This window comes from Pseudomonas sp. GW821-FHT07F01 (assembly GCF_059418825.1).
Window position 1 is genome coordinate 360,275 of record NZ_JBWKQO010000004.1, and the last position, 55,614, is coordinate 415,888.

Below are 55,614 nucleotides of genomic sequence, written 5' to 3' on the forward strand. Positions count from 1 at the left end.
ATGACGCCTTCGCTGGCCAGCCAGCTCCTACGGAACACCCGACACCCCATGTAGGAGCCGGCTTGCCGGCGAAGAGGCCCTCAAGCCTTGCGCTGGCCAGGATGACGCCTTCGCTGGCCAGCCAGCTCCTACGGAACACCCGACACCCCATGTAGGAGCCGGCTTGCCGGCGAAGAGGCCCTCAAGCCTTGCGCTGGCCAGGATGACGCTTTCGCTGGCAAGCCAGCTCTTGCGATCCGGGGGGAAATTCTTTCATTGGCCAGGAGGCCGCATGTTTACCCGAACCTTGCTGTGCCTGGCGCTGGCCAGCCCCTGGGCCTTGGCCGACAGCCCCGCCCAAGCCCTGCACCAGCGCCTGATCGTGCTCGACAGTCACCTCGATACCCCCATGCAACTGGCCCGCCCCGGTTGGGACATCACCCAGCGCCATCGCTACCAGGACGACCTGTCCCAGGTCGATCTGCCACGGATGAAAGAGGGCGGCCTGGACGGCGGTTTCTGGGCCATTTTCACCCCCCAGGGGCCGCTCACCGCCGAAGGTCGGACCCTGGCCAGCGAACATGGGCTGGCGGTGCTGGCGCGGATCCGCGACCTGCTGGGTGCCCACCCCGATGATTTCGCCCTGGCCCTGACGGCTGGCGATGTACCGGCCATCGTCGCCCGTGGCCAGCGTGTGGTTTTCATCAGCATGGAAAACGCCCAGCCCCTGGCCGCCGATCCGGCACGCTTGCACACCTATTACCGCCAGGGCCTGCGCATGCTCGGCCTGGTGCACTCGGCCAACAACGATTTCGCCGACTCGGCCACCGCCCTGCCGCAGTGGCGCGGCCTGAGCCCGGCGGGCCGGGAGCTGGTGGCCGAGGCCAATCGCCTGGGGATACTGCTGGATGTCTCCCATGCCTCGGACCAGGTGTTCGACCAGGTCCTGGCGCTGTCGAGGGCGCCGATCATTGCCTCCCATTCCAGCAGCCGTGCAATCACCGCCCATCCACGCAACCTGGATGACCGGCGCCTGCGGCAACTGGCGGCCAGGGGCGGTGTGGTGCAGGTCAACAGCTTTCCCAGCGACCTGATCAACCTTGCGCCCAATCCCGAGCGGGACAAGGCCCTGGGGCCGTTGTACCGCGAGTTCCGCCTGGCGGCGAGCATGAGCCCGGAACAGGTGGCGGACCTGGCCGAACGCATTCGCCAGGTCGAAGCCCGCTACCCGCAGCCCAGGGCCAGCCTGGACGATTACCTGCGCCACCTGCTGCACATCCTGGAAGTGGTCGGCCCGGATCATGTGGGCATCGGCGCCGACTGGGACGGCGGTGGCGGGGTACAGGGGCTCGAAGATGTCGCGCAACTGCCACGGATTACCCAGCGCCTGTTGGCGGCGGGCTACAGCGAAGCGGACCTGGCGAAGATCTGGGGCGGCAACTTGTTGCGCGTTCTCGACGCCGCCCAGGCCGTGGGAGCCGGCTTGCCGGCGAAGGGGCGCTGATGCCGGCGCGAGCCGTGGGGCTTCTTCGCTGGCAAGCCGGTTCCTGGCGGGGCGAGTATGGCCAGGCACGGCCAGGCGCAGGGCTATGCGCGGAGCGCAGAATCTTTTGGCTTGAATATGAAACAAAGTAATATTTGCATATGCTTAAAATGTATTTCTCTTATTAAATAAGCGCCCCTAGGATGGCTTCACATAGACCCAAGTGACTGCATAAGTCGCCGATCTATAACCGAACGCACTATCCATCCGCAGCAGGGAGCGCTTGCATGCCACTGACCAGAAGACAATTGATCGCCCGTATTGCCGCTGTCGGCGGGGTCCAGGCGGCGAGTGCGGTCATGGGCCTGTTCGGCGCCAGCGCAACGGCCGAAGCGTTCGAGGAAAACTACGCGGCGCTGCCCACGGCGGCGCTGGGCAAGGGGGCCAGCGTGGTGGTGATCGGCGCCGGGATCGGTGGCCTGGTCAGCGCCTACGAGTTGAGCAAGGCCGGGTTCAAGGTGACCTTGCTGGAAGCCCGGGACCGGGTCGGCGGGCGCAACTGGACGGTGCGTGGTGGCGATCGGGTGGAGTACAGCGACGGCAGCACCCAGGTCGCGCAATTCGGGGAGGGGTTCTACCTCAATGCCGGGGCCGGCCGCCTGCCCAGCCACCATCAGTTGATGCTCGGCTACTGCCGCGAGCTGGGGGTGGAGCTGGAGGTGCTGGTCAATACCAGCCGCAACGCCCTGGTGCGTCCGGACCTTGACCAGCCGGCGTTGCAGATCCGCCAGGCGGTCAATGACAGCCGCGGGCATTTTTCCGAGCTGCTGGCCAAGGCCGTCAATCGCCATGCCCTGGATCAGGAGCTGACACCAGCCGATCGCAGCAACCTGCTGAGTTTCCTGAAAACCTGGGGTGATCTTTCCGACAAGCTGGAGTACCTGGGTTCGGCCCGCTCCGGCTACAAGGTCTGGCCCGGCGCCGGCGACCAGTTGGCGCAGAAGAATGATCCGCTGCCGTTGCAGACCCTGCTCAACCCGGCGCTGACCACGGCGTTGATGATCGACGAATACCCGGAGTTCTCGCCCACCATGTTCCAGCCGGTGGGGGGCATGGACCGCATTCCCCAGGCCTTTGCCCGGCGCCTGAAAGGCCAGTTGCGGCTGCACAGCGAGGTGCGCTCCATCAGCAACCAGGCCGACAGCGCCGAAGTGGTCTATCTGGACCGGCGCACCGGCCGCACCCACAACCTCAAGGCCGACTACGTGATCAGCAGCCTGCCCCTGCCGCTGCTGGCCAAGGTGCAGAACAACTTCAGCGCCCCGGTGCGCCAGGCCATCGGCGCGGTGCAGTTCGGCTACGCCAACAAGGTGGCCTGGCAGTCGCGGCGCTTCTGGGAAAGCCAGTACCAGATCTACGGCGGGCTATCGTTCATCAACCAGGAAGCCTCCGGGCTGTGGTACCCCAGCGGCGGTTTCAACCAGGCCGAAGGGGTGCTGGTGGCGGCCTACAACAACGGCGAAACCGCCCGACGGTTCGGGGAGAAAACCCTGGCCCAGCAGATCGAGATTTCCCGTCAGGCGGTGGAGCTCCTGCACCCCGGGCACAGCCAGGAACTGCGCAATCCGCTGGTGATTGCCTGGAGCAAGATCCCCTACAACTTCGGCCCCTGGATCAGCCATGAAGTGGCCGAGCCGGACTACGGCCTGCTCAACCAGCCCCAGGGCCGGGTCTACCTCACCAGCGACGGCCTGGCCCACAGCGGCGTGGGCATCTGGCAGGAAGCCGCCGCCGGCGCGGCGCGGCGGGTGGTGCGGCAACTTTTCCAACGGGCGCAAGGCTCGTCGCTACAGCAAACGGCCTGAAAAAGCCGAGCACTCACACAACAGCGGTAACCCATGCCGGGTAGCGGACCTCCGAGGCTGGCACACACAACCTTGGGAGCGTCTTTGCATGTCTTTGAAAAACACCGTCGTAGGGCTGGGGCTGTTGTTCGCCGCCAGCAGCAGTTGGGCCGCGGGAATCCAGCGCGTGCCGTCCAGCTACCCCAATTCGCCGATCCTGCAATCGGTGACCCTGCCCGCCAACAGCGAGGTGACCTACCTCTCCGGGCTGCTGCCGGACCCGGTGGATCCCAAGGCGTCCAAGGAGCAGATCCACGCCGAGGGCAACACCGAGGCCCAGGCCCGGGTGGTGCTGCGCAAGGTGGAGACGATCCTCGCCAGCCAGGGCCTGACCCTGGGGGACGTGGTGCAACTGCGCATCTACCTGGTAGGGGACCCGGCCCTGGGCGGCAAGCTGGATTTCGACGGCCTGCAAGTGGCCTTCCGCGAGTTCTTCGGCACCCAGAAGCAGCCGCTCAAGCCCGCCCGGACCACGGTGCAAGTGGCGGGGCTGGTGCTGCCCGGCGCCTTGATCGAAGTCGAAACCGTTGCCGCCCGAGCGCGCTGAGCCGCCTGTCAAAGGATCTGAAGTCATGAGTATTTCCTTGCATAAAATCCTCTTCGGCGCGGCCCCCCTGAGCCTTGGCCTGCTGGGCCTGGCGCTGCCCGCCGAACTGCTGGCGGCCGACGAAACCCTGGGCACGGTGGTGGTCACCGGGGTGCGCGGCAGTCAGCAACGCACGGTGACCGACAGCCCGGCGCCGATCGATGTGATCGACAGCGAGCAGTTGCGCAGCATCGGCCAGAACGGCCTGAAAGAAATGCTCGGGCGCTTGCTGCCGTCGTTCAACGTACCGACCATCAACGGCGGCGGCACGGCGTTCCTGGTGCGCGGGGTGAGCATGCGCGGCCTGGGCGGCGACCAGGTGCTGGTGCTGATCAATGGCAAGCGCCGGCACAATTCGGCGCTGATCAACAACGGCGCACGGGTCGGCAACGCCTCGGTGCCGGTGGACCTGGACCTGATTCCCACCGCCGCCATCGAGCGCATCGAAGTGCTGCGCGACGGCGCGGCGGCGCAGTACGGCTCCGACGCCATCGCCGGGGTGATCAACATCATCCTCAAGCGCAATGCCGAAGGCCTGACCTCCGACACCACCCTGGGCCAGTACTACGACGGCGACGGCACCACCGGCCACGAAGCCTTCAACTGGGGCAACAAACTGGGAGAGAACGGCGGCTTCATCAACCTGTCCTGGGACGCCAAGCTGCAGGAACCCTACGAGCGCTCCAGTGCCGCCAGCGGCCAGCTGTACTTCAAGCAGGCCGACGGCTCGCCGGACCCCCGGGAAAGCAATCGCCAGGGCTGGGGCACCGAGTACGGCCTGGGCCGCGATCGCACCACCAGCCTGGCCTACAACGCCGAGCTGCCTCTGGAGGACGACCTCAAGCTGTACTCGTTCTCGACCCTGAGCTACCGCAATAGCAACAAGGACCTGGGGCACCGCAAGCCCACCGACATCACCAGCCTGGCGGGCATTCCCAATGCGCCTTACCCCAACGGCGGCCAGGCGCGGCGGGAAATCCACGAGACCGATTTCCAGGTCGCCGGTGGTGCCAAGGGCCTGCTCGGTGGCTGGGACTGGGACCTGTCGAGCACCTACGGCAAGGATCGCGGCGTGCTCGACACGGCCAACAACCTGAACATTTCCAATGGCCCCTACAGCCAGCACGACTTCCATCTGGGCAACCTGGTGTTCGACCAGTGGACCAACAACCTGGACTTCTCCCGGGCCCTGGACATCGGCTGGAGCAGCCCGCTGGAAACCTCCTTCGGCGTGGAATACCGCTGGGAGAAATATGCGCTGGAGGAGGGCGAGGCCAACTCCTACAACCAGGGTAGCTATGTCCCCAACACCGGGCCTTTCGCCGGTGTGGTGCCGGACCCGGGGTTGTTCTCGGTCAACGGCACGACCCCGGAAGATGCCTACAGCCTCAAGCGCCACAGTGAGGCGGCCTATATCGACCTGGGCCTGAACATCACCCCCAACTGGTACGTCGGTGCGGCGGCGCGCTACGAGAAGTACAACCTAGGGGTAGGCGACACCACCAGCGGCAAGCTCACCACCCGTTACGAGTTCCTCCCCGGGTACGCGGTGCGGGCTGCGGTGAGCAACGGCTTCCGTGCACCGTCCCTGGCCCAGAGCGTCTTTTCCACCACCAGCACGGTCACCGAATTCGGCGCCGGTGGCACCACCACCTCGGTGCGTACCAAGCAGATGCGCCCCAACTCGCCGGAAGCGGTGGCCCTGGGCGCCAAGGACCTGGAGCCGGAAACCTCGCGCAACTACAGCCTGGGGTTCACCGCCGAGCCCACCGATCGGCTGCGCCTGACGGCCGACTTCTACCTGATCGACATCGACAAGCGCATTCTCCAGACTGGCATCCTCAAGGGCCCGGCGGTGTCGCAGATCCTGGTGGAGAACGGCCTCTCGCCGAACCTCGCCGGGCAGTACTACACCAACGCTGCCGACACCCGGACCAAGGGCGTGGACCTGGTGGCGGACTACCGCCAGTCCTTCGGCGAGTACGGCACGGCGAAATGGAGCGTCGCCTACAACCACAACAAGACCACCATCCGCGACCTGGCGGACACCCCGGCGGCCCTGTCGCGCCTGGGGGCGGGGTATGTGCTGTTCGACCGCCAGCAGCAGATCGACCTGACTAAATCCACGCCCAAGGACAAGTGGATCCTCTCCGGCAACTACAAGGTCGGCGACTGGACCACCAATCTGCAGTTGACCCGCTTTGGCGAGTACACCGAAGGCTCGAACATCCCGAGCAACGATCGCACCTACAGCGCCAAGTGGATCACCGACCTGGACGTGGCCTACGACGTGACCCAGAACCTCACCGTGGCCGTGGGCGCCAACAACCTGTTCGACGTATACCCGGACAAGATCGGCCTCAAGGCCTGGGCGGGAACCTATGAATACGGAATGTTCTCGCCCTATGGCCTGGGCGGCGGCTACTACTACAGCCGCGTCAGCCTGGCGTTCTGAGCATGACCACGATCACTCTCGCAGGAGCTGGCTTGCCAGCGAAGGCGGCCGCATGACCGGCGCAGGGTTCAAGGGCCATTCGCCGGCAAGCCGGCTCCTACAGCCGTTGCGTCCTGACGGTCGTTTACCTGGTAGGAGCTGGCTTGCCAGCGAAGACGGCGGCATGACTGGCGCAGGGTTCAAGGGCCATTCGCCAGCAAGCTGGCTCCTACACCCGTGGCGTCCTGCCGGTCGTTTACCTGGTAGGAGCTGGCTTGCCAGCGAAGGCGGCGGCATGAAGGGCGCAGGGGGCAGGGGCGGTTCGCCGGCAGGCCGGCTCCTGCAAGGGCTGGTGTTGTGTTTGTGGCTGGGCAGTGCACTGGCGCAGCCGCAGCCGGCGCTACGGGTGTCCAGCCAGAAGCAGTCGCTGAAGATTCTGCTGCAGGCGGCAGGCGAGCTGGAGCAGGTGCCGTACCCCATCGAGTTCGCCTCCTTCGCTGCCGCGGCCCCCACCGCCGAGGCCCTGGCCGCCGGGGCGGTGGATATCGGCAGCCTGGGGGATGCGCCCTTTGTGTTTGCCGCCGCGGCCGGGGCGCCGCTCAAGACCGTGGGGGTGATCAAGCTCAAGGTCACGCCGACCGCGGTGGCGATCGTGGTCAAGGAGGATTCGCCGCTGAAGCAGGCCGCCGACCTCAAGGGCCGGCGCATCACCACCACCCGGGGCTCCATCGGCCATTTCCTGGCCCTGGCCGCCCTGCGGTCGGTGGGCCTGCACGGCGCGGATGCGCAGTTCATCTTTCTCCAGCCGGCCGAATCCCGCAGCCTGCTGAGCAACGGCCAGGCCGATGCCTGGTCGACCTGGGACCCCTATACCAGCATGGTGCAGATGGAGGGCGGCAGCCGGGTGCTGGTCAGTGGCGAAGGGCTGTTCGCCGGGCACATGCTGCTGGTGGCCAACGACCAGGCGATTCGCGACAAGCCGCAGCAGATCGCCGACTTCCTGCAGCGCCTGGATCGTGCCTATGCCTGGGCCAACCAGCACCAGAGCGAGTTTTCAAAGATCCAGGCCGGCTACAGCGGTTTGCCGGTGGAGGTGCATGAGCGTTCCAATCGCTACTCGGTGCCCCGGCGTATCGCCGTAGGCCCGGCCGTGGTGGAGGACGTGCAGCACACCGCCGATCTCTACCGCGAGGAGGGCATTATTCAGAAGACTTTCGATGCCGCAGCTTACATGGATGCTCAATTCAATGAAGTTGAATGAGTGTGTGGCAGTTTTATTAATTGATCTCGGGAGGTTTTAAATAAATAAAGAACAATAATGTCCTTCGCTTAATTTAACTATCAGCAAATTTCATAATCTTCTCACAGTACTTTCAAAGTGCCTGTGTTGACCGCTATTTGCCTGATTTTCGATACATTTTTAAGTTTGGATATTAGAGATAAAGGATATTTCACAAGGCCATCGCAACTGCCTAAGGTGGCCCTGAAACAAATTATTACGTTCTACCGATGTTGTACTTCGTCGCTACTTCCAGGGAATTAAGGGAGCTTGCATGTTCACAGTCACTACGGCCGACAAACTTGAAGCGCGGCATATCCTCGATGTTGTGGAAAAACGCTCTTACGGCGTTCAGCTCAAAGGTTTCTGCCCACCGGATACCTTGCAGGTGGCGCGGGATCATCTGTATCAGCAGGAACTGCGCAGTGCCTTCAGCCAGCAGCAGGAGTTCGTCCGGGTCGGCAAGGCTTATATCGAGATCCAGGATGAGCAGAGCCGGGCCGAATACCACGCCCTGGCCCTGCCCAACATTCGCAGGATCCGCAATCTGTTCCGGCCACTGGCCTCGCCCATCGACGAACTGCGCCTGCTGCTGGACGAAGTCTGGCCGCAGGGCGCGCACCTGTTGCAGGTGGACGGGCAGAAGTGTTTCGTCGGCATTGCCCGCTTCCAGGGTTCTGGGGTCGATCTCACGCCCCACACCGACAAGCTTGAACGCAATGCCCCCGAGGGCCACAGCCCGCAGTTGCTGACCCAGCTGTCCACCAACATCTACCTGGAGATCCCCGAGGATGGCGGCGAGCTGGAGATCTGGGGCATCGAGCCGGACGAGCAGGAGTACAACCGCCTGAAGGGCGAACGGGCCTACGGCATCGAACGCCACCTGCTGCCGCCGCCGGATTTCGTGGTCAAGCCCGAGCCTGGCGACCTGATCCTCCTCAACCCGCGGCTGATCCACGCCGTGCGCCCTTCGGCCAGCAGCACCCGGGTCACCCTCGGGGTCTTTATCGGTTACTACGGCGAACACCAGCCTTTGGCCTACTGGAGCTGAACTCATGAGCAAGGTGCAGGAAATCAACCTCAAGGCCTACTTCAACAAGGGCGGCGAGGAGCACGAATTCGACGGCAAGCGCGTGGTACTGGCGGTCAGCGTCGGCCAGGAATATCACGAGGACCAGAAGCTGCGGTCCACCATTCACTTGATCAACCAGTCCGGCTTCAGCCACGTCAAGGTGGTGGTGGCCGATACCCTGCAACGCCACAACAAGCACGGCAAGTCCCCCGGGGAGGCGCTGTCGGCGGCGATCCGCGATGGCGATGCCTGGCTGGCGCGCAACCAGAGCATCCTCGACGGCCTGCGGGTGCCGTACCACATCACCCGCTGGAACCAGGAACTGGCCAGCGACCGCTATGCCGAGCTGCGCCAGCAACTGAACCAGGTCTACCAGCAGCGCGAGGAACTGCGCGACGCCATCGACAGCACCATCGGCGTATTCACCGAGCGCCTGCGCCTGCGTGACGAACACGCGGACATCGAGCGGGCGGCGGCCCAGTGCCGGGAGTACATCCTGGAAGAGATCCCGATCATCCTGCCGCTGTGGGCCGACGAGGGTTACCACTACGTGCTCTACCCGCAGCAGATGACCACGGCCATGGCCACCAGCCGCGAGTTGCTGATCGAACCCCACAGCCCGGACCGGGTGCGCTGGCTGCCCCTGAAGTTCAAGAAGCGGGGGATCCCGATTCCCTTCACCTTGCCCGGCGCCATTCACCCCAACTGGACCAGCGGCGCCATCGCCATCTGATCCGCCGCGATCAATGTAGGCGCTGGCTTGCCAGCGAAAGCGCCCCTGCCGGCGATGCCGTACTCAAGGGGCTGTTCGCCGGCAAGCGGGCTCCTACAGAGCGTTTTTTTATGACTGACAAGGAGTTTCCATGAGCGTTTTTGCGCAACAGCAACGCAAATGGTGGGCATTGCTCGGTGTGAGCATCGCCAGTTTTCTCGGCTGTGTGGATTTCACCATCGTCAACACCGCGTTACCGGCCCTGCAGGCCGACCTCGGGGCCTCGGTGGACGCCCTGCAATGGGTGATCAACGGCTTCATCCTGGCCCTGTCGAGCTTCATGGTGCTGGTGGGGCGCCTGGCCGACCTGCACGGGCGCAAGCGGGTGCTGTTCATCGGCCTGACGGTGTTCGGCCTGGCTTCCCTGGCGGCCGGGCTGGCGGGGCAGATCGATACCCTGATCGGTGCGCGGGTGGCCCAGGGGCTGGCATGCGCGGTGCTCTATACCGCCTCGGGGGCGATTGTCTCCAGCACCTTCGAGACCGCCGAGCAGGGCCGGGCCTTCGGCGTGCTGTTCGGGGTCAATGGAGTGGGGCTGGCGGTCGGCCCGGTGTTGGGCGGGCTGATAACCAGCGCCTTCGGCTGGCAGTGGATCTTTCTCATCAACGTGCCCTTCGTACTGCTGAGCCTGGGCATTTGCAGCTTCAGCGTGAAGGAGTCGCGTTCGGCCGAGACCGGGGCGCGCCTGGATGGTTGGGGCGCGCTGCTGTTGCTGATCGGCCTGCCGAGCCTGGTGCTGGTGATCGTCCAGGGCGGCAGCTGGGGCTGGGGCTCACCCCTGACCCTGGCCCTGGTGGCGCTGGCGGTGCTGGCCCTGGGCGCATTCCTGGCGGTGGAGCGGCGGGTGGCCGCGCCGATCATCGACCTCAAGCTGTTCGCCAACCGGCGTTTCGTTGCCGGAGTGGCGGCCAGTTTCGGCCTGGCGCTGTTCTACTGTGTGGCGTTTTTCGTCATGCCGCTGTACCTGGCGCAGATCCGCGGCGAAACGGTGCAGGCCAGCGGCCTGCTGTTGCTGCCCACCACCCTGGGGGTGGCGCTGCTGTCACCGCTGGTGGGGCGCCTGGTGGATCGCAAGGGGCCGGCGCTGCTGATCAAGACCGGGCTGCTGCTGTTCGTGCTGTCGGCGTTGTTGCAGGCCGGTTTCGATGGCCAGACTTCGCTGCCTTATCTGCTGGGCGCCTTTGTCGTCATGGGCCTGGGGTGGGCCAGCATTCTCGGGCCGTCCACGGTGCTGGGGATTTCCTCGGTGCCCCAGGAAGTGGGCTCGGTGGCCATGGGCTCGCTGATGACCTTGCACAACGTCGGTGGCGGTGTCGGGCTGGCGGTGGGGGTGGGGCTGTTCCATCACTTTTCCGCCACGCCGCTGGACGATGCCCAGGGCGCCTTTCTCAATGGTTACCGCGCGGTGATGGGCTTTCTGGCGGTGGTCACGCTGCTGGTCTGGGCCTCGGTGAGCCTGCTCTTGCGCACGGCCCCGGCCCCGGCCCCGGCGCCGGTGCCGACGGCCGAGGAGGGCACCAGCCGTGGCTGAGCGCGGCGGGCAGATGGGGCTGGGGGCCTTTCTCTCCGGCTCCGGCGCCCATGGCGGCAGTTGGCGCCATCCCCAGGCGGATGCCGATGCTTCGTTGAATTTCCAGCGCTACCGGCACTACGCGCAAACCCTGGAGCGGGGCTGTTTCGACGCCCTGTTTCTCAACGACAACGTGGCGGTGGGGGACCTGGACCCGCGGGTACTGGCCCGCAGTTCCTACAGCCTGCGCTGGGACCCGCTGACCCTGCTGCCGGCCCTGGCGGTGGTGACCCGGCATATCGGCCTGATCGCCACCGCCAGCACCTCCTACAACGAGCCCTACAACCTGGCGCGCAAGTTCGCCTCCCTGGACCACCTGAGTGAGGGCCGGGCTGGCTGGAACCTGGTAACCGGGCTGGTCGGCGGCGAGAACTTCAACCACCCCGAACCCCTGAGCCACGCCGAGCGGTACGCCCGGGCCGAGGAGTTCTTCAGTGTGGCCAGCGGGCTGTGGGACAGCTGGGCCGACGACGCCTTTCCCCGGGACAAGGCCAGCGGCCAGTGGCTGCGCCCGGAGCGCATGCACCTGTTGCAGCACCGGGGGCGGCACTTCCAGGTACAGGGGCCGTTGAATGCACCGCGGCCATTGCAGGGCTGGCCGGTGATCGCCCAGGCCGGGTCGTCCGGGCCGGGCTGTGAGCTGGCGGCGCGCTGCGCCGAGCTGGTGTTCACCGCCCAGACCGACCTGCAGCAGGCCAAGGCTTTCTATCGCGAACTCAAGGAACGGCTTCCCGCTTACGGGCGTCATGCCGGGCAGTTGAAAATCTTCCCCGGCATCGCCCCCACGGTGGGCCGCACCCTCAACGAAGCCGAGGAGAAGTACCAGCAATTGCAGGAACTGCAGGACCCCCAGGCACAGCTCAAGGCCCTGTCCTACCTGCTGGACCTGGGTATCGACCTGTCGCATCTGCCCCTGCATGCGCAGGTGCCGTTGCTGGACGATGCCGCCCCCACCGAGCGGCATAAAAGCCGCCGGCACCTGGTGCAGGAACTGATCCGCCGGGAGCGGCCGAGCCTGGCGCAACTGCTGCGCAGCCTGTCGGCCAGCGGGCACAAGGTACTGGTGGGCACGCCGGGGCAGATCGTCGATGAGCTGGCTACCTGGTACCAGGAATACGCCGCCGACGGCTTCAATGTGCTGTTCACCCATCTGCCGGGGGCCATCGACGATTTCGTGCAACTGATCACCCCCGAGCTGCAGCGCCGGGGTCTGTTTCGCCAGCGCTACACCGGCCACAGCCTGCGCGAACACCTGGGGCTGGCGCGGGTGGAAAACCGTTTCTTCAGCCACCGGGGCAATGGCTGAATGGCTGAAAGAGTCTTTACTCTCAAGGCGCAACGCCCAACGATCAACCCAGGAGCTACAGCATGTCCGGATGGTATGAGTTGAAGAAAAGCAGCAACGGTCAGTTTCGCTTCGTGCTCAAGGCGGCCAATGCCGAGGTCATTCTCAGCAGCGAGCAGTACACCACCCGCGCCGCAGCCGAGAACGGCATCGCCTCGGTGCAGGCCAACAGTCCCCTGGAAGAGCGCTACGAGCGCAAGAGCGCCAAGGATGGCAAACCCTATTTCAACCTCAAGGCGGCCAATCACCAGATCATCGGCAACAGTGAAACCTATTCCTCGGAAGCGGCCCGGGAAAAGGGCATCGCCAGCGTCAAGGCCAACGGCCCCAGCCACAACATCAAGGACCTGACGTCCGTTTAGGCCCGGCTCCACACACCCTCGACAGCACCGGGCCCGAACCCAAGCAGCGTTCGGGCTTTGTGCTGCCAGCGGGTTTTCACGAGCACCTGGCATTTGCCTGGAGGCCGGGCGAGGGCAGCGTATTGTGATCTGGCAGGCCGCCAGCCGATTGGCGACGGATTTATGGCGCAATGCCATCATTTGCCTTATCCTCCGCGCCCGTCACCGGGCGCTCGGCAGGCCTGGCACTCTGGTTGACGTTATCAATCATTGTCCAAGGGATCTGCGACCTCATGATTCGCCCTCTCGTATTACTCGCCGCGCTGCTGGCGTTGAGCGGTTGCTACAGCCTGTCTTCCACGAAAGTTGCCGAGAGCATGCGCCCCGACTCGCAGTCGGGGGTGGCCTATGTGGTGGGGGTGGTCGGCATCTGGCCGAAGGCGGTGCACACCGCCAACGAACAAATGCTGCTGATTCGCCCGCGCGGCGGTGACGGGTTCGCCTCGGCGCGCTTGTACAACCAGATCTACGGCCGCACGCCACGGGATGTGCGCGAGACCTGGCACGGCATCGGCAGCCTGTTCGTGATGCCGCTCAAACCCGGGCGCTACGAGATCTACAACCTGCACTTCGACCGCGGCAACGCCACCGCCTGGAGCCGCGAAGATTTCTCCATCCCCTTGGAACTGGAAGCCGGCAAGGCTTATTACCTGGGTGATTTTCGCGCCGGCTGCCTGTCGGCGTCGGGGGCCAAGTGCGTGTTTCTGCACAGCGACCACCTGGAGCGCGACGCCGCCCTGGTGCGCGCCAAATACCCGCAGGTGCCGAACCTGCAACGGGTCGATCTGGAGAAGATGGAGGAGGTCACGTCGTTGATCGTCAGGGAGCAGGGGCCCAAGGCGTCGATGCTCAAGGCCATGCTGTCGGGGGATCTGTAATGCGTAGTCAATTGTGGTTTTTGATGGTGCTGATGCTGGGGCTTGGCGGTTGCCAGACCAGCCACAGTCTCAAGCCGGCCGAGGTGGATTATCAGCAGCGGCTACCGGCGATCAGCGTCAGTGTGATGGGGGCCATCCCTGCCGGCCTGATCCGTGACGAACTGCGTCGTCGCGGCACCTTCGAGCAGGTGCAGCCGGGGTTCAGTGCCGATGGCTACAACGTGATCGTGATGGCCAATAGTGATTACTTCGGCTGGCAGAACATTCCCATGGGGCTGCTCAGTGCCATGACCTTGTTTATCGTGCCGGGCCGGACCACTTGGGACAGCCAGGTGATGTTCCATGTCAGCCGCGGTGACCAGGAGGTGGCCAAGTATCGGGTCAGCAACCAGACCCGTTCCTGGCGTGGTTGGGCCAACACTGATGGCGGCCAATACCAGCATGTGCGGCGCATCACCGACGACTTCATTGCGCAGATGCTGCAGGACCCGCAGTTCAAGGCCCAGGCCCCGGTGGCGCTGGACAGTCACTGAGCCACGCTTGAACGCGGCCCATGCCAAAGCCCGGACGATGTCAGCCGTCCGGGTTTTTTTTCAGGAAATCAACCCAGGCTCTGCAGCAGCGTCTGCAACTGTTGGCGACCGCCCTCGTTCAGTGCGAATACCGGCTTGCGCGGCTCGCCGGTGGGCAGCCCGGCGAGTTCCAGCCCGGCCTTGACCGTGGCCGGCAAACCGCCCTTGAGGATGAAGTCCAGCAGCGGCAACTGGCGGTAGAACAGCGCCCGGGCGCGGGCCAGGTCGTTGCTCAGCACGGCCTGATAGAGGTCGAGATTGAGCTGCGGGATCAGGTTCGCCGCCGCTGTGCACCAGCCACTGGCACCGGCAGCGAAAGCTTCCAGGGCCAGCGGGTTGCAGCCGTTGTAGAACGGCACCTGGCCTTCGCCCAGCAGTTGCAGCTTGTGCATGCGCTGGATATCGCCGGTGCTTTCCTTGACCAGGGTGACGTTTTCCACGGCGTGGAAGATCTTCAGGATCAGTTCCACCGACATGTCGGTGCCGCTGGTGGCCGGGTTGTTGTAGAGCATGATCGGCACGCCGATGCTGGCGCCGATGGCCTGGTAGTGAGCGAGGATCTCGGCTTCGCTGAGCTTCCAGTAGGAGGCGGGCAGCACCATCACCACGTCGGCGCCCTTGGCTTCGGCAAAACGCGCGCGGCGGATGGCCTTGGCGGTGGTCAGGTCGGAGACGCTGACGATGGTCGGCACACGCTTGGCCACGTGGCGGATGCTGAACTCGCTGACCTGGTCCCATTCGGCGTCGCTCAGGTAGGCGCCTTCGCCGGTGCTGCCCAGGGGGGCGATGGCGTGGACGCCCGCGTCGATCATGCGGTCGATGGAACGCCCGAGGGCGTCCAGGTCCAGGCCTTCGCCGTTGGGGCCGAAGGGGGTGACGGTGTAGCCGATGATGCCGTGGATCTGGGTAGTAGGCATGGTGCAACTCCTGCAAGGCATAAGGGGTGGATCAGTTCAGGCAGTCGGCGTGTTTTTTCAGGTTTTGCCGAGCGTAGTAGTTGAAGGCGGCGCTGTGGCGCTTGGGCTTGGAAATCCAGTCGTGGGCTTCGCGGCCCAGCTCCGGGAGGATCGGCTTGATGGTGCCGGCGGCCATGGCCAGCAGTTGCAGCTTGGCCGCACGCTCGATCAGTTGAGCGATCACGCAGGCTTCCTCGATGCTCGCGCCGGTGGACAGCTGGCCGTGGTGGGAAAGCAGGATCGCGCGCTTGTCGCCCAGGGCGGCGGAGATGATTTCGCCTTCTTCGTTGCCCACCGGCACCCCCGGCCAGGCTTCGAGAAAGGCGCAGTCCTCGTACAGTGGGCAGAGGTCCATGTGCGACACCGCAAGCGGCACTTCGATCATCGACAGCGCGGCGACGTGGGTCGGGTGGGTGTGGATGATGCAGTTCACGTCCGGCCGGGCGCGGTACACCCAGCTGTGGAAGCGGTTGGCCGGGTTGGGCATGCCGTGGCCTTCGAGGACCTCCAGGTCTTCGTTGACCAGCAGCAGGTTGCTGGCGCTGATTTCATCGAAGCCCAGGCCCAGTTGCTGGGTGTAGTAGGTGCCGGGTTGCGGGCCGCGGGCGGTGATCTGCCCGGCGAGGCCCGAGTCGTGGCCGTTCTCGAACAGAATGCGGCAGGTCAGGGCCAGCTTTTGTCGGTCGGTCCACGTATTATCCGCCAGGGTATTTTGCATCTGGGTCAGGGCTTGCTTGACCAGTTGGTCTTTGGGCAATGCTAGTGTCTTGGCCATGTCGAAGGTCCTTTGAGAAGTGCAATGGACGTCGGATCTGCGCTTCACCTGCTGCTTGCGACGGCGCTGGGTGAATCGCGATGACACTTAAGAGGCTATATGACACTTTGTGTCATTGGCAAGCGCCAATCGTTGTTTTCTAGATGGATTAACCGCTCTACATGTCTATCCGTTTGAAATTACTGAGAAAAAAACTGGGCGTGACCCTGGAAGCCCTGGCCGAGAAATCCGGGATGACCAAGAGCTATCTGTCGAAAGTCGAGCGCGGGCTGAACACGCCGTCGATCGCTGCCGCGTTGAAGCTGGCCAAGGCGCTGAACGTCAAGGTCGAGGAACTGTTCGCCGAGGACAGCATCAGCCTCGACAGCTACAGCCTGGTGCGCAGCGACCAGCGCCAGTCACTGGCGGCCAATGGGCAGGTCCCGGGTTATGCGGTGCTGGCCCATCAGGTCAGCGAGCGCAACCTGCTGCCGTTCATCATCTACCCGGCCCGGGAATTCAGTGACAAGACCTTCAAGGAACACCTGGGGGAGGAGTTCCTGTTTGTCCATGAAGGCCAGGTGGAAGTGGACTTCATGAACGAACGGGTGATTCTCAACCGCGGCGACGCGCTGCACTTCAATGCGCAGAAGCCCCACCGCATCCGTTCCGTGGGGGACGAGCAGGCGCAGTTGCTGGTGGTGGTGCACAGCAGCGAGGACTGAAGGCGTTCAGCACCGCCAGGAGCCGGCTGGTTGGCGAATGGGCACCAAGACATGCATCGCCCTGGCGGACGTCTTCGCTGGCAAGCCAGCTCCTACAGGGCGGGAGTGCTCAGCGCTCCACGGGCACCGACAGGGCCGGGTTGCCCAGGGCGTGGGTCTTGGAGTCGAAGAAACGCAGACTCAGGTCCAGGCCTTCGAACAGCTTGGCGTAGTGGCGTTTCTGGTGCTGGATGAACGCCGCGCTGCGCGGGTAGATGGAGATCGCCAGGGTCTGGGTCGCCGACTGGCGGATCGCCTGGACCAGGTGGCTGTCCTGGGGCCCCAGGTTGTGGCCGAAGATGCACAGCGCGCCGCTGTGATCCAGCAACTGCTGGTAGCAGAATGACAGGTAATCCGAGCTGCGGATGGTCTTGAGCTTGTCCGCCAGCGGCCCCTCGCTGACGAACAGCGGCACGTCGTCCAGGGTCTTGAGGGTGTTGTTGATGGCGAAGCTGCCCAGCAGGGTGCCTTCGGTGGAAGTCAGCTTGCGTGCGCTGCCGTCCAGGTTGCGCACCAGGTGCAGGCCGCCATGCAGGTAGAGGATGCGGGTCGGGGCGCTAGGGGCGCTGCCCAGTTCGAAGGCCGGATCGGCACCGTGGAACAGGTCGTCGATGCTTTGGCTGTCCTGTTGCACGGCCCAGTAGTTGAGCAGGTCATAGTTGCTGGTGAACACCGTGGGATAGCGCCGCAGTTCCTGGTTGATCGCCGCCAGGCTCTGCTCCTGGACCAGGCGCCAGGGAATGTGCACCGCGTGCACGGTGTTGATCAGCGCTTCCTTGATGGCGTAGTAGCGATTGCGCGGCGCCGCCGAGCTGACTGCCAGGGCCTTGTTGACTCGGCTGGTGGTTTTCAGGGCGCCCAGTACCTGCTCGAAACTGCGGGTCTGCAGGGCCTCGAATACGCTGAGCTCGGACTGGCTGAGGGGTTTTTCTTCCACTGTGCGAGCGTTTTCGAACAGTGAGTCGTAGGCAAAGTCTTCCCACACGGCACGGCTGGCGCCGTTGCCGATCAGCAGGCCACTGAACGGTGTGCTGGCACCCAGGGCGTTCCAGTCTTCAAGTTCGGCATCAAATTCCTGGAAATCCATCATCGCGGTCATCGGTCTCAAGGCTGGAGGTATTTCGGCTGGCGACTTTATCACGACCGACCCTTGAGCCAGATCAACAACGCCGGTGAGCGATCGGTCGATCCTGTTTGGCAAACATTGCATCGACACCGTGAAATCGGCATTCGCCGGGAGACCTTCTGATGAGCAGCACCTTTTTCATTCCAGCCGTGAACATCATGGGCATCGGCTGTCTCGACGAGGCCATGAGCGCCATCCGCAACTATGGATTTCGCAAGGCGCTGATCGTCACTGACACGGGCCTGGCCAAGGCTGGCGTGGCCAGCATGGTGGCCGAGAAGCTGGCCATGCAGGACATCGATTCGGTGATCTTCGACGGTGCCAAGCCCAACCCCAGCATTGCCAACGTCGAGCAGGGCCTGGCGCAATTGCAGCAGGCACAGTGCGATTTCGTCATCTCCCTGGGCGGCGGATCGCCCCATGACTGCGCCAAGGGCATTGCCCTGTGTGCCACCAATGGCGGGCAGATCCGCGATTACGAAGGCGTCGACCAGTCGGCCAAGCCGCAACTGCCCTTGATCGCCATCAACACCACCGCCGGCACTGCCAGCGAAATGACCCGTTTCTGCATCATCACCGACGAATCGCGCCACGTGAAAATGGCCATCGTCGACCGCAACGTCACGCCGTTGCTGTCGGTGAACGATCCGGCACTGATGGTGGCGATGCCCAAGGGCCTGACCGCCGCCACCGGCATGGATGCCCTGACCCACGCGGTGGAAGCCTATGTGTCCACCGCCGCCAACCCCATCACCGACGCCTGCGCCCTGAAGGCCGTGGAAATGATCAGCGCCAACCTGCGCCAGGCGGTGCACGACGGCAACGATCTGCTGGCACGGGAGAACATGGCCTATGCGCAGTTCCTCGCCGGCATGGCATTCAACAATGCGTCCCTGGGTTTCGTGCACGCCATGGCCCACCAGCTGGGCGGCTTCTACGACCTGCCCCATGGCGTGTGCAACGCGGTGCTGTTGCCCCATGTGCAGAGCTTCAACGCCACGGTATGCGCCCAGCGCCTGACCGATGTGGCCCACGCGCTGGGAGCGGACATTCGCGGTTTCAGCCCGGAAGAGGGCGCCCAGGCGGCCATCGCGGCGATCCGCACCCTGGCCCGTGATGTGGAGATTCCCGCTGGTTTGCGCGAGTTGGGCGCCAAGTTGCAGGATATTCCGCTATTGGCGGCCAATGCCCTCAAGGATGCCTGCGGCCTGACCAACCCGCGTCCGGCAGATCAGCGGCAGATCGAGGAGATTTTCCGCAACGCGTTCTGAGGGACGGAACCCTTCGCTGGCAAGCCAGCGAAGGGTTCATCCGCACGCCCGGCACCACAGACTCCCGAGCAACTGCTCCCGGCGTTGAAAGCGCCCGCGCCGCGGAGGATAGTGCGACCTGAAATGGCGCTCTATCCGCCTGTCACAAGGAGTCGTGAATGATCCGTTGCTCTTCCCTGGCCCCGCTTCTGGGCAGCCTGGCCCTGCTGGCCGGTGCCACATCCGCCGCCGCCCAGTGCCTGCCGCCGCCACGCAATGCCGAAGTCCCGGGCTTTTCCCTGTGCAAGGACTGGCCGGCCTTTGCCGACCAGAGCATCAGCCTGCTGTCCGAGCAGGTTCCGGACCCCAGCGACACCGGCACCGATGACGGCACCTACAACCTGCAACTGGCAGTGCTGGACCGCAGCAGCGGACAGGCCCTGGCCAGCTATGAGCAGCCTGCCGCCTTTGTCTCCGACGCCTTTCGCCTGGAGAGCGTGAAGCTCGATACCGGGCGCTTCCAACTGACGCCTCAGGTTCGAGCGTTCGGGGTCCGGGCCGCGTTCGAGGGTTCCTCCAGGGTCAACCCCTTCAATCAGACCTGGCTCAGCCTCTACGTGCGCGAGGGCAGTACCCTGCGCCCGGTGCTGGAGAAGTTCGTGGCCCATTCCTACAACGGCGAATGGGATGGCCAGTGCGCCGGCGAGGGCACTAAAACCACGCGCACCCTGGATATCGCCAAGACCCGCAGCCACGGTTACGCCGACCTGATCGTGCGTTCGGTCAGCGTCAGTACCCAGAGCAAAAAAGTCGGGGAAGAATGCCAGTCCACCTCCGTGGCCGCCAAACCGGTGGTCAGCACCCTGCACTACGATGGCCAACGCTACGTCCTGCCCAATGGCTTCAGTGGCATCTGATACCGGCGAGCGATAAGGAAGCTTGATGAACCTGCTTGAACAATCGACCCGCGGGCTGGTGCTGTGCGCGTTGCTGGGTGTGGCGACGATGGCGCTGGCCGAGTGCGACAACAGCCCCAATTCCCCGGGAGAACTCCATGTCTGCAAACCCTGGCCGGCGGAAGACGGCATCAACATCGGGGTTCGAGCAACGCCGATGCAAGGGGCCGAAAACGCCAAGGCACCTCGCTACAACCTGGATGTGGCGCTGCTGCTCGACGACAGCGGCTGGGCCGTGGCCAGCTACAACAAGGACCTGGCCCGGCGTTCCGATGGCTTGGCCTTGCAGGGGTTGCAGATCGATACCGGGCGTTACCAGTTGAGCGAGGAGGAGCGGGCCTTTGGCCTGCGGGCCACTTACCGCCGCGCCTCAAGCACCCACCCCCATGAGAAAACCGTGCTGACCCTGTTCGTGCGTGATGGCAAGGGCCTTCCGCCGAGGCTCGAAGGGCTGGTGGTGGATGAGCGCCGCGCTGAGCTCGGCCGGGGCAGTGAGTGTGTCGGGCGCAGCCGGACCCTGCACCGGACCCTGGAACTGGGCAACGGCCAGCGCAACGGCCAGACCGACCTGCTGGTGCGTACGCGAATCGTCGACACCGAGCATTTCAAGGGGCCGGCCGGTTGCGAAAGCCGCGACCTGGTGCCCAGGGACAGCCGTGTCACCTTGCACTACGACGGCCAGCGCTACCCCTTGCCGAAAACCTTGACGGGAGCGTGAACCATGCACAAGGGGCTCAACCACCTGAGCCTGGCCGTCAGCGATCTGGCCTCGCGATTGCTGGCCTGGCGCGATCATCCTTACCCGGGAATGCGCTTTTACTCCGCCGATTGAGAGACTGTTCCACAGGGGCAGCTGACGAAAGCGGCTGGTGGCAAGGTGCCTTGATCGTGCAGAATCCGCCACATTCCCCCTGTGCCTGGCGTTTTTGTCAGGCGCATCGTCCTGGAGTCTTGCTGATGACCTCATCGCTGTTGCTGGCCGTTATCGCCTCGGGTTTCATTTATGCGATCACCCCTGGGCCCGGAGTGCTGGCGGTGTTCGGCATCGGCGCGGCCCGCGGGCGGCAGGCGGGGGCCGGTTTTCTCTGCGGGCACATGCTGGGCGACGTGGTCTGGTGCAGCACGGCGCTGATCGCCATTGTCGGGGCCCGGGAGATCGGCAGCGATGCGTTCAATATCCTCGGCGTGCTCAGCGGCCTGTACCTGTTCTGGCTCGGCCTGCGGGCCATCCGCAGTAAACCGCGCGATGGCGACGAACCCCAGGGCCCGGCGCGCAACCCGTTCTGGCACGGGATCCTGTTCGGCCTGACCAATCCCAAGGCTTATCCGGTGGCGGTGGCAACCTTCACCGCGCTGCTCTCCAGCCGCGCGGAGCTGTTGACCTGGTCGATGCTGCCGGGGCTGATTGCCCTGAGTTTCCTTGGCGGCCTTGGCGCATACGCTATCCTCATCGGCATCGTCGGCGCGCGTAAGGTACGCAATTGGTACCAGCGCCACGAGCTGGCGATCACCCGGGTCTGCGGGGTGATGTTCATCGGTTTCGCGATCAATGCCCTGCTGCACGCAGTGCCAGGGTTGGTCGGCAACAAGGCGTGACGCGCCGCGCGGGTTGCGACGGTGTGCAGTTGCAGGCTTCGGCCTGCGACCGGGCTCAAGGGATGGGTACTCAGTGCATTTTTCATGGGTAGTAGCTTTCTCTGATGGCAACCAAGAACTCCGCGCCTCTGGCCAGTTTCATCGACCTGCTCCTGGACGCCGTGTGCGCCGTGGATGTCGAGGGTCGCTTCGTGTTCGTCAGCGCCGCCTGTGAGCGGGTCTTCGGCTACACCGCCGACGAGCTGATCGGCCGCCCGATGATCGAGCTGGTGCACCCGGCCGATCGTGAACGTACCTTGCAGGCCGCCCGGGAAATCATGGGCGGGGTGCCCAAGCCGAATTTCGAGAACCGCTACGTGCGCAAGGACGGGCGGGTGGCGCATATTCTCTGGTCGGCGCGCTGGTCGGAAGTGGACCAGTTGCGCATCGCCGTGGCCCGCGACATCACCGAGCGCAAGCAGGCGGAATCCCGGCAGGCGGCGCTGTACGCGATTTCCGAGGCGGCCCATGCCACCGAAGACCTGCTGGTGCTGTTCCGGCATGTGCATCGGATCATCGGCGAATGGCTGCCGGCGCTGAACTGTTCCCTGGCGCTCTACGACGAGCGCAGCGCCAGCCTGAGTTTTCCCTATCACGTCGATGACTGCGAAGGCAGCCCGGAACTGCCGGGCACCTTGATCGAACGCTTCTGTGTCGAGGTGCTGCAATGCGGCCAGCCCTTGCTGCTGGCGCCGGAGTGCCCGGTGAACCGGGTGCTCTGGAGCGAGTTCGCGGCTATCCAGGGTTCGCGCTGCTGGCTGGGCGTGCCGCTGAATTCGCAAAAGGGCACCATCGGCGTGCTGATGGTCAAGAGCGCCCCGGGCACCGAAAGCTACAGCGAACAGGACCAGGAACTCTTGCAGTACGTCAGTGCGCAGCTGGCCGCGGCCATCGAACGCAAGCAGCTGCATGCACGCCTGCACTACATGGCCGAATACGATCAATTGACTCACCTGCCCAACCGCGAACTGCTGCGCGAGCGCCTGCGTTCGGCCCTGGCCCGGGCCCGGCGCGAGTCGGGGCGCATGGCCCTGCTGTATGTCGACCTGGACAAGTTCAAGGAGGTCAACGACACCTGCGGGCACGCGGTGGGGGACATGCTGCTGCAAGCGGTGGCCAACCGGCTCAAGGGCTGCGTGCGGGAAACCGACACCGTGGCGCGGATCGGCGGCGACGAGTTCGTGATCCTGCTGGAGAGCGTGCAGCACAGCGAGGACGCCCAGCGGGTAGCGGAGAAGATCCGGCGGACGCTGGGCGAGCCGCTGCGCCTGGACGGCCACTCGTTGAACATCCTGCCGAGCATCGGCATCGGCCTGTATCCCGAGCATGGCCTGGAGGAAAAACAGCTTTTCAAGCACGCCGACGAAGCCATGTACGCGGTCAAGCGGGCGCAGAAAAGCCGCTCCAACGCCTGAGCCGGCAAGCACCGGATGAAGCCCTGGCCCGGCCGTGCCGGGGTTCACCGTTCGTCGTGCAAGCGAGGGTTTTTCTAAACCTTTGCGCCCCCCACCTTTCCCTATGCAGACGGGAGCCATGGCTTCCGGCAGATCAATTTGCAAGCGGAGAGCCACCTCATGAACCCCATGGCCACAGTCATGCGCGGTGCCGGACTGGCACTGCTCCTGGGCCTTGGCGCCACCAGCGCCCTGGCCCAGTCCCCCGCGGATTTCATCGACGACGCCTCGGCCAAGGGCATGGCCGATATCGAAGCCAGCCGCCTGGCCCACCAACAGACCTCATCCAAGGCGGTCAAGGAATACACCATCCAGGTGATCAACGACCGCACCACCGCCAACCAGCACCTGGCCAAGATCGCCAAGCAGCTGGACTTGCCGGTCGCCCCCCGGGAACAGGTGATGGACCAGGCCAAGCGCCTGATGCCCCGCGTACCTGAAGCCGAGGGCGAGGACTTCGATCGCGCCTACGCCGCCAGCCAGGTCAAGGCCACCGAAGAAGCCATCGAGCAGATCCAGCAGCAGGCGCAGACCAGCGAGGTGCCGGAGCTCAAGGCATTTGCCGAAGAGACCCTGCCCAAGCTGGAAAACCACCTGCAGATGGCCAAGGCCCTGCAGGCCGGGCGCCGGTCCGACCGGCTGGACGGTTGAGCCCCGCCGTTGCCCCATCCTTGCCCTTTAGTTGGAGAGCACCATGTCGACTCAACCCGTATCCAATCAGTACGCGATGCAGGATCCCCTGACCCAGTACCCCCAGCCGGAATTTCCCGACCAGCCGCAAACGGCGCCGGGCATCGACCAGGACATGATTCCCCGTCCCGACCACGGCGAGCACAGCTATCACGGTTTTGGCCGGTTGCTGGGGCGCAAGGCCCTGATCACCGGCGGCGATTCGGGTATCGGCCGCGCGGCGGCCATTGCCTATGCCCGTGAAGGCGCGGACGTCGCCATCAACTACCTGCCCGAGGAGGAGCGCGACGCCCGCCAGGTGATAGAGCTGATCAAGGCCGCCGGGCGCAAGGCCGTTGCGCTTCCCGGCGATATCAGCGACGAACGTTTCTGCCGCGACCTGGTGCGCCGTGCCCATGAGCAACTGGGTGGGCTGGACATCCTGGTCAACGTGGCGGGCAAGCAGGTGGCGCAGGAGGACATCGCCGACATCAGCACCGCTCAGTTCGACGCCACCTTGAAGACCAACGTGTATGCCTTGTTCTGGATCTGTCAGTCGGCCTTGCCGCTGATGCCGGCTGGCGCCACGGTGATCAACACCGCGTCGATCCAGTCCTACCAGCCTTCGGCCAGCCTCCTGGATTACGCCACCACCAAGGCGGCGATCGTGGCTTTCACCAAGGCCCTGGCCAAACAGGTGATCGGGCGGGGGATCCGGGTCAACGCCGTGGCGCCGGGGCCGATCTGGACCGTACTGCAACCCAGTGGTGGCCAGCCTCGGGAAAAGATCCCGCAGTTCGGCCTGCAAACCCCCATGAAGCGTCCGGGGCAGCCGGCCGAATGCGCTCCCCTGTACGTGCTATTGGCGTCGCAGGAATCGAGCTACATCACCGGCGAAGTGTTCGGGGTCACCGGCGGCAACCCTCTGCCCTAGGATGATCGGCGCAGGGGCCTGCCTTCGCCGAGCCGATCTCAGCACTGGTTGAGATCGGTCTTGTCCTGCTGGCTGGAGGTGCTGACGGACAGCTCGGAATCGCCGCCCTGGCCCATCTCGCGGTATTCGCGGCGCATCTGCTCCAACTGCTTGAGGTCCAGCCCGTCCAGGTTGAGCATGGCGTTGTGGGCCGCCTTGGTGGCCCGCAGCAGCTCGTCGATCTTCAAGTGCAGAATGTCGTTGTCGCGGTTCTGGGTGTTCTGGATCAGGAACACCATGAGGAAGGTGATGATGGTGGTGGAGGTATTGATGATCAACTGCCAGGTGTCGTTGAAGTGAAACACCGGCCCGCTGAGCCCCCAGATCAGAATCAGCAACAGCGCGCCGAGAAAGGTTTTCGGGCTGCCGGCCCACATCGACAGCGCTTGCGAGATCTTCGAGAACTTCATGGCCGTGTTCCTTATGGGGGAGTTGTCTGAAGCTGTGACAGCAGGGCTCTGGCGAAAGTGCTTTTTTTCCAGTGCCCGCTTACACCTCACAACACTCCTTCGCACAATAAAACAGGATTGTGCTGGAGCTGTCGGGGCGCTGGGCTTAACGTGGCCCGGGCCAGGTGCCCCATGGGGCGCCACGACGCTCAAGGAGGCAGCTTATGTCGGCCAGTACCGGTGCTTCGGTCATCGACCTGTATCACCAGGCGCAAGACTATTTCTTCGTTTCCATCTCCCAGTTCTATCGACGTTTCGGCAGTGGCCTGAGTGCCTATTGCACCGGGGTCGAAGCCAGCAGCCTGAACCTGTTGATGATGAATGTCTGCGCCGTCGACGAGCCGGGGGCGTTGGCCGAAGGCGTGGCGTTCCTGCAGCGCACGGGCATGCCGTTCTGTGTGGTGGTGCCCGAGGCGCTGGTGCCCCGGGTCAGCGGGCAATTGCACCAGCAGCATCTGCTGGCGGCGGACAAGACTACCTGCATGGTGCTCGATCTGACGCGCCATGAGCCCCGGCAAGCGCTTGCGGCGCAGGCCCAGGTGCGCTGTAGCGACCTGCGCCTGGAGGATTGGGCGCAGCCCGTGCAGAGTGCATTCGAGTCCGGCGAGGGGGGGATCGAGCAGTACCTGGCCCGGCATCGGGCGGCGCTGTCGGCGGGCCGGGCCCTGAGCCATTTCACCCTGTATGTCGAGGAGCGCCCGGTGAGTGCCCTGACCCTCTCGCTGCTGCCGGGGCTGGCGCGCCTGGATGACATCGGCACCGTGCAGGATTGCCAGGGCCAGGGCTATGCCACGGCGCTGATTCAAGCGGTGCTGGCGTTCGCCCGGGCCAGGGGCGCCAGGACCTGCGTGCTGGAAGCCTCCCTCGATGGCCTGTCGATCTACCGCAAGGCCGGCTTCGAAGCGCTGTTCGACTACCGCACCTTCTGCCAGGAATGAGCCTGCCCTAGCGGGCAGCGTTCTGCCGGAACTGGCGCGGGCTGAGCCCGGTCAGGGCCTTGAACTGGCGGCTGAAGGCACTGTGGTCGGTGTAGCCGCATTGCAGCGCGACCTCGGTGATGGGTTCTTCGGTGAGCAGCAACTGCGAAGCGTGTTCCAGGCGGACCTTGTGGATCATCTGCCGTGGCGTGAGGTGGAAGATGCGCTTGCAGTAGCGCTCCAGCTGGGCAGTGGACAGGCTGGCGATGCGGGTCAGGTCGTCCAGGCGGATGGCCTCGCTGTAGTGCTCGCGGATATGCCGGTCCACCGCTGCCAGGCGTTCATAGGCCGGATGGGTGTCATGGGCGGCCTGCAGGTCCAGGGAGATCCCGGCCATGCCGATGATCTGCCCGTCACGCCCGTACAGCGGCAGTTTCTGGGTCAGGCACCAGCCGGGCTCGCGGCTGCCATACAGATGCAGTTCCAGCTGGCCCTTGATGGTGATGCCCTGGCGCAGCACGCGCTGGTCCTGCTCGGTGTAGACCGGGCCGAGCACCGCCGGGAAGACTTCGGCGGAGGTCTTGCCCAGCAGGGGCCGCACATTCTTGAAACCGCAGCGCTGGGCCAGGGTCAGGTTCGCCACTCGGTAGCGGGCCTGCAGGTCCTTGATGAAGAACACCGCGCTGGGGATGCAGTCCAGCAGCGGGGTGATCGGCGCCATGTTGGCCAGCAGGCCATTGAGGTCCCGGGGTGCATGGGCGGCGATGGCCCGGGGCAAGTGGTGCAGCTGTGCGCCATCGATCATCGTCTGCCTCTCTCTATGGGGGCTTGGGGGATGGATCTGGGTCGATAAAGCCAAGGGGTTCAGGGGCCGCCGGTTGCATTGTCGGCGCCGGGGCGTGCCTGCTGGCTGTCGAGCAGCAGCGTGGCGATCCGCGCCGGCACCAGGGGTGCCCGTGGCGGGGTGGGTGCCCAGCCAAACAGGCGGTGGGCCGCGCTGGCACAGACCCGGCCCTGGCAGGCGCCCATGCCGCAGCGGCTCTGCAGCTTGGCCTGGGCCCAGTCGGGGGCTGCGGCCACGGCGGCGTAGGGCACATCCTCGCACCGGCACAGCAGAGTATCAGCTCGGGCCAGTTGCAGGACCTGCGGCTGCAGCTCGAAATGCCGCAGCAGGCGCTCGGCAAAATGCTGCCAGTGACGGCGCTGCTGGATCAGTTCGGCGGCCCGGTCTGCCTGCCCGCTGGCCACACAGCCGGCGATCCGGCCTTCGATCAGCGCCAGTTCGCTGCCACCGATGCCCGTGCACTCGCCGGCGGCCAGGACCTGGGGCAGGCTGCTGCGCTGTTGCTGATCGACCGCGATCGCGCCCTGTTCCAGGCGGCAGCCCAGGTGGCTGGCCAGGCGCACATTGGGCACCAGGCCGAAGCCGCAGGCCAGGTAGTCGCAGGGGATTTCCAGGGTGCGCCGGCCCTGGCGGATGCGCACGGCCTGCAGGTGCTGCTCGCCCAGCGCCTCGACCACGTGGGCGTTGCAGCGATAGCTCGGGGTGGCCAGGCTCAGGGCCTGGGCCAGCTTGTTCGGCCAGCGCCACAACTGGGCGGCAAAACCCAGCAGCGAGGCCGCCGGGGCCTGTTCCAGCACCCGCACCACCCGGCCGCCGGCGCGGCGCGCGGTGGCGGCGCTGGCCAGCAGCAAGGGACCGCTGCCGGCGATCACCAGGGTCTTTCCTGCCACCGCCAGGCCGTTCTTGAGCAGCGCTTGCAGGCCGCCGGCCCCGGTCACCCCGGGCAGGGTCCAGCCGGGGAAGGGCAGCAGCAGTTCCTGGGCGCCACAGCACAGGATCAGTTGTTCGAATTCCACGTGCCAGGCCTGCCGCGCATCTTCGAGCAACAGGCTGTGGGTGCCCAGGGTTGAGATGATGCGGGTGGCGCTGAGGTAACGCACCGCCGGGTGCTGCAGTACCTTGAAGTGCTCGGCCTGGGCGGCGCTGGGCGGATGCTGGGGGCCGTGGCGCCAGATCTGGCCGCCGGGGCGCGGGTTGTCATCGACGATCAGGATCGAGCTGGCGCTGTGGCTGGCGGCCTGGGCGGCGGCCAGCCCCGCCGGGCCGCTGCCGACGATGAGGATCTGGCACTGCAGGTGGCGGGCGGTCATTGGCTGCGCTCCACCTGCATGCCGTCCCGGCACAGGGTCTGGCAGGCCAGCTGGCGGCGGCCATCGATGGTCATCCGGCATTCCTGGCAGATGCCCATGCCGCAGAACACGGTCCGCGGCTGGCCACCGCAGGAGGTGCGGGTGCGCGGGTCGGCGCTGCCGGCCACGGCGGCGGCCACGCTGAGGCCGTCGGCCACCTGCAGGGCCTGCTGGTCCAGGTAGATGATCATGGCAAGTCTCCAGTCAGGGCGGCGAAGCGCCCGGGCAGATAGGGGCGCGGGTCGAGCGCCGGGCATTCGCCCAGCATCAGGTCCACCAGCAGTCGCGCGCTGCCGGGAGCGGTGGTGACTCCCAGGCCTTCGTGCCCGACCGCCAGCCACAGGCCCGGTTGCCGCGGGTGTTCGCCGAGGATTGGCAGGCCATCCGGCGTGGCGGCGCGAAAGCCGGTCCAGGCGCGGATGCCGTTGAGCTCGGCGAGCGCCGGCAGGTAGTCCACGGCGCGCCGCAGCATGGGCGCCAGTACGCTGGGTTCGATGGCCGGATCGAGGGTGTCGAACTGTCGGGACGAGCCGATCAGCAACTGACCGGTGGGCCGCGGCTGGACATTGAACGCCACCGAGGTGCCGTGGCTGGCGTGGGCGCTGGCGGCGTAACCCAGCTCCACCAGTTGGTGGCCGACCTGTTGCGGGTAGCGGTCGCTGATCAGCAGATGGCCCTTCTTCGGGCGCAGGGGCAGGGCCGGCAACAGTTCCCGGGCAGCGAAGCCGTTGGCCAGCAGCACCCGTTGTGCCCTCAGCACGCGACCGTCGGCGAGCTCCACCTGGTCCCCGGCGACGCTGCGCACCCGGGCTGCCTGGCGCCTGATCAGCGAAGCGTTGCCGAGCAGCCAGTGGGCAGTGGCCGGGGCGTAGAGGATCGCGTCGCCGGAGATCTTCAGCGCACCGGCCAGGCCTTTGCGCAACATCGGTTCCAGGCTCGCCAGCCGGGTGCTGTCCAGCAGCTCGCCGCTGATGCCGTGGTCGGCCAGGGCCTGCTGCTTGGCCCGCGCCAGGTCCCTCTCGTGGTGGTCGGCGGCCAACCACAAGGTGCCGCAGTTCCGGTAGGCGCAGGCCTCGGGCAGGCGTTCGCGCAGCTGCCGCCAGAGGCCGAGGGAGTAGTGACTCAAGGCCAGTTCCGCCGGGTTGTCGTCCATCACCACCAGATGGCCCATGCCGGCCCCGGTGGCACCGCCACGACCATCGTCGAGCACCTGCACCCGCAGGCCGCGCCGGGCCAGCTCATGGGCGCAGGCGGCACCGATGATGCCAGCGCCCACCACTATCACCTCGGCCTCGGCCACCGGCGTCACGAGCCGATGCCCCAGACGAACGGATCGCTGTCGTCCAGCAGCAGAGTGGCTTCGGCGCTGATGTGGGCACTGCCGCGAAGGATCGGAATCAGTTGCTCGCCGACCTTCTCATAGTGGGCGCTGAACTGGCTGCCGATGACACTGGCCTGGCGCCAGGCCTGGCCCGAGGCGAGCTTGCCGTCCGCCGCCAGGCACGCCAGCTTGGCGCTGGTGCCGGTGCCGCAGGGCGAACGGTCGTAGGCCTTGCCGGGGCAGAGCACGAAGTTGCGGCTATCGGCTTGCGGGTCGTCGGCGAACAATTCGATGTGGTCGATGACCCCGCCCTCGGCGCCGGTGATGCCGGCGGCTTCCAGGGCCTGGCGCACGTCCCGGGTGTAGTGGGTCAGGGCTTCGACATTGTCCAGGGCAATGCGCTGGCCGTGGTCGCTGATCAGGAAGAACCAGTTGCCGCCCCAGGCGATGTCGCCGTGCACCTTGCCGTGGCCGGGCAGTTGCAGCATCACCTGGGTGCGGTAGCGGTAGGCGGGGACGTTGCGCACGCTCACCGACAGGTCCTCGTGCAGGGTGGCCTCGACGGTGCCCACCGGGGTTTCGATACGGTGCACGCCCTGGTCGATGCGCCCCAGGTGATACAGCGAGCGCACCAGGCCAATGGTGCCGTGGCCGCACATGCCCAGGTAGCCGCTGTTGTTGAAGAAGATCACTCCGGCACAGGCGTCGCCGGCCTGCGGCTGGCACAGCAGGGCCCCCACCAGCACGTCGCTGCCCCTGGGTTCGAGGACGCAGGCCCGGCGCCACTGGTCGTGCTCGCGCTCCAGGATCTGCAAGCGTTCGGCCATGGAGCCACGGCCCAGGTCGGGAAAGCCGTCGATGACCAGGCGGGTGGGTTCACCCCCGGTGTGGGAGTCGATCACGGTTATTTTTTTCATGAGGGCACCTGAGGGCAAAGAGCTACAGAGTGGCCTTGGCAGGGGCGCTGCCGCTTGTGGGTTTTCGCTGTCGTGGATGACGAAATCGGCACAGTCCGTTCGGCTGTAGAGGCGGTGTGCGAGGAACATGCCGGTGAGCCGCGAGCGCCGGGCAAGTGTGCCGATTTCGTCTCCTTCGGGGGTGAAAAGTCTCAAGCTGCGACGGGGATAAAAGGCGACTCTGGATTTCGTATCCAACGCCTGTCGGCCCGGCCGACCTCATACAAGGACAAGACCATGAGCCGTAAAACCATCCAGTGGAGCGGTGTGTTCCCCGCAGTGACCACCCAGTTCAACGCCGATTTTTCCCTGAACCTGCAAGCCACCCACAAGGTCATGCGCAGCCTGGTGGACGATGGCGTCTCGGGGCTGGTGGTGTGCGGCACCGTGGGGGAGAACACCTCGTTGACCACCGCGGAAAAACTCGCGGTGATCGAAGTGGCCAAGGACGCCGCCGGCGGCCGGGTGCCGGTGATTGCCGGGGTGGCCGAATTCACCACCGAGTTTGCCCGCAACACCGTGCGCGAGGCCGCCAGGGCCGGGGCCGACGGGGTGATGGTGATGCCCGCCCTGGTGTACTCGGCCAAGCCCCATGAGACCGCCGCGCATTTTCGCGCCGTGGCCACCGGCACCGACCTGCCGGTGATGGTCTACAACAACCCGCCCATCTACAAGAACGACGTCACCCCCGACGTACTGATCGCCCTGCAGGACTGCGAGAACATCGTCTGCTTCAAGGATTCCTCCGGCGATACCCGGCGCTTCATCGACCTGCGCAATGCCGTCGGCGACCGCTTCGTGCTGTTCGCCGGGCTCGATGACGTGGTGGTGGAAAGCGTTGCGGTGGGCGCCGAGGGCTGGGTCTCCGGGATGTCCGTGGCCTTCCCCAAGGAGGGCGAGACGCTGTTCCGCCTGGCCAAGGAAAAGCGCTTCGAGGAAGCCCTGGCCCTGTACCGCTGGTTCATGCCGCTGCTGCACCTGGATGCCCGTCCGGACCTGGTGCAGTGCATCAAGCTCTGCGAAGAACTGGTAGGGCGTGGTTCGTCCATTACCCGGCCGCCGCGCTTGCCGCTGCAGGGCGAGACCCTGGCCGAGGTCAAGGCGATTGTCGCCAAGGCCCTGGCCACGCGCCCGAGCCTGCCCAACGTCGGCTTGTAAGGCGTTCACGGGCGCCCAGGGTGAAGGGCGCCCGCTTCCAAACAACAGCTCCGGGCAGCCACAAGGCACAGCCCGGGTGCAGTGCTGCAAGCGTCGGCCGGCCCCGCCGACGTGACATTCCATCTGCCCATTCCAATAATCCAAAACAGGCGCAGCCCCATGTCAGGCAAAGGCAAATTCAAGAAACAACTCTCTCTGGTGGACCTGACCTTTATCGGTCTGGGTGCGATTTTCGGTTCCGGCTGGCTGTTCGCTGCCAGCCACGTTTCGGCGATTGCCGGGCCGGCGGGGATCTTTTCCTGGCTGCTGGGCGGCTTTGCCGTACTGCTGCTGGGCATCGTCTACTGCGAGCTGGGGGCAGCCCTGCCCCGGGCCGGCGGGGTAGTGCGCTATCCGGTGTTTTCCCACGGGCCGCTGTTGGGCTACCTGATGGGGTTCATCACCCTGATCGCCTTTTCCAGCCTGGTGGCGATTGAAGTGGTGGCGGCCCGGCAGTACGCCGCGGCCTGGTTCCCGGCGCTGACCCACGAGGGCTCGAGCAACCCGACGATCATCGGCTGGCTGGTGCAGTTCGCCCTGTTGTGCCTGTTCTTCTGGCTCAACTACTACAGCGTCAAGACCTTCGCCAAATCCAACAACTTCATCAGCCTGTTCAAGTTCATCGTGCCGCTGCTGGTGATCGGGGTGCTGTTCACCTTCTTCAAGCCCGATAACTTCCATGTCCAGGGCTTTGCGCCGTTCGGTCTCTCGGGGATCGAGATGGCGGTCTCGGCGGGGGGCATCATCTTTGCCTACCTGGGGCTGACCCCGATCATTTCCGTGGCCAGCGAAGTGCGCAATCCGCAGCGCACCATTCCCATTGCCCTGATCCTTTCGGTGTTGCTCTCGACCCTGATCTACGGCCTGCTGCAACTGGCCTTCCTGGGCAGCATTCCCACGGAAATGCTGGCTAACGGCTGGAGTGGCATCAGCAAGGAGTTCTCTCTGCCGTACCGCGATATCGCCCTGACGCTCGGGGTCGGCTGGCTCGCCTACCTGGTGGTGGCCGACGCGGTGATCTCCCCCAGCGGCTGCGGCAACATCTACATGAACGCCACGCCGCGGGTGGTCTACGGCTGGGCCCGCACCGGGACCTTTTTCAAGATCTTCACCCGCATCGACGAAGAGTCCGGCATTCCGCGTCCGGCGCTGTGGCTGACCTTCGGCCTGTCGGTGTTCTGGACCTTGCCGTTCCCTTCCTGGGAAGCCCTGATCAATGTGGTCTCGGCAGCCCTGGTACTGAGCTATGCAGTGGCGCCCATCAGTGTCGCGGCCTTGCGCAAGAGCGCGCCGGAGTTGGCGCGGCCGTTCCGCGTGCGTGGTTTTACCCTGCTGGGGCCGGTGTCCTTCGTGATCGCGGCGCTGATCGTCTACTGGTCGGGCTGGGGCACGGTGTCCTGGCTGCTGGGGCTGCAGATCCTGATGTTCGTGATCTACCTGTTGTGCAAGCGCCTGGTGCCCACCGATCACTTGAGCCTTGGCGAACAGGTGCGTTCGTCCCTGTGGCTGATCGCGTTCTATGCCCTGACCATCGTCATTTCCTACCTGGGCAGCTTCGGCGGCATCGGCGCCCTGGCTCACCCCTTCGACACCCTGACCGTCACCCTCATGGCCCTGTGTATCTACTACTGGGGCGCCAACACCGGCGTGCCCGGCGCCAAGCTGGTGCTGGACGGCGATGAGGTGGAATGAGGGTGCCCACTTTCAAGCAGACGAGGCAAACCATGACTGTTACTGGACAGATGCTGATCGGCCAGCAAGCTACCTTGGGCACCCACGGGCATATCCATGGGCTGAACGCGGCCACCGGCCAGGTGCTGCAACCGGCTTTTGGCGGGGCCGCACCGGCCGACCTGGAGCGTGCCTGTGCCCTGGCCCAGGCGGCGTTCGAGCCTTATCGGCTGTTGCCGCTGGAGCAGCGGGCGGCGTTTCTGGAGAGTATCGCCAGCCAGATTCTTGAGCTGGGGGATGAACTGATCGAGCGTTGCCTGCTGGAAACCGGCCTGCCCCGTGCCCGCCTGGAAGGCGAGCGCGGGCGCACCGTTGGCCAGTTGCGGCTGTTTGCCGCGGTGGTGCGCAAGGGCGGGTTTCTCGGGGTGCGGATCGACCCGGCGCAGCCCGGGCGCCAGCCTTTGCCCAGGGTCGACCTGCGCTTGCGGCAGATTGGTCTGGGGCCGGTGGTGGTGTTCGGTGCGTCGAACTTTCCTTTGGCCTTTTCCGTGGCCGGCGGCGATACCGCATCGGCCCTGGCGGCGGGCTGCCCGGTGATCGTCAAGGCGCACTCGGCCCACCCCGGCACCTCGGAACTGGTGGCCCAGGCCATCGCCCGGGCGGCACGGCAGCAGGGAATGCCCGAAGGGGTGTTTTCACTGTTGTTCGACAGTGGCCGGGATATCGGCCAGGGGTTGGTGGCGGACTCGCGGATCAAGGCCGTGGGTTTCACCGGCTCGCGCAGCGGCGGGATGGCCCTGATGCAGATCGCCGCGGCGCGCGCCGAGCCGATCCCGGTGTATGCGGAGATGAGTTCGATCAATCCGGTGCTGCTGTTGCCCCATGCCCTTGAGGAGCGCGGCGAGCAGATCGCCCCGGCGTTTGTCGCCTCGCTGACCCAGGGCGCCGGGCAGTTCTGCACCAACCCGGGGTTGATCCTGGCCGTCGATGGGCCGGCGTTGCAGCGTTTTGAGCGGGCCGCCGCCGAGGCCCTCGGCCACGTGGCGGCGCAGACCATGCTCACGCCGGGCATTTACCGCAGCTACTGCCAAGGCGTGGCCAGCCTCGCGGCGCATGCCCGGGTGCAGCTCCTGGCCCAGGGCCCGGAAGGGCAGGGCCAGCAGGCGCGCGGGGCATTGTTCGCCACCTCGGCCGCGGCGTTCATGGCGTGCCCCGAGTTGCGCGGGGAGATCTTTGGCCCGGCCTCGCTGATTGTCCGCTGCGCCGACTTGACTGTCCTGCAACAGGTACTGCGCAGCCTGGAGGGCCAGCTGACCATTGCCATTCACCTGGGCGAGGGCGATCAGCCGCAGGTGCGGGCGCTGCTGCCGCTGCTGGAGAGCAAGGCCGGGCGCCTGCTGGCCAACGGTTTCGGCACCGGTGTCGAAGTGGCCCATGCCATGGTCCATGGCGGGCCGTTCCCGGCCACTTCCGACAGCCGCAGCACTTCCGTGGGCAGCCTGGCGATCCAGCGCTTCCTGCGCCCGGTGTCCTACCAGGACCTGCCCGAGTCGCTGTTGCCGGCTGAACTGCACAGCGCCAATCCGTTGCAGGTGCCGCAGCTGCTCGACGGCCAGGGCCCGGACTGACCCAAGGCGCGCCTGCTCTCCTCGGGAGTGCCGGCGTGCCTACTCATCCTTCTTGCCTTACCTATCCGCAAACTCTCCCACAGGAGCGTTCCCCACCTGCCATAGAGGTTCCTGCATGTCTGAATACATCACCCTGTCACTGGATGAAGTCTGTGCCCTGTCCTATCAGGTCCTCACTCGCCACGGCCTGTCCGACGCCCATGCCCGGGCGATCGCCGAAGTCATCACCCAGGGCCAGCGTGACGAGTGCCACTCCCATGGGGTGTATCGTCTGCTGGGCTGCGTACGTTCGGTGCGCGAGGGCCGGATAGACCCCCGGGCCGAACCCAGCCTGCGGCATGTTTCTCCCGGGGTGCTGGAGGTGGATGCCCATTACGGCTACTCCCTGCTGGGTTTTCATACCGGTTTGCCGATCCTTGCGGAAAAGGCCCGCAGCCAGGGCATCGCCGCCATGGTGATCAAGCGCTGCTTCCACTTTTCCGCGCTGTGGCCGGAGGTCGAGGCGATTGCCGACTACGGCCTGGTGGGGATGGCGATGAACCCCAGCCATAGCTGGGTGGCCCCGGCGGGCGGGCGTCATCCGGTGTTCGGCACCAACCCCCTGGCCTTTGCCTGGCCGCGCCCGGGGGGCCAGCCTTTTGTCTTTGACTTCGCCACCAGTGCCATTGCCCGGGGGGATATCGAACTGCATGCACGCCAGGGCAAGCCGATTCCCGAGCACTGGGCCATCGACGCCGATGGCCAGCCCACCACTGATGCCAAGGCGGCGTTGCAGGGCGCCATGCAGACGTTCGGCGGGCACAAGGGTTCGGCCCTGGCGGCGATGATCGAGTTGCTGGCCGGTGCCCTGATCGGCGACCTGACCAGTGCCGAGTCCATGGCCTTCGATGGAGGCGTGGGGGCTACGCCCTGCCATGGGGAACTGGTGCTGGCGTTCGATCCCAGGGTGTTTTTGGGGGAGGGCTATGCGCAGGGGCTGGAACGGGCGGAAGGGTTGTTCGCGGCGATTGCCCGACAGGGCGCACGGCTGCCGTCACAGCGGCGTTTTGCGGCCCGGGCCCGCAGCCTGGAGCACGGAGTGCAGATTCCCCGAGGGCTGCTGGAGGATATTCGCGGGTTGCTCTGAGACCTGTTCACCGGCAGACGGCTCCTGCGGATGAGTGCAGGAGCCGGCTTTACGGCATCAGAAGCGTACGTTGGCCGCCAGCTCGGCGGAGCGCCCCGGCGCGACGGTGGCGAACATCCCCACGTGGGAGGCGTCGTAGTAAGTCTCGTCGGTGAGGTTGAGCACGTTGAGTTGCAGGTCCAGGTTCTTGTTCACCCGGTAGGCGAGCATGGCGTCGTAGCGCCAGTAGGAATCGAGGCTGCGGGTGTTTTCATCGTTGGTATAGCGCTTGTCCACATAGTTGGCGCCGCCGCCGACCTTCCAGCGGTCGGTGAGGGCGTAGGTGGTCCAGACCGAGCCGCTGTTGGGGGCGATGAACTTGGCCTGGTTGCCATCGAAGTTGGTGTTTTTTCCGGACGCATACTTGACCGTCTTGGCATCCAGGTAGGTGTAGCCCGCCATCACTTCCCACTGCTCGGTGAGATGGCCGGTGGCTCCCACTTCAAACCCCTTCACCTCGACGTCGCCGTCCAGCGTGACCTCGTTGCTGATCGGGTCGTAGGTCCGGGCGTTGGTCTTCTCGGTCTTGAACAGGGCCGCGGTCAGGGACAGGCGTTCGTTCAGCAGGTCCCACTTGGTGCCCAGCTCGATGCTGCGGCTCTTTTCCGGATCCAGGTTGCTCAACCGCCCGCCCGCGGCGCCGTCGGCCCCCCCGGATTGCCCGGCGGTTTCCCCCGATGGGTTGAACGAGGTGCCGTAGGACAGGTAGATGCTGCCGTACGGCAGCGGCTTGAAGACGATGCCGCTCTGGTAGGTCCAGAGGTTGCTGCGGTTGCTCTGGGCGTCATCGCGCACGTGGTAGTTGTCGAAGCGTGCCCCCAGGTTCAGGTCCCACTGTTCATGCAGGGCCAGGGTGTCCATCACGTACAGGGCGCGGTTGTTGTGCTTGGTGACGCGATGCTGGCCATCGCCGCGTGGCACCGGGGTGAAGGGATCCTTGGGGTTGGGGTTGTTCAGGTCACCGAGGTCGGCGCTGCCCGCGCTGCCATAGCGGTTTTTCTCGTCGATCCGTTCCCGGGAGAATTCCAGGCCGGCGCTGTAGCTGTGGCCGATGGAGCCGGTGTCGAACTTGCCGAAAATATCGGTCTGGTTGATCAGCGAGGTATTGACCACGTTACGTGGGCGAGCGGTGCGTTGTGCGAGGTTGTTGAGCTCCTGGGCCGGTGTCGCAATCGGCCGGCTCATGATGTAGTCCTGCATGCTGCGCCCCTGGCGTGTGGTGTTGCGCAGGGTCAGCTGGTCATTGAAGTCGTGCTCCAGTTGCAGGGTGAAAAGATCGGCCGAGGTCTTGCGGAAGTCGCGTTTGCTGAAGCCGTAGAAATTGTCCCGGTCAACCTTGACCGGCTTGCCGCTGATGGCCGATACCGGAACACCCTGGTCGGGAATGTCGTCGCTCTGCATGTGGTAGTAGCTGAGGGTGCCGCGGGTATCGGTGTTCAGGCCGAAGGAAAAGCTCGGCGCCAGGCCCCAGCGGGTGACTTCCACGTCGTCGCGCCCGGGGGTATCGGCTTCATGTTTCATGGCGTTCAGGCGCAGCGCCATGTTCTGTTCGGGCAGGTACTGGTTGAGGTCGACGGTGGTGCGGCGCAGTTGATCGGTGCCCAGGGTCAGGCTGCCGGCGGCGAAGGTTTCCTGCTGCGGCACTTTGCTGACCAGGTTGATGGTGCCGCCGGTGGAACCGCGCCCCGCGTAGGCCGAGCCCGGGCCCTTGACGATCTCGATCTGCTCGACGTTGAAGGCTTCGTGGGTCATGCGCCCGACATCGCGAATGCCGTCGATCATGATGTCGGTGCTGGCTTCGAAACCACGGATGAAGGGCCGGTCGCCCAGCGGCGTGCCGCCTTCGCCCGCGCCGAAGGTGATTCCCGGCGTGGTGCGCAGGGCATCGGCCAGGGTCGACACCGCACGCTCCTGCATCAGGGATTCGGTGATGATGGTCACCGACTTCGGGGTTTCGCGCAGCGGTGCGGTGAACTTCACCGAATCCGATGTTTCGCGCTTGTATCCCGGCTTGTGTTCGCCCTTGACGTGGGTGGTGCCGAGGGTGACGGATGCCGGGTCGGATGGGCGTTCGGTGGATTGCTCGGTGGCGCCGAGGCTGGCTTCGCTAAGGGCCATCAAACCGAGGGATGTGGACCACAACTTCCATGGGTGTGGGCGGGCAGGACTAGACATTTCAGATAGAGCCTCCGTTTTATTTGGAATGGATTCTCATCTGCGAATTAATATCATTCAATCAGAACTATCTGAACAATCATGTCGAAAAGTGTATGCGTCGCTGTATGCGCGATAGCCGGGCCCTCCTCAGGACCGCTACCGGGGGGCCGTGGCCTGTTGCTGAACCGGAGGGTTCTTTTTTTTCCGGCGTTGCGGTTTCATGAGCGCCCCCTTTCAGGAAGCTCACGGATGAACCTGCATTTCGAAACCGCCCGCCTGTTGCTGCGCCCCCGTACCCTTGAGCACTTCCAGGCGTGCCTGGGTATGGATCAGGATCCCGAAGTCACGCGCTTCATCCCCGGGACCTGGGATGGCGGGCAGTGGCACAGGGACTTTTTACAGGGGCGCATGACCCAGGATTTCGGCCCGCGCTGCGGGTATTGGGCGATCTTCGCCAAGGACGCGCCGGATGAGTTGCTGGGCTGGGTTTCCTTCATTCCCTTCGATGCTGTGGGGCCCGAGCTGGAAATGGGCTGGCGCCTGGTGCGGCGGGCCTGGGGGCGGGGTTTTGCCAGCGAGGCCGCGCGGCGGATCGTCGAGCATGCGTTTGCCGACCCGGCGGTGCAGCGCATAGTCGCCGATGCCCATGTCGACAACGAGGCGTCGTTGGCGGTGGCGCGCAAGGTCGGTTTTCGCTTCACCCACAATGCCGATTTCGAAGGCTTGCCCTGCCGCTTCTTTGCAATGACCCGTGAGGATTTTTGCCAGCAACGGCCGGCTGGCTGAGGCGGGGGGGCACGCGTGGGGCGCCGTTGGTGGCGCCCCGTATGGTCCATGCCTGCCGTCAGAGGTGGCGGCTGACCCACCACAGCACCAGGAAGGCAATGACGGCTACCAGGGCCGCGAACTGGAACAGATTGATCAGCCACTTCAGGCCCAGGGGGAATTTCCTGTAGTCCTTCACGTTCAGGCCGCCGTTGCGCAGGAACAGGTGGGGCATGGCGAACAGTGCGCCGATGCACAGCAGCATGAAGAAACGGCTAAGGGGGTCCTTGCCCAGGAGTGGCATGCGGATGGCAATGACCCGGCAGCGCGACAGGTGCTTGACCATGTCATCAAGCCTGAAATAGCCCAGGTAGACCTGGATCGCCAGGGACACCAGCCCGGCCATGACCACCAGGACCCAACCCGCGGTATAGATATCTTTTGCGTTACACATATCTCTTCAGTGACCTCCTCAAGGTGGCGACCACGCGCTCAGCGTATTGCTCCTCCAGTGAGCCCTGGCAGGCAGGGCAGCCGGCCACCATAGCACTTTGGGAGCCGTGTCGGGCGCAGGTGCTCCGGCCCCCAGGGGCCAATGAGCGCCGCATCAGGGCTGTTTAGCGCGGTCGTAGCCCTGGTCGGAGGCTGGGAGAGAGGGGGGCAGGGCGGCCCTAGAGCTTGGCGCAACGTTCCACATCGGCCTGGGTGGTGACCTGGGTGTCGATGCCCAGGCGGTATTTGCAATAGTCGATGATCATCTGGCGCTGTTCATCGGTGAGCTTTTCCACGCGCCGGTAGTCGCCGTCATTGGCGTGGATGTTGAAGAATTCCAGGCGCAGGGTCGGGGATGTCTTGATAAACCAGCGGGTATGGGTTTCAGCCTCTTCAAGCTCGGTGTAGTAACCGAGGTTGAGCACCATCAGCAGGATGAGGGAGAGCAGCAACAACAGTGTTTTCAAGGCACGGCTCCTTCCGTGGGGGGGCGCCAGGGGCGCGGGCTGCGAATGCTTCAGGTTTTTCCCCGGCTTGGCAAGCGCCCGGGCAGGAGGGGGACAGCATCGATGGCGGGATTGGCTTCAGGTTCAGCAAGCAGACAGTTGCGCACTGGTAAAAATATCGGCACGCCTGGCAGGAGCCGGGCGGTGACAGGGGGCAAATGGTTTCAAGCGGATTCACGGCAGGTTGCCAAGAGTCTGCCGGGGCGAATGGCCCGGTGCATCCGTTTGCAAACCGCAGAGCGATCGTGGGCTCTGTACGAAAACTACCTGCGCTTCGATCAGACTGCGTTAAAAACAGGCTCGGAATGCTCATTTAGGTTCCTAAACTCCGCTTCCTCGCCTGTTTTTGCCTTGCCTGATCTTTGCTCGGCGAGTTTTCGTACAGACCCTGGGATCGCTCTTTTTTTGCCTGCACCCGGGCGTTTCAGCAACGGCATCAGACCAGGCCCAGGGTCGCGGGCCGGGAACCGGGGAACACCGCCTGCACCTGAGCGCGGGAAAGCCCCCAGGTAGCGCCCAGCAGGCCGCCGAGCAGATCCCGGTAGTTGTTGAGCACCGGGTAGTCGCGGTTCTGCAGCAGGCTTTGCGCGTTCACCGTCACTTGCTCGCCGGCCAGGCGCCCGCCGCGAATGCTGCCGCCCAACACCCAGTACGCCGTGCCATGGCCGTGGTCGGTGCCCCGGGCGCCGTTCTCGCGAAAGGTCCGGCCGAATTCGGAGACCACGACCACCAGGCTGTCCTTCCAGTGCTCGCCCATGGCCTCGGCATAGGCCGCCAGCCCTTGCCCGAGGTTGGCCAGGTTGCTGGCCAGTTGGCCCTGGGTGCTGCCCTGGTTGACGTGGGTATCCCAGCCGCCGACATCGACGAAGCCCAGGCGATACTGCTCGCGCATCAGGCCGGCCATGCGCCGGGTCTGGGCGGCGAAGCTCTGTGCATTGGCCGCCCCGCGACTGGCCGCGAGCATCTCTTGCTGCAGGTCCCGGGAGACCTTCTGGCGCAGGGCCAGTCCATCGCTGGCCGCGGCGGCATAGGGCGTGTGCTGGTACATGGCGGCCAGAATCGCTGCCTGGCGCTCATCGAAGGGCGTCTTGCCGGCGCTGCGCAAGGACAGGTTGGGAATCTCCTGGCCGCCCTGGAAGCTCAGAGGCAGGGCGTCGGTAAAGGCGATAGGCGCGCTGTCGGGCACCTGCCGCGCCAGGCGTGCGAGGAACCCCGAGTCGTAGCGCCGGTGCTGCTGGCTTGGCTGGCCGGCCTCGATAGTGTCCTGGGTCTGGAAGTGGCTGCGGGACAGGTCGTCGGTGCCGGCAAAGGGCACGAAGGCGAGTTCCTGGCGCTGCCACAGCGGGTACAGCGAATCGCGCAGCAGCGGGTTCAGGCCCCAGTGGCTGTCCAGCGCGATGGCGCTCTGCGGGTTGTGCCCATCGGGCCGGGCTATCGCCAGGGTCGGGCGCGACTCGTAGTAGAAGTCGCTGCTGTAGGGCACCAGCAGGTTGTTGCAGTCATAGCCGCCGCGCAGGAACACCAGCAGGGTGCGCGGCGCCGAGGCCGGTGCGGCGAACAGCCGGGCACAAAACGTCAGGCTGGGCAGGGCGGCGGCTGCGATCAACAATTGGCGACGATTCATGACGGCTCCTGGTCAGGTGGGGCGCTCTCAGCGATTGTTGAAATCCGGCGAGGACAGCAGGAAGGTGTTCCATTCCTGGGGGGAAACGGCCTGCTCCAGGGCGTTGCGGGTGGTGCTGGAGAGGTAGGGGGCGATCGCCTGGTAATACATCGGCGTGGTGATCATGGGAAACCCCGGCCCCGGGACCTGGCTGCCCTCGGCGGTGAACAGCCGGTTGTTGCCCGAGCCCATGGCCCGGGCGATTTCAAAGCGCTTGGCCATCTGCCCGGAACTCGACCAGCCACTGGCTACCAGCGGCCAGCCGTCGGGAGTGATGCGCCCGAACAGCGGCTGGCCCATCTGATTCAGCCAGTTGAGCAGTGGTCGCGGGTTGGCCAGGGGCTTGCCGTCATAGGTCAGGCGCAGCGCCGAGACCACGAACTGTTGCGGGTCCTTGAATTTCCTGCCGGCCGCATGCAGCAGCTCCGGCGATTGCATCAGGGTGGCCATGACCTGGGCGATGTCGCCATCGCTGTCACTGAAGCTCTTGGCCATGCGCGCCACCAGCGCCGGCGGCGGCTCGTCCGCGACGAAGTACTGGGCCAGCTTGCGCGAGATGAACCGCGCGCAGGCCGGTTGCCGGGTGATGAGGTCCACGGCCTGGGTGATCTCGTCATACCCGCTGCCCCTGATGGTATGGCCCAGCAGGTGCTTGTCGCTGAAGTCGTGACGTTTGGGGTTGAACTGGAACAGGCCCTGTTGCACCACCAGGGGCTGCAGGTTGCGGGGAAAGTGCTGCTCGCGACCGTCCAGGGGCGCCAGCCCGGCTCCGGTGAGAATCAGCGCCAGCTGTTGCACGTCTTCCTGGCTGTAGCCGGCGTCGACGCCCAGGCTGTGCAGTTCCATCAGTTCACGGGCGTAGTTCTCGTTGACCTTGCCCCTGGCGTTACTGCTGTTGTCCAGATATTCGAGCATGGCCGGGCTTTGCAGGGTGGCCAGCAGCAGGTCCTTGAACTTGCCCAGGGCGTGGGGGCGGAGGGTGTTTTCAAGGTAATCGGCGGTCAGCAGCCGCACCCTGCCCTTGCCCTGGAACACGCTGAAATGGTTGAGCCAGAACAGCACCAGTTGTTCCTTGAGCTGGTTGGGGCCGTAGACAGCTTGCAACAGCACACTGGACTGGGTCTGTTCAGCCAGTTGGGCGGCGTACTGGCGCAGGTCTTTTTGCGCCTGGTTGCGCGCTTCGCCCTCGGGCATTGCCTTGATCTGTTCCTGGCGCTGCCGGAACTCCTCCAGCAGGGAGCGGGGCGAATCGTTCAGGGCCGGATAACTGCGCAGCAGGGTGTCGATGGCCGGTGGCAACGGATCGTGCAGGCGATCGTCCAGTTGCGCCCTCAGCAGCTCATTGCGCCCCAGGGTGCGCAGGCGCTGGAGTTGCGCCGCGTCCAGGTCGAAGCCGTCACGCCGCAGCCATGCGATGTCGGCGGCACTGGGCGCTTGAGGTTGTGCGGCGTGGGCCAGGATTGGCAGCAGCACAGCCAGGGCAGTCGACAGGTACAGGCAGCGGGGCAACGGGGAAAGCCTTGGCATGGGCGGTTGGTCCGAAGTGAGAGGTCGCGGCCGATGGGGATTTTCGCCGTCTGTCGCCAGGTTCAGGGCAGGGCGTGAAGCCTGTCCCGGCTCCCTGGGCAGCACAGCGGTATAGCGTCGCAGGCTACCAGAGGGTTGTTCCGGCTTTCAGTCGGCAATGCTCTAGGACAAGTGTTTCAACGCAGGGTTGGGGGGCTTGCCGTCGACCGTTCGTCCGACGGATGGAATTGGCAAGCACTAGTCACTGCGTCATGCTGTCGATGGATGTCGTAGTGCCACTACTTCAAGGCCCGACCCGGTTTCCGGGTGTCGTTCCATCCCTGCGTTGGTGAGATAGATTGGTGATGAGTGTGTTGATCCTGCCCGAGGCGCAATATGCCCGATAAGGCGCTGGCCGAGGAGCAGCGCCTGGCTGCCCTGTATGCCCTGGAACTGCTGGATACGGCCCGGTGCGAGCGTTTTGACCGCATCTGCCGGCTGGCCGCAGAGTACTTCAAGGTGCCCACGGCCCTGATCACCCTGGTGGACCGTGATCGGCAGTGGTTCAAGTCGCGGGTGGGCTTTGCGCCCGAGCAGACCCCCATCGAGCAATCGTTCTGCGCCTATACCATCAAGTCCGGTGATGTATTCGAGGTGGAAAACGCCCGCCAGGATGTGCGTTTCCACGCCAACCCACTGGTGACCCAGGACCCGGGCATCGGTTTTTATGCCGGCGCGCCGCTGATTACCTCCACCGGGCATGCGATCGGCAGCCTGTGCGTCATCGATCGCCAGCCCCAGCGCCTGAACGCTGCCGAGCGTCAGCAACTGCGCGACCTGGCATCCCTGGTGATGGAGCAGGTGGAGCAGCGTCAGCGCCTGACCCGGCGCGACCCGGTGAGCAGGCTGCCCAACCGTGAGCAATTTCAGAGCGACCTGTACGACCTGGCGGATGAGAACCCGGGAGAACGGCGCGTGCTGGTGCTGGTGGACGCGGTGGACATGACCGTGGCCCACGAGCTGACCCTGGCCATGGGCCTGGCGCCGTTCGAGACCATCGTGCGGTTCCTGGCCCAGCAACTGCTCGCCTACCTGGGGCGCCATGTGCGGGTGTATCACGTATCGGTCAAGCGCTTCGGCTTCCTGCTGCCGGCGGCTCCCGGGATCGAGCGCTTCCTGGAAGGCCTGGTGCGGCGCCTGCGGCGTCAGCCGCCAGGGCTGGAACTGCCGATGATTCCCGGGGTGTGCGCGGGCACGGTGGAGTTCTCCACGGACCGCGACGCCGTGCCCGACGTGTTGCGCAAGGCCATGTTCGCCCTGGAACTGGCGACCCTCAACCGCAGCACCTGGGCGCCTTACGACGTGGTGCGGGACCAGGCCTACCGGCGAGCCTTCAACCTTGCCTCGGATATTAGCGAAGCCCTGGACAGTGGGCAGATCTACCTGATGTTCCAGCCGCGTTTCGCCCTGCCCGACGGCGCCCAGGTCAGCGCCGAGGCGCTGATCCGCTGGGATCACCCCTGGCTGGGGCCGATTTCACCGGCGGAGTTCATTCCGGTGATGGAGCGCAATGCGTTGATCCACCGGGTAACCCACTGGGTGATCAATGCGGTGCTCGGCAAGCTGCAGGCCTGGAGCGACGGTGAAGTGCAGCGCCTGTCGATCAACCTCTCGCCCCAGGATTTCGAGGACCAGGACATCGCTGATGTGCTCAAGGCGGCCTGTCGCCGCCACGGCATCGAACCCCATCGCCTGGAAGTGGAAATCACCGAGGGTGCCTGGTTGCGTTCCAACCCGCGGGTGCTGGACCAGTTGAGCAAGATCCGCGCCCTGGGCATGGATGTGGCCATCGACGATTTCGGTACCGGCTACAGTAACTTCGCCTATCTGCATCAGATTCCGGCCAATGTGGTGAAGCTCGACAAATCCATGGTCACCGACCTTGAGAGCAGTGCCCAGCACCAGAAGATCACCCGCTCGGTCATCGCCCTGGCCCGGGAACTGGGCTACCGCACCGTGGCCGAGGGCATTGAAAGCTTCAAGTGCCTGCAGATGCTGCGCACCTTCGGCTGCGATGAGGCCCAGGGTTATTTCCTGGCCCGGCCCATGGTCCAGGAAAAATTCCTGGCCCGCAGCGCGGCCCAGCGCTTTCCACTACAGCAAGGCTACTGACTGCGGCTTCTGTAGCCGCTGTCGCAGGCTGCGAGCGGCCCGAAGGGGCGTTAAAAAACCTTGAGGGCGCCGCACCTCCTCACCGCTGCGCTGCCACCAGCAACAGCATCGGCCGCTCCCGCTCCTCTGCCAGCGCCGGAAGGTCCTCGATCTGCTGCGCCGTGGGGCCCCACTCCTGCACATGGCGCAGGTTGAAGCCGGTATCGATCAGCGTGTTGAGCAGCGTGCCCAGGGTACGGTGTTGCTTGATCACCCCTTCGGCCAGCCAGTGGGTCACCCGCTCGCCTTCCTGCTGGTAGCTGTCCACCGGCCAGGACTGGCGGCCCTGCGCGTCCACCTGCCAGCCCGGGTTGCGCGGTGCCATGAAGATCGGGTGCTCGATGGAGAACACCAGGCGCGCCCCCGGTACCAGGGCCGCATAGACCTGGGCGAACAGGCCGGGCAAATCCTTTATGTAGTGCAGGGCCAGTGAGCTATAGGCCAGGTCGAAGCTGCAGGCGGGCAGGCGCAGTTGCTCCAGGTCCTCTTGCTGATACTGCACGTTGGGTGCCGAGGTGGTGGCGCGGGCGGTGGCCAGCATCTTCTGCGAAACGTCCAGGCCGACTACTTGGCGGGCACCGTGCTCGCTGGCCCAGCGGCTGAACCAGCCATAGCCGCAGCCCAGGTCCAGCACCCGCAGGCCGTTCATCGGTGGCAGCAGGGCTTGCAGGGCCGGCCATTCCGGCGCGGCGTCGAGGCCGCCGAGGGAGCGGCCCATCTGGCTGTAGGCCTGGAAAAAAATCGGGTCGTCGTAGATGTTCTGAGTCATGTCGGGAGGCTCTATCAGGTTCGTGTGCAGCCCTGGTGGGCAGGGAATGTCATGCAGTTGAAACAGCTGAGGGGCTTCTCCCTCGCAGGGCGCGACGCAGGTATCGTCGATGGCCGGGCAGGTGGTGCAGCAAAACAGGTCGGATGTCTTAGCCAGTTTTGCGGGCCGGGCCATCGCCGGATGCTTTGCACGCCAGGATCTTCATCGGCACAATCGCCGGCCGGGAACACCGAGTGTCCCCGGCCCCGAATTCGTACCCCAAGAGAGGCATCATGGGCAAAGCGAGAGTGACAGGCACGACGATCGAGGCGATCCGCGCGGCAGAGATGGCATTGGGGCGTACCTTGCCCTGCTCGTTCGCGCGCTGGTTGCTGGAGCACAACGGCAGGGCCCTGGGGGCGCTGGAGGTGTTTCCGGTCTTCGATGCCCGGGATCCGCGCAAGACCTGGGAGTCGATAGTCCGCCATTTCGAAGGCGGCTGGCGGGCCTGGCAGGACAACGTCTGCGCTGACCCGGCGGGTTTCTCCAGCCTGCTGCCGTTCGCCCAGTTCGGCACGGGCGACTACTACTGCTTCGATTACGCCGTGCTGGGGGAGGCCGGTGAGCCGGTGGTGGTGCTCTGGTCCCATGAGACTGGCGCCACGTCCGTGGTTGCCGATGGCTATGCAGCTTTTCTGGCCAGCGCCGATCGGCCCGGGTAGGCACAAGGCTTGGGCTTGAATGGTCAGGTCTGGAGGGAGAGATCGCTGCAGTTCAACGACTGGGAAACTGCTTGGAGCTTCTGCGTGGGCACGCAGATTGGGGAAGTGGAGCGGGTGAAGGGAATCGAACCCTCGTTATCAGCTTGGGAAGCTGGAGTAATGCCATTATACGACACCCGCTCGAACGGCTGACTTTGTACCAGATGTGGCCGTGGATTTGAAGTTTTTCTTTAGCTGACTTGCGCTTGCGCGCCGCTGACCTTCATCGCCAGCCCGCCCCATACCGTGAAAACCGGGGTTGTCACGGTGTGCAGGCGGCCTGCGAGGAGGGCTTTTCAGAGGGCTCGTACATGCTGCTCCTGGACATGCGGGGCACGCGAACGGTTGTCGTACTGGCCCGGTTTGAGGAACCCCATCAGGGCCTGGCGGGTGTCGCGGCAGGCGGCCTTGTGCTCCATGTCGAGAAAGTGCCCGGTGGCCTGGATGGTGCTGAAGCTCGACTGCTGCACATGGTTGGCGAACAGCCGGGCATCGTTGGCCGAGGTGTACTCGTCCCATTCGCCGTTGATGAACAGCACCGGGACCTGGATGTTGCGTGCGGCCCTGAGGTAGCACTGGCGATCACCATGGAGCACATGGCTGATGTGGAAGTGCATCTGCCCGTACTCATGTTCCGCCAGGCTGCTGACGTGGCGATAATTGAAACGCTTGAACAGCGACGGCAGGTGCTTGCCGATGGTGTTGTTGACCAGGTCGCCGACGCGATGGCCATCGCGGCTGCCGAGGTAGTCGACACCGCGTTCCAGGTAGTCGCGCATCGGCTCGTTGATCACCGGCGAGAACGAGCTGATCACCGCCTTCTCGATGCGTCGCGGGCGCTGGGAGAGCGCTTGCAGGGCGGCGGCGCCGCCCCAGGAAAACGACAGCACATGTTCGGCGGCGAAGTGCTCGATCAACTCCAGCAGGATCTGCCCCTCGACTTCCTTGGTGAGCATCCGTTCGTGCCTGTTGTGGGCCTTGGAGCGACCCGCGTAGGGCTGGTCGTAGAGCACCACATTGAACTGCGGGTGGAGGTTCTTCACGGTCTGGGCAAAGGACGCAGTGGTGGCCAGTGAGCCGTTGACCAGAATGATGGTCTTGTCTGCGGCATCTGCGCGATAGAACTCCGTGTAAACCCGATACTGACCCTGTATATCCAGCACAGCGATTTCTGGCCTCATGTCATAAGACTCCTGGCAAGCGGGTATGCGCGCAACGTGAGTGTGCACGGGCAATGTGACAGGTAGGCATACGCCTGGAATCGGAGCCCATGTCGATCCGGTAAGGCAGGTCGACGGGTGTTGTTATAGGCGGGCGATTTGCCGGGGGAAGGCAGAGCAGGCAGGGCTCAGGCCGGCAAAGGGTTTCTTAGATGTGTGGTTGTGACTCGTCGGTCACAATTCGGCCGACGGACAGATTCAAGCAGGGCAACCGGGAACCTGCAAGGTCATTGGGCAAATTGTTCGACAGCTTCTGCCCAGCGGTCGTGTGGCGCGGCGCAACGCTCAGATCAGGCGTATTTCGGCGTCGCTCAGAGCACGGTATTCACCGGGGGCCAGGCGTTCGTCCAGCAGCAGCGGGCCCATGCGTTCGCGGTGCAGGCGCAGCACCTTGTTGTTGAAGTGGCCGAACATGCGCTTGACCTGGTGATAGCGCCCTTCGACGATGCTCAGCCGGGCGCTGCGGGGGCCGAGGATCTGCAGTTGAGCGGGCAGGGTGGTCAGGTCCTCGAAGGCGAAATACAGGCCACGGGCGAAAGTCTCGACGTATTCGGGGCCGATCTCCTGCTCGGTTTCCACGTAATAGAGCTTGGGCAGTTTGGTCTGGGGCTGGGTCAGGCGCCGCGACCAGTTGCCATCGTTGGTGATCAGCATCAGCCCGGTGGTGTTGTAGTCCAGGCGCCCGGCGATATGCAGATCCTGCGGGTCCGGCTCATGGATCAGTTCGAGCACGGTCTTGTGCTCGGGGTCGCGGGTGGCGCTGACGCAGCCCATGGGCTTGTGCAGCATGAAGTAGCGCGCCGGCTTGCCGGCCTGCAGCACTTCGTCGTCCAGCTCCACCCGGCTGAACTCGCGGACCTCGGCCTTGGGGTCGCTGACCGGCTGCCCATCGATGCGAATGCGTCGTTGCACCAGCAGCACGCGAACTTGCTGGCGGTTGAAACGGGGCAGGTTGCTGAGAAAACGGTCAATGCGCATGGTAATCGGTGGCTATCGGCTGGAGGGGCTCAGGGACGGGGCAGGGTAGCGGCGCGCAGCTGCGCGTCGACCCCGGCACAGCGCGGGCACAGGCAGGCCTGGTTGCGCAGCTCCGGCGCCAGGGCTTCGATGATCGCCGGGTCGATGTCCACGCTGTAGCACCAGCAGGCCTGGCCGGCGCGGCGCGGGTCGGCCAGGGTGCAGTCGTTGCGGGCACCGCAGGCGGGGCAGAGTTCAGGTTCATTCATGGCTGGAGTCAGGCATTTCCACGCAGGTTCGATTGCGTCCGGTGTGCTTGGCACGGTACATCGCGTGGTCGGCACGGGACAGCAGGCTGTGCAGGGTGTCCTGGGCTTGCAGGCTGGTCAAGCCGATGCTGACGGTCAGTTGCAGCGGCTGCCCTTCATAGTGATAGCGCTGCTGTTCGGTGAGCAGGCGGATCTTCTCGGCGATGCCCAGGGCCACGCTGCTGTCGGTGTCCTTGAGCAGGACGATGAATTCTTCGCCGCCCCAGCGGCAGACGATGTCGGACTGGCGCAGGCAGCCCTGCAGGTCGCGGGCGAAGCCACTGAGCACCTGGTCCCCGGCCAGGTGGCCGTAGGTGTCGTTGAGGCGCTTGAAGTGGTCCAGGTCCAGCAGCATGGCGCACAGCGGCGTCAGGTCGCGCCAGGCCTCTTGCAGGGCCTGGGCCGCCAGCAGGTCGAACCCGCGGCGGTTGGGCAGACGGGTAAGGCTGTCGAGGGTGGCCTGGGCTTCGATCTTGCGCTGATAGCGGCGCACCACGGCGCTGAGCAGGACCAGCACGATGGCGGTGATCACCAGGCAGATCAGCAGGTTCAGGTACAGCGACTGGCGGATACTGTTGAGGGCGCCGTCTTCGCGTTTGTCGACGAACAGGTACCAGTTCAGCTCGGGAATGAAGCGCACATTGAGAAAGTGCCCCTGGCCCTGGGAATTGTATTCATAGCTGCCGCTGTGGGGCTTGGGCAATTGGCTCAGCAGCTCCTTGAGGCTGTCCAGCTCATGCAGCGACTGGCCGCTGCGGGCGCCCTGGGGGCCACCGTCGGCACCGGTGAGGACGATGCGGCCAAAGGCGTCGACGAAGTACACGCTGCGCTGGTAACGCTGCTGGTACTTGTCGATCAGCTTGATCACCGCATCCACGGTCAGGCCGACCCCGGCGGCGCCGATGAAGCGGTCCTGGTAGTCGTAGACCTTGTAGTTGATGAAGAAGGTCAGCTTGTCCTGGTTGGCCAGGTCCGGGTCGACGTTGATCTCGTAGGGCGTGCTCATGTCGCGTACGCGAAAGTACCAGGCGTCCCGGGGCTCATCGGCCTTGACCTTCTTCAGCACGCCCTTGGCCTGGTAGTAGGTGAGGCTGGTGTTGGAGACGAAGAACGCGGTGTAGGCGTCGTAGTGGGTCATGACCTCGTTGAGGTAGCGGGTCATCTGGCTCGGGTCGCGCTCGCCGGCCACCACCCAGTCGCGCATGAAGGTATCGCGGGCCATCATCGAGGAGATCAGCACCGGCCGCACCAGGTCCTTCTGGATTTCCGAGTACACGGTATCGGAGGTCAGGGGCAGTTCGGTATTGACGATGCTGTCGCGGATCGAATCCCGCGAGGCGTAGTAGCTGAGCAGCGAGGTGGCGAGAAAACCGCTGCCCAGCAGGGCGATCAGGACCAGAACCAGCGAGCGCTGGGAATACAGGGGAGAGCGGCGCGGCATGGTGATTCCGTGATAGTGGCCCGATGACGCATTCTAGTGGCACGGCGCGCAAATAACTCGTTCATCACGCGCCTGAATTGTCTCGACTTCGATACGTTTGCCAGGCGCTGGAAGGCCAGCGGGGGGCTCGTTGCAACTGGAGCCTGCAAGGCCGCCGAGCAGGCCCCGCCACTGGTCGGTGAAGTCATCGGGGCGCTGCTGCGCGGCGCACCGCAAAGGCTTTTTGCGGTCCTATGCAATGCCAGTCATGCCGTTTCGATTGGCGTCGTCCAGCGTCGCTGGTACGGCTTGCACGCGGTCCGGGAGGCCGCCATGTTCCGTCGAATCTTGCTCGGTGTTGTGCTTGGTTTGAGTCTGTCCGCCTGTGTGCCCTATTACGTCGAGCCGGGGTACTACCGCACTGACGTGTATGCGGTTCCAGGCCCCTATTACTACGGTGGCTACCCCTACTATGGAGGCGGCTACAGGCCTCACTACTATTACCGGCCCTACTATCACGGGGGCTACGGGCCGCACTACTACGGCGGCTACCGACGTTGGCACCACTAGCCGGCACCAAGGCCCGTACAACAGGCCACCGCCTCGGATGACAAGAGGCCAAGGGCCGAGAGTCGTTGCCCACAGCGCTGCCTTTGCCTGAGGCAGCGCTTTTTCGTGGGCGTGGAAAACCGCGGGAAAGGACGTCAGCAGCACTTGTTTCAAAGTGTTGCGCAAATCGCACCACAAGCGCTTTTCACGGTCAGATATTGCGTCAGTCAGCCTGTTGCTGATTGCCGCCTGCCAGCGTCGCTGGCGAGGCTTCTTCGCGGTCCAGGAGGCCGCCATGTATCGTCGACTTCTACTGATTGCCTTACTGGGTTCGAGCCTTGCTGCGTGTGCCCCTTATTACGGTGGAGGCTCCGGCTACTACAGCTCGGAGGTCTACAGCGCTCCCGCGCCGGCCTATTACTACGGTGGCGGGTCTTCCTACTATTCCACGGGGCGCAGTTACTACCCACCGCGCTACTACCAGCCCGCGCCGCGCTATTACCAACCGGCCCCGCGTTACTACCAGCCACCGCGCGCGGTATACCGGCCTTATCCGAGCCAGGGTTGGGGTGGGCATGGCCGGCCGAACAACTGGAGCAACCAGGACTGGGGCGGCCACGGCGGGCGTGACAATGGCGGGCGCGGCGATCACGGGCGCGGCGACCATGGCCACGGTGGCCGCGGTCATTGAGCCGGTACTGAGCTGAACCCCGTAGCCGCTGCCGCAGGCTGCGACAAGGTCCGCAGGACCTTCGGCGAGTCCACTGTCGCCGGGTCCTTTCGGGCAGTGCGCAGCCTGTGACGATCTAGTAATCCGTCAGGTCCGCCAGGGGATGGCGACCTTCCCAGGCCTTGTGGAAATGCGCCTCCACCACGGCCTCGGGCACGCTGTTGATATCCGCCCAGTGCCAGTGCGGCTGATGATCCTTGTCGATCAGCCGCGCGCGCACGCCTTCGGCAAATTCCGGATGCCGGCAGCAGTTCAGGCTCAGGGTGTACTCCATCTGGAACACCTCGGCCAGGGACAGGTAGCGGGCGCGGCGGATCTGTTCCCACACCAGGTGTGCAGTCAGCGGGCAGCCTTCGACTAGGGTCTTGGCCGCACGGCTGTAAAGGGCATCGCTGTGGTTGTGCAACTGGCTGATCGCCCGCCAGGCACAGCCCACGTCACTGACATCCAGCCAGTTGTCGATCTGTTGCCGGCGCGGCAGCCATTGAGCGTCGGGCATCTGCTCCAGGGCTTCCTGTTGCAGGGCCTTGAGCAGGCTGTTGAGCTGCCTTGGGGTCTGTTCCTGCCAGTTCAGTTGCAGCAGGCCCTCGATCAGCGCTTCCTGTTGCTCATCGAGCAGGAAACGGTCGGCAAGGTTCAGGTCCAGAGCGTCGCGGCCGTTCATATGGGCGCCGGTAAGGCCCAGGAACAGCCCGAGCTTGCCGGGCATGCGCGACAGGAACCAACTGGCGCCCACATCCGGGTACAGGCCAATGCTGATTTCCGGCATCGCCAGGCGGCTGCTGGGGGTGACGATACGAATGCCAGCACCTTGCAGCAGCCCCATGCCGCCACCGAGGACATAACCGTGGCCCCAGCAGATCAGTGGTTTGGGGTAGGTGTGCAAGCGATAGTCGAGGCGGTATTCCGCGGCGAAGAAGTGCCCCGCCAGCGGCGGCACTTCGCCGGGATGGGCCAGGCAGGCCTGGGCCAGGCTGCGCACTTCGCCGCCGGCGCAGAAAGCCTTGGCGCCGTTGCCCCGCAACAGCACGCACACTACCTGCGGGTCCTTGGCCCAGGTGTCGAGGTGTTCGCTCAACTGCTGGATCATGGGCAGGGACAGGGCGTTCAGGGATTTTTCCGCGTCCAGGGTGGCAATGGCGATGCGTGCACCATCGGTGCCGGTGAGTTCTTCGACGTGCAGGTTCATCGTGACCTCGATGGGAAATTTAAGCGGTCAGTATGATCGCTGTAAGGGAAAGTGCCGGTTCTGTGTCAGATCAATTGACAAGCGAAGTGGGCTTTCCTAGGGTGCGGCCATTGTTTTTTCACGGGCATGGCCATGACTGCTGACGATCGTATCAAACTCGAACCGAGCTGGAAGGAGGCCCTGCGTGCCGAATTCGACCAGCCCTACATGAGCGAACTGCGGGAGTTCCTGCGCCAGGAACATGCCGCCGGCAAGGAAATCTACCCGCCGGGACCGATGATCTTCAACGCCTTGAACTCCACGCCGCTGGACAAGGTCAAGGTGGTGATCCTCGGCCAGGACCCCTACCACGGGCCGGGTCAGGCCCATGGGTTGTGCTTCTCGGTGCAGCCCGGGGTGCCCGCGCCACCGTCGCTGGTGAATATCTATAAAGAGCTCAAGCGCGACCTGAACATCGACATCCCCAACCATGGCTACCTGCAGAGCTGGGCCGAACAGGGCGTGCTGATGCTCAACACCACCATGACCGTGGAGCGGGCGAACGCCGCTTCCCATGCGGGCAAGGGCTGGCAGTTCTTCACCGACCGGATCATCGAAGTGGTCAGCGAGCATCAGCCGCACCTGGTGTTCCTGCTGTGGGGCGCCCATGCCCAGAGCAAGCAGAAGCTGATCGACGCCACCAAGCACCTGGTGCTGACCTCGGTGCACCCTTCGCCCTTGTCGGCCTATCGCGGCTTTCTTGGTTGCGGGCATTTCAGCCGCACCAACAAATACCTCGAGCAGAACGGCGAGACGCCGATCGAGTGGCGCCTGCCGCCGTTGTAACCAGTGCTCGATGGGGAGGCTGCTTGGCGGCCACCCCACTCGCGACTTGAACCAAGGCATATCTGTAGCCGCTGCCGCAGGCTGCGAACGGCCCGTGGGGACGCGGCGGTGGTTCGGCCACTGAAGGTCCTGCGGACCTTGTCGCAGCCTGCGGCTACAGGGGGCCTTTGTTCCAGTGGCGGAACAGGGGCTCGGCGAGAAACAGCACGAACAGCAACCTCATGACCTGCATCGCCGTTACCAATGGCACCGACAGTTGCAGGACCTCGGCCGTCAGGCTCATTTCCGCAATGCCGCCGGGCATCATGCCCAGGGTCAGCGAGCGCAGGTCCAGGCGGGTCAGGGCGCTCAGGCCTAGGGCTGCGAGGCCGGCGATCAGCATGGTCAGGGCGGTGCCGATCAGGGTGCGGCCCATGAACGAAGGGGCCCGGCGAAAGAACTGGCGGTTGAAGTGGCAGCCCAGGCCGCTGCCAATCAGCCACTGGCCCATCTGGCTAGCGCCGTCGGGCAGGCCGATGTGCAGGTCCCAGGCGATGCTCAGTGTCGCGCTGAGCAGCAGGGGGCCGAACAGCCAGGGGTTGGGCTGGCGCAGGCGCTGCCAGAGCCAGGCCAGCATGGCACCGGCCGGAAACAGCAGGGCCAGCCAGCGCCAGTCCACCGTAGCGGCATGCAGGGCGGGCGTGCCTTCCCCCAGCAGGTACTTGAACGCCGCCGGCACACAGAGCACCACCGTCAGTACCCGCAGGCTCTGCCCGGCCGCTACCCGGCTGAGCACCGCGCCGTTGCGCGCGCCGAGGTTGACCATCTCCCCTGAGCCGCCGGGCATGCTGGAGAAGAACGCGGTGGCCCGGTCCTCGCCGGTGCGCCGCAAGAGCCATACCCCGACCACGCTGGACAGGCTGGTGACCAGGGCACCGAAGAAGATCAGGCCGAAATGGCTCAGCACCTGCTCCATCACCTGCGGGGTGAAGTGCAGGCCGATGCCGATGCCCACCACCCATTGCCCGCATTTGCGCCCGCCGGGGATTTCCGCCAGTTGCCAGGGCGTCAGGCAGCGCACCAGGATGATCGCCAGCAACGAGCCGACCATCCACGGCAGCGGCCAGCCGATCTGGCTGGCGAGGTAGCCGCCAGCCAGGCCCACCAGGGGCGTGCCCCACCACTGTTTCCAAGTGGATTCAGACATCGGCCACGGCACGTTGCTGGGCCGCGCGCTTGCGCCAGATACGCAGCAGCGGCATCAGCAGCATGATCACGGTCAGCACCCAGACCCCAACGGTGATCGGGCTCGACCAGAG

General features: G+C 64.9%; 53 protein-coding genes and 1 tRNA gene (1 of these 54 running past the window's edge). 31 read left to right on the forward strand and 23 right to left on the reverse strand.

Features of this window, described 5'->3' with window-relative positions; translation table 11 throughout:
* The first annotated feature begins 271 nt into the window (after positions 1–271).
* From AC07R1_RS16005 to AC07R1_RS16060, 12 genes are all read left to right on the forward strand, one after another.
* The gene (locus AC07R1_RS16005) at positions 272–1,483 is read left to right on the forward strand and encodes a dipeptidase (RefSeq protein ID WP_019094807.1); all 1,212 of its coding nucleotides are present in this window, start codon (positions 272–274) and stop codon (positions 1,481–1,483) included.
* A 266-nt stretch (positions 1,484–1,749) separates the two neighbouring features.
* Positions 1,750–3,327, forward strand: coding sequence for a flavin monoamine oxidase family protein (locus AC07R1_RS16010; protein ID WP_015634470.1), 1,578 nt, complete (start codon positions 1,750–1,752; stop codon positions 3,325–3,327).
* 88 nt (positions 3,328–3,415) lie between these two features.
* Entirely contained in the window at positions 3,416–3,913 is a 498-nt protein-coding gene (locus AC07R1_RS16015; RefSeq protein WP_015634471.1) for a RidA family protein, read from the forward strand.
* A 25-nt stretch (positions 3,914–3,938) separates the two neighbouring features.
* Positions 3,939–6,407: a TonB-dependent receptor plug domain-containing protein gene (locus tag AC07R1_RS16020; protein ID WP_015634472.1), complete on the forward strand. Its 2,469-nt coding sequence runs from the start codon at positions 3,939–3,941 to the stop codon at positions 6,405–6,407.
* Positions 6,408–6,570: 163 nt separating this feature from the next.
* Positions 6,571–7,647, forward strand: a complete 1,077-nt coding sequence (locus tag AC07R1_RS16025) for an aliphatic sulfonate ABC transporter substrate-binding protein (RefSeq protein ID WP_019094809.1) — start codon at positions 6,571–6,573, stop codon at positions 7,645–7,647.
* Positions 7,648–7,939: 292 nt separating this feature from the next.
* A complete protein-coding gene (locus AC07R1_RS16030) occupies positions 7,940–8,716 on the forward strand; it encodes a 2OG-Fe(II) oxygenase (protein ID WP_019094810.1) in 777 nt (258 codons plus the stop codon).
* Between the two features lie 4 nt (positions 8,717–8,720).
* Complete coding sequence (locus tag AC07R1_RS16035) at positions 8,721–9,470, forward strand: tRNA-dependent cyclodipeptide synthase (RefSeq protein ID WP_011059731.1); 750 nt, start codon at positions 8,721–8,723, stop codon at positions 9,468–9,470.
* Positions 9,471–9,600: 130 nt separating this feature from the next.
* Positions 9,601–11,040, forward strand: a complete 1,440-nt coding sequence (locus tag AC07R1_RS16040) for an MFS transporter (protein WP_495110695.1) — start codon at positions 9,601–9,603, stop codon at positions 11,038–11,040.
* Between the two features lie 13 nt (positions 11,041–11,053).
* Positions 11,054–12,385: an LLM class flavin-dependent oxidoreductase gene (locus AC07R1_RS16045; RefSeq protein ID WP_019094811.1), complete on the forward strand. Its 1,332-nt coding sequence runs from the start codon at positions 11,054–11,056 to the stop codon at positions 12,383–12,385.
* A gap of 62 nt (positions 12,386–12,447) precedes the next feature.
* Positions 12,448–12,786, forward strand: a complete 339-nt coding sequence (locus tag AC07R1_RS16050) for a YegP family protein (RefSeq protein ID WP_011059734.1) — start codon at positions 12,448–12,450, stop codon at positions 12,784–12,786.
* Positions 12,787–13,058: 272 nt separating this feature from the next.
* Positions 13,059–13,703, forward strand: coding sequence for a hypothetical protein (locus tag AC07R1_RS16055; RefSeq protein WP_019094812.1), 645 nt, complete (start codon positions 13,059–13,061; stop codon positions 13,701–13,703).
* Positions 13,703–14,236, forward strand: coding sequence for a hypothetical protein (locus AC07R1_RS16060; protein ID WP_011059736.1), 534 nt, complete (start codon positions 13,703–13,705; stop codon positions 14,234–14,236). Before AC07R1_RS16055 ends, AC07R1_RS16060 begins: the two co-directional genes overlap by 1 nt.
* Positions 14,237–14,304: 68 nt before the next feature.
* Here AC07R1_RS16060 and AC07R1_RS16065 read toward each other — a convergent pair whose 3' ends face one another.
* Both AC07R1_RS16065 and AC07R1_RS16070 read right to left on the reverse strand, forming a co-directional pair.
* The gene (locus tag AC07R1_RS16065; protein ID WP_015634478.1) at positions 14,305–15,192 is read right to left on the reverse strand and encodes a dihydrodipicolinate synthase family protein; all 888 of its coding nucleotides are present in this window, start codon (positions 15,190–15,192) and stop codon (positions 14,305–14,307) included.
* Between the two features lie 31 nt (positions 15,193–15,223).
* Entirely contained in the window at positions 15,224–16,006 is a 783-nt protein-coding gene (locus AC07R1_RS16070; RefSeq protein WP_011059738.1) for an aldolase, read from the reverse strand.
* A 161-nt stretch (positions 16,007–16,167) separates the two neighbouring features.
* Between AC07R1_RS16070 and AC07R1_RS16075 the strand changes: the two genes are divergently transcribed.
* The gene (locus tag AC07R1_RS16075) at positions 16,168–16,710 is read left to right on the forward strand and encodes a helix-turn-helix domain-containing protein (protein WP_015634479.1); all 543 of its coding nucleotides are present in this window, start codon (positions 16,168–16,170) and stop codon (positions 16,708–16,710) included.
* 109 nt (positions 16,711–16,819) lie between these two features.
* Here the strand turns inward: AC07R1_RS16075 and AC07R1_RS16080 are convergent, their stop codons facing one another.
* A complete protein-coding gene (locus tag AC07R1_RS16080) occupies positions 16,820–17,839 on the reverse strand; it encodes a DUF4917 family protein (protein WP_495110807.1) in 1,020 nt (339 codons plus the stop codon).
* Between the two features lie 158 nt (positions 17,840–17,997).
* On the opposite strand from AC07R1_RS16080, the gene yiaY reads away from it, so the two are divergent.
* From yiaY to AC07R1_RS16115, 7 genes are all read left to right on the forward strand, one after another.
* Positions 17,998–19,146, forward strand: coding sequence for an L-threonine dehydrogenase (gene yiaY / locus AC07R1_RS16085; protein WP_011059741.1), 1,149 nt, complete (start codon positions 17,998–18,000; stop codon positions 19,144–19,146).
* Positions 19,147–19,304: 158 nt separating this feature from the next.
* Positions 19,305–20,042, forward strand: a complete 738-nt coding sequence (locus AC07R1_RS16090; RefSeq protein ID WP_053149500.1) for a PA3715 family protein — start codon at positions 19,305–19,307, stop codon at positions 20,040–20,042.
* Positions 20,043–20,067: 25 nt separating this feature from the next.
* Positions 20,068–20,799, forward strand: a complete 732-nt coding sequence (locus AC07R1_RS16095) for a PA3715 family protein (protein WP_495110696.1) — start codon at positions 20,068–20,070, stop codon at positions 20,797–20,799.
* Positions 20,800–21,038: 239 nt separating this feature from the next.
* Positions 21,039–21,677: a LysE family translocator gene (locus tag AC07R1_RS16100; protein WP_011059744.1), complete on the forward strand. Its 639-nt coding sequence runs from the start codon at positions 21,039–21,041 to the stop codon at positions 21,675–21,677.
* 104 nt (positions 21,678–21,781) lie between these two features.
* Positions 21,782–23,131, forward strand: a complete 1,350-nt coding sequence (locus AC07R1_RS16105) for a sensor domain-containing protein (protein ID WP_011059745.1) — start codon at positions 21,782–21,784, stop codon at positions 23,129–23,131.
* Positions 23,132–23,290: 159 nt separating this feature from the next.
* Positions 23,291–23,821: a DUF4142 domain-containing protein gene (locus AC07R1_RS16110; protein ID WP_011059746.1), complete on the forward strand. Its 531-nt coding sequence runs from the start codon at positions 23,291–23,293 to the stop codon at positions 23,819–23,821.
* Between the two features lie 43 nt (positions 23,822–23,864).
* The gene (locus tag AC07R1_RS16115) at positions 23,865–24,773 is read left to right on the forward strand and encodes an SDR family oxidoreductase (protein WP_368994776.1); all 909 of its coding nucleotides are present in this window, start codon (positions 23,865–23,867) and stop codon (positions 24,771–24,773) included.
* Positions 24,774–24,811: 38 nt separating this feature from the next.
* Here AC07R1_RS16115 and AC07R1_RS16120 read toward each other — a convergent pair whose 3' ends face one another.
* Positions 24,812–25,222, reverse strand: coding sequence for a low affinity iron permease family protein (locus AC07R1_RS16120; RefSeq protein ID WP_342402839.1), 411 nt, complete (start codon positions 25,220–25,222; stop codon positions 24,812–24,814).
* A gap of 203 nt (positions 25,223–25,425) precedes the next feature.
* Here AC07R1_RS16120 and AC07R1_RS16125 point away from each other — a divergent pair, with 203 nt between their 5' ends.
* Positions 25,426–26,199 (forward strand): GNAT family N-acetyltransferase, encoded by a 774-nt coding sequence (locus AC07R1_RS16125; RefSeq protein WP_011059749.1) that lies wholly within the window; start codon positions 25,426–25,428, stop codon positions 26,197–26,199.
* A 7-nt stretch (positions 26,200–26,206) separates the two neighbouring features.
* On the opposite strand, the gene AC07R1_RS16130 is transcribed toward AC07R1_RS16125, so the two are convergent.
* The 5 genes from AC07R1_RS16130 to AC07R1_RS16150 are packed head-to-tail and all read right to left on the reverse strand — an operon-like array spanning position 26,207 to position 30,609.
* The gene (locus tag AC07R1_RS16130; RefSeq protein WP_495110697.1) at positions 26,207–26,983 is read right to left on the reverse strand and encodes a PAS domain-containing protein; all 777 of its coding nucleotides are present in this window, start codon (positions 26,981–26,983) and stop codon (positions 26,207–26,209) included.
* Positions 26,984–27,042: 59 nt separating this feature from the next.
* Positions 27,043–28,332: an NAD(P)/FAD-dependent oxidoreductase gene (locus AC07R1_RS16135; RefSeq protein ID WP_072451067.1), complete on the reverse strand. Its 1,290-nt coding sequence runs from the start codon at positions 28,330–28,332 to the stop codon at positions 27,043–27,045.
* Entirely contained in the window at positions 28,329–28,562 is a 234-nt protein-coding gene (locus tag AC07R1_RS16140) for a 2Fe-2S iron-sulfur cluster-binding protein (RefSeq protein WP_011059752.1), read from the reverse strand. Before AC07R1_RS16140 ends, AC07R1_RS16135 begins: the two co-directional genes overlap by 4 nt.
* Entirely contained in the window at positions 28,559–29,680 is a 1,122-nt protein-coding gene (locus AC07R1_RS16145; RefSeq protein ID WP_495110698.1) for an NAD(P)/FAD-dependent oxidoreductase, read from the reverse strand. Before AC07R1_RS16145 ends, AC07R1_RS16140 begins: the two co-directional genes overlap by 4 nt.
* A complete protein-coding gene (locus AC07R1_RS16150; RefSeq protein WP_495110699.1) occupies positions 29,677–30,609 on the reverse strand; it encodes a 4-hydroxyproline epimerase in 933 nt (310 codons plus the stop codon). The genes AC07R1_RS16145 and AC07R1_RS16150 overlap by 4 nt, the downstream gene beginning before the upstream one ends.
* A 276-nt stretch (positions 30,610–30,885) precedes the next feature.
* On the opposite strand from AC07R1_RS16150, the gene AC07R1_RS16155 reads away from it, so the two are divergent.
* From AC07R1_RS16155 to AC07R1_RS16170, 4 genes are all read left to right on the forward strand, one after another.
* Complete coding sequence (locus tag AC07R1_RS16155; protein WP_065364414.1) at positions 30,886–31,806, forward strand: dihydrodipicolinate synthase family protein; 921 nt, start codon at positions 30,886–30,888, stop codon at positions 31,804–31,806.
* 159 nt (positions 31,807–31,965) lie between these two features.
* Entirely contained in the window at positions 31,966–33,537 is a 1,572-nt protein-coding gene (locus tag AC07R1_RS16160) for an APC family permease (protein WP_065364413.1), read from the forward strand.
* A 32-nt stretch (positions 33,538–33,569) separates the two neighbouring features.
* The gene (locus AC07R1_RS16165; protein WP_495110700.1) at positions 33,570–35,144 is read left to right on the forward strand and encodes an aldehyde dehydrogenase (NADP(+)); all 1,575 of its coding nucleotides are present in this window, start codon (positions 33,570–33,572) and stop codon (positions 35,142–35,144) included.
* Between the two features lie 115 nt (positions 35,145–35,259).
* Complete coding sequence (locus AC07R1_RS16170) at positions 35,260–36,270, forward strand: Ldh family oxidoreductase (protein WP_065364411.1); 1,011 nt, start codon at positions 35,260–35,262, stop codon at positions 36,268–36,270.
* Positions 36,271–36,327: 57 nt separating this feature from the next.
* Here AC07R1_RS16170 and AC07R1_RS16175 read toward each other — a convergent pair whose 3' ends face one another.
* Positions 36,328–38,484: a TonB-dependent receptor gene (locus AC07R1_RS16175; protein WP_495110701.1), complete on the reverse strand. Its 2,157-nt coding sequence runs from the start codon at positions 38,482–38,484 to the stop codon at positions 36,328–36,330.
* 231 nt (positions 38,485–38,715) lie between these two features.
* On the opposite strand from AC07R1_RS16175, the gene AC07R1_RS16180 reads away from it, so the two are divergent.
* Positions 38,716–39,252: a GNAT family N-acetyltransferase gene (locus AC07R1_RS16180; RefSeq protein WP_053156760.1), complete on the forward strand. Its 537-nt coding sequence runs from the start codon at positions 38,716–38,718 to the stop codon at positions 39,250–39,252.
* Positions 39,253–39,310: 58 nt separating this feature from the next.
* Here AC07R1_RS16180 and AC07R1_RS16185 read toward each other — a convergent pair whose 3' ends face one another.
* The 4 genes from AC07R1_RS16185 to AC07R1_RS16200 all read right to left on the reverse strand — a co-directional run bounded on the left by AC07R1_RS16185 (position 39,311) and on the right by AC07R1_RS16200 (position 43,419).
* Positions 39,311–39,685 (reverse strand): hypothetical protein, encoded by a 375-nt coding sequence (locus tag AC07R1_RS16185; protein WP_015634498.1) that lies wholly within the window; start codon positions 39,683–39,685, stop codon positions 39,311–39,313.
* A 217-nt stretch (positions 39,686–39,902) separates the two neighbouring features.
* The gene (locus AC07R1_RS16190; protein WP_015634499.1) at positions 39,903–40,190 is read right to left on the reverse strand and encodes a hypothetical protein; all 288 of its coding nucleotides are present in this window, start codon (positions 40,188–40,190) and stop codon (positions 39,903–39,905) included.
* A gap of 475 nt (positions 40,191–40,665) precedes the next feature.
* The gene (locus AC07R1_RS16195) at positions 40,666–41,853 is read right to left on the reverse strand and encodes a DUF1501 domain-containing protein (protein WP_495110702.1); all 1,188 of its coding nucleotides are present in this window, start codon (positions 41,851–41,853) and stop codon (positions 40,666–40,668) included.
* Positions 41,854–41,880: 27 nt separating this feature from the next.
* Positions 41,881–43,419 (reverse strand): DUF1800 domain-containing protein, encoded by a 1,539-nt coding sequence (locus AC07R1_RS16200; protein WP_015634501.1) that lies wholly within the window; start codon positions 43,417–43,419, stop codon positions 41,881–41,883.
* A gap of 375 nt (positions 43,420–43,794) precedes the next feature.
* Between AC07R1_RS16200 and AC07R1_RS16205 the strand changes: the two genes are divergently transcribed.
* A complete protein-coding gene (locus AC07R1_RS16205) occupies positions 43,795–45,570 on the forward strand; it encodes a sensor domain-containing diguanylate cyclase (protein ID WP_053149541.1) in 1,776 nt (591 codons plus the stop codon).
* 79 nt (positions 45,571–45,649) lie between these two features.
* Here AC07R1_RS16205 and AC07R1_RS16210 read toward each other — a convergent pair whose 3' ends face one another.
* Positions 45,650–46,378 (reverse strand): class I SAM-dependent methyltransferase, encoded by a 729-nt coding sequence (locus AC07R1_RS16210; protein ID WP_019096081.1) that lies wholly within the window; start codon positions 46,376–46,378, stop codon positions 45,650–45,652.
* Positions 46,379–46,650: 272 nt separating this feature from the next.
* Here AC07R1_RS16210 and AC07R1_RS16215 point away from each other — a divergent pair, with 272 nt between their 5' ends.
* Positions 46,651–47,079, forward strand: coding sequence for an SMI1/KNR4 family protein (locus AC07R1_RS16215; RefSeq protein ID WP_495110703.1), 429 nt, complete (start codon positions 46,651–46,653; stop codon positions 47,077–47,079).
* Positions 47,080–47,185: 106 nt separating this feature from the next.
* Here the strand turns inward: AC07R1_RS16215 and AC07R1_RS16220 are convergent.
* From AC07R1_RS16220 to AC07R1_RS16240, 5 genes are all read right to left on the reverse strand, one after another.
* Positions 47,186–47,259: transfer RNA gene (locus tag AC07R1_RS16220), tRNA-Gly, on the reverse strand.
* Between the two features lie 155 nt (positions 47,260–47,414).
* Entirely contained in the window at positions 47,415–48,299 is an 885-nt protein-coding gene (locus tag AC07R1_RS16225; protein WP_015634505.1) for an alpha/beta fold hydrolase, read from the reverse strand.
* Positions 48,300–48,623: 324 nt separating this feature from the next.
* The gene (locus AC07R1_RS16230) at positions 48,624–49,316 is read right to left on the reverse strand and encodes a pseudouridine synthase (RefSeq protein ID WP_015634506.1); all 693 of its coding nucleotides are present in this window, start codon (positions 49,314–49,316) and stop codon (positions 48,624–48,626) included.
* 29 nt (positions 49,317–49,345) lie between these two features.
* On the reverse strand, positions 49,346–49,564 hold the full coding sequence (locus AC07R1_RS16235; RefSeq protein WP_011059771.1) for a cysteine-rich CWC family protein: 219 nt from the start codon (positions 49,562–49,564) through the stop codon (positions 49,346–49,348).
* Positions 49,557–51,044 (reverse strand): sensor domain-containing diguanylate cyclase, encoded by a 1,488-nt coding sequence (locus tag AC07R1_RS16240; RefSeq protein WP_495110704.1) that lies wholly within the window; start codon positions 51,042–51,044, stop codon positions 49,557–49,559. The genes AC07R1_RS16235 and AC07R1_RS16240 overlap by 8 nt, the downstream gene beginning before the upstream one ends.
* 36 nt (positions 51,045–51,080) lie before the next feature.
* Between AC07R1_RS16240 and AC07R1_RS16245 the strand changes: the two genes are divergently transcribed.
* Both AC07R1_RS16245 and AC07R1_RS16250 read left to right on the forward strand, forming a co-directional pair.
* Positions 51,081–51,593 (forward strand): hypothetical protein, encoded by a 513-nt coding sequence (locus tag AC07R1_RS16245; RefSeq protein ID WP_495110705.1) that lies wholly within the window; start codon positions 51,081–51,083, stop codon positions 51,591–51,593.
* A 274-nt stretch (positions 51,594–51,867) separates the two neighbouring features.
* Positions 51,868–52,263 carry a hypothetical protein gene (locus tag AC07R1_RS16250; RefSeq protein ID WP_026019995.1) on the forward strand — a complete coding sequence of 132 codons (396 nt, stop codon included), beginning with the start codon at positions 51,868–51,870 and terminating at the stop codon, positions 52,261–52,263.
* A gap of 115 nt (positions 52,264–52,378) precedes the next feature.
* Here the strand turns inward: AC07R1_RS16250 and dspII are convergent, their stop codons facing one another.
* Positions 52,379–53,491, reverse strand: a complete 1,113-nt coding sequence (gene dspII, locus AC07R1_RS16255) for an enoyl-CoA hydratase/isomerase DspII (RefSeq protein WP_183000535.1) — start codon at positions 53,489–53,491, stop codon at positions 52,379–52,381.
* A gap of 132 nt (positions 53,492–53,623) precedes the next feature.
* Between dspII and ung the strand changes: the two genes are divergently transcribed.
* Positions 53,624–54,316: a uracil-DNA glycosylase gene (gene ung, locus AC07R1_RS16260; RefSeq protein WP_011059775.1), complete on the forward strand. Its 693-nt coding sequence runs from the start codon at positions 53,624–53,626 to the stop codon at positions 54,314–54,316.
* Between the two features lie 154 nt (positions 54,317–54,470).
* On the opposite strand, the gene AC07R1_RS16265 is transcribed toward ung, so the two are convergent.
* Together AC07R1_RS16265 and AC07R1_RS16270 are read right to left on the reverse strand one after the other, a co-directional pair.
* The gene (locus AC07R1_RS16265) at positions 54,471–55,502 is read right to left on the reverse strand and encodes an AbrB family transcriptional regulator (RefSeq protein WP_053149547.1); all 1,032 of its coding nucleotides are present in this window, start codon (positions 55,500–55,502) and stop codon (positions 54,471–54,473) included.
* On the reverse strand, positions 55,495–55,614 hold the final stretch of the coding sequence (locus AC07R1_RS16270; protein WP_011059777.1) for a tripartite tricarboxylate transporter permease. Its footprint extends 1,395 nt past the window's final position; 120 of the gene's 1,515 nt are visible here — the last part of the coding sequence; its start codon lies off the right edge, out of view; it ends in the stop codon at positions 55,495–55,497. The genes AC07R1_RS16265 and AC07R1_RS16270 overlap by 8 nt, the downstream gene beginning before the upstream one ends.

Bases quoted from the DNA above. Each gene is read 5' to 3' on its own strand.
- AC07R1_RS16005 (WP_019094807.1), top strand. From the start codon at position 272: ATGTTTACCCGAACCTTGCTGTGCCTGGCGCTGGCCAGCCCCTGGGCC.
- AC07R1_RS16010 (WP_015634470.1), top strand. From the start codon at position 1,750: ATGCCACTGACCAGAAGACAATTGATCGCCCGTATTGCCGCTGTCGGC.
- AC07R1_RS16015 (WP_015634471.1), top strand. From the start codon at position 3,416: ATGTCTTTGAAAAACACCGTCGTAGGGCTGGGGCTGTTGTTCGCCGCC.
- AC07R1_RS16020 (WP_015634472.1), top strand. From the start codon at position 3,939: ATGAGTATTTCCTTGCATAAAATCCTCTTCGGCGCGGCCCCCCTGAGC.
- AC07R1_RS16025 (WP_019094809.1), top strand. From the start codon at position 6,571: ATGACTGGCGCAGGGTTCAAGGGCCATTCGCCAGCAAGCTGGCTCCTA.
- AC07R1_RS16030 (WP_019094810.1), top strand. From the start codon at position 7,940: ATGTTCACAGTCACTACGGCCGACAAACTTGAAGCGCGGCATATCCTC.
- AC07R1_RS16035 (WP_011059731.1), top strand. From the start codon at position 8,721: ATGAGCAAGGTGCAGGAAATCAACCTCAAGGCCTACTTCAACAAGGGC.
- AC07R1_RS16040 (WP_495110695.1), top strand. From the start codon at position 9,601: ATGAGCGTTTTTGCGCAACAGCAACGCAAATGGTGGGCATTGCTCGGT.
- AC07R1_RS16045 (WP_019094811.1), top strand. From the start codon at position 11,054: ATGGGGCTGGGGGCCTTTCTCTCCGGCTCCGGCGCCCATGGCGGCAGT.
- AC07R1_RS16050 (WP_011059734.1), top strand. From the start codon at position 12,448: ATGTCCGGATGGTATGAGTTGAAGAAAAGCAGCAACGGTCAGTTTCGC.
- AC07R1_RS16055 (WP_019094812.1), top strand. From the start codon at position 13,059: ATGATTCGCCCTCTCGTATTACTCGCCGCGCTGCTGGCGTTGAGCGGT.
- AC07R1_RS16060 (WP_011059736.1), top strand. From the start codon at position 13,703: ATGCGTAGTCAATTGTGGTTTTTGATGGTGCTGATGCTGGGGCTTGGC.
- AC07R1_RS16065 (WP_015634478.1), bottom strand. From the start codon at position 15,192: ATGCCTACTACCCAGATCCACGGCATCATCGGCTACACCGTCACCCCC.
- AC07R1_RS16070 (WP_011059738.1), bottom strand. From the start codon at position 16,006: ATGGCCAAGACACTAGCATTGCCCAAAGACCAACTGGTCAAGCAAGCC.
- AC07R1_RS16075 (WP_015634479.1), top strand. From the start codon at position 16,168: ATGTCTATCCGTTTGAAATTACTGAGAAAAAAACTGGGCGTGACCCTG.
- AC07R1_RS16080 (WP_495110807.1), bottom strand. From the start codon at position 17,839: ATGATGGATTTCCAGGAATTTGATGCCGAACTTGAAGACTGGAACGCC.
- yiaY (WP_011059741.1), top strand. From the start codon at position 17,998: ATGAGCAGCACCTTTTTCATTCCAGCCGTGAACATCATGGGCATCGGC.
- AC07R1_RS16090 (WP_053149500.1), top strand. From the start codon at position 19,305: ATGATCCGTTGCTCTTCCCTGGCCCCGCTTCTGGGCAGCCTGGCCCTG.
- AC07R1_RS16095 (WP_495110696.1), top strand. From the start codon at position 20,068: ATGAACCTGCTTGAACAATCGACCCGCGGGCTGGTGCTGTGCGCGTTG.
- AC07R1_RS16100 (WP_011059744.1), top strand. From the start codon at position 21,039: ATGACCTCATCGCTGTTGCTGGCCGTTATCGCCTCGGGTTTCATTTAT.
- AC07R1_RS16105 (WP_011059745.1), top strand. From the start codon at position 21,782: ATGGCAACCAAGAACTCCGCGCCTCTGGCCAGTTTCATCGACCTGCTC.
- AC07R1_RS16110 (WP_011059746.1), top strand. From the start codon at position 23,291: ATGAACCCCATGGCCACAGTCATGCGCGGTGCCGGACTGGCACTGCTC.
- AC07R1_RS16115 (WP_368994776.1), top strand. From the start codon at position 23,865: ATGTCGACTCAACCCGTATCCAATCAGTACGCGATGCAGGATCCCCTG.
- AC07R1_RS16120 (WP_342402839.1), bottom strand. From the start codon at position 25,222: ATGAAGTTCTCGAAGATCTCGCAAGCGCTGTCGATGTGGGCCGGCAGC.
- AC07R1_RS16125 (WP_011059749.1), top strand. From the start codon at position 25,426: ATGTCGGCCAGTACCGGTGCTTCGGTCATCGACCTGTATCACCAGGCG.
- AC07R1_RS16130 (WP_495110697.1), bottom strand. From the start codon at position 26,983: ATGATCGATGGCGCACAGCTGCACCACTTGCCCCGGGCCATCGCCGCC.
- AC07R1_RS16135 (WP_072451067.1), bottom strand. From the start codon at position 28,332: ATGACCGCCCGCCACCTGCAGTGCCAGATCCTCATCGTCGGCAGCGGC.
- AC07R1_RS16140 (WP_011059752.1), bottom strand. From the start codon at position 28,562: ATGATCATCTACCTGGACCAGCAGGCCCTGCAGGTGGCCGACGGCCTC.
- AC07R1_RS16150 (WP_495110699.1), bottom strand. From the start codon at position 30,609: ATGAAAAAAATAACCGTGATCGACTCCCACACCGGGGGTGAACCCACC.
- AC07R1_RS16155 (WP_065364414.1), top strand. From the start codon at position 30,886: ATGAGCCGTAAAACCATCCAGTGGAGCGGTGTGTTCCCCGCAGTGACC.
- AC07R1_RS16160 (WP_065364413.1), top strand. From the start codon at position 31,966: ATGTCAGGCAAAGGCAAATTCAAGAAACAACTCTCTCTGGTGGACCTG.
- AC07R1_RS16165 (WP_495110700.1), top strand. From the start codon at position 33,570: ATGACTGTTACTGGACAGATGCTGATCGGCCAGCAAGCTACCTTGGGC.
- AC07R1_RS16170 (WP_065364411.1), top strand. From the start codon at position 35,260: ATGTCTGAATACATCACCCTGTCACTGGATGAAGTCTGTGCCCTGTCC.
- AC07R1_RS16175 (WP_495110701.1), bottom strand. From the start codon at position 38,484: ATGTCTAGTCCTGCCCGCCCACACCCATGGAAGTTGTGGTCCACATCC.
- AC07R1_RS16180 (WP_053156760.1), top strand. From the start codon at position 38,716: ATGAACCTGCATTTCGAAACCGCCCGCCTGTTGCTGCGCCCCCGTACC.
- AC07R1_RS16185 (WP_015634498.1), bottom strand. From the start codon at position 39,685: ATGTGTAACGCAAAAGATATCTATACCGCGGGTTGGGTCCTGGTGGTC.
- AC07R1_RS16195 (WP_495110702.1), bottom strand. From the start codon at position 41,853: ATGAATCGTCGCCAATTGTTGATCGCAGCCGCCGCCCTGCCCAGCCTG.
- AC07R1_RS16200 (WP_015634501.1), bottom strand. From the start codon at position 43,419: ATGCCAAGGCTTTCCCCGTTGCCCCGCTGCCTGTACCTGTCGACTGCC.
- AC07R1_RS16205 (WP_053149541.1), top strand. From the start codon at position 43,795: ATGCCCGATAAGGCGCTGGCCGAGGAGCAGCGCCTGGCTGCCCTGTAT.
- AC07R1_RS16210 (WP_019096081.1), bottom strand. From the start codon at position 46,378: ATGACTCAGAACATCTACGACGACCCGATTTTTTTCCAGGCCTACAGC.
- AC07R1_RS16215 (WP_495110703.1), top strand. From the start codon at position 46,651: ATGGGCAAAGCGAGAGTGACAGGCACGACGATCGAGGCGATCCGCGCG.
- AC07R1_RS16225 (WP_015634505.1), bottom strand. From the start codon at position 48,299: ATGAGGCCAGAAATCGCTGTGCTGGATATACAGGGTCAGTATCGGGTT.
- AC07R1_RS16230 (WP_015634506.1), bottom strand. From the start codon at position 49,316: ATGCGCATTGACCGTTTTCTCAGCAACCTGCCCCGTTTCAACCGCCAG.
- AC07R1_RS16235 (WP_011059771.1), bottom strand. From the start codon at position 49,564: ATGAATGAACCTGAACTCTGCCCCGCCTGCGGTGCCCGCAACGACTGC.
- AC07R1_RS16240 (WP_495110704.1), bottom strand. From the start codon at position 51,044: ATGCCGCGCCGCTCTCCCCTGTATTCCCAGCGCTCGCTGGTTCTGGTC.
- AC07R1_RS16250 (WP_026019995.1), top strand. From the start codon at position 51,868: ATGTATCGTCGACTTCTACTGATTGCCTTACTGGGTTCGAGCCTTGCT.
- dspII (WP_183000535.1), bottom strand. From the start codon at position 53,491: ATGAACCTGCACGTCGAAGAACTCACCGGCACCGATGGTGCACGCATC.
- ung (WP_011059775.1), top strand. From the start codon at position 53,624: ATGACTGCTGACGATCGTATCAAACTCGAACCGAGCTGGAAGGAGGCC.
- AC07R1_RS16265 (WP_053149547.1), bottom strand. From the start codon at position 55,502: ATGTCTGAATCCACTTGGAAACAGTGGTGGGGCACGCCCCTGGTGGGC.